Annotated in this window: 58 protein-coding genes, 1 tRNA gene, 1 other RNA gene and 1 pseudogene (1 of these 61 only partly in view); 24 read left to right on the top strand and 37 right to left on the bottom strand. The window is 67.1% G+C overall.

All coding sequences use genetic code 11. The annotated features are described in order from the left end of the window. Positions 1 to 52: 52 nt before the first annotated feature. The gene (locus M5E06_RS03455) at positions 53 to 307 is read right to left on the bottom strand and encodes a DUF6898 family protein (protein WP_109074569.1); all 255 of its coding nucleotides are present in this window, start codon (positions 305 to 307) and stop codon (positions 53 to 55) included. 139 nt (positions 308 to 446) lie between these two features. On the opposite strand from M5E06_RS03455, the gene M5E06_RS03450 reads away from it, so the two are divergent. The 5 genes from M5E06_RS03450 (at position 447) to M5E06_RS03430 (ending at position 4,445) form a co-directional block, all read left to right on the top strand. Next, positions 447 to 959 (top strand): YciE/YciF ferroxidase family protein, encoded by a 513-nt coding sequence (locus tag M5E06_RS03450; RefSeq protein ID WP_109074570.1) that lies wholly within the window; start codon positions 447 to 449, stop codon positions 957 to 959. Between the two features lie 114 nt (positions 960 to 1,073). Then, positions 1,074 to 1,493: a hypothetical protein gene (locus M5E06_RS03445; RefSeq protein ID WP_252137165.1), complete on the top strand. Its 420-nt coding sequence runs from the start codon at positions 1,074 to 1,076 to the stop codon at positions 1,491 to 1,493. 39 nt (positions 1,494 to 1,532) lie between these two features. Continuing rightward, positions 1,533 to 1,943, top strand: a complete 411-nt coding sequence (locus M5E06_RS03440) for a hypothetical protein (protein ID WP_252137164.1) — start codon at positions 1,533 to 1,535, stop codon at positions 1,941 to 1,943. Between the two features lie 13 nt (positions 1,944 to 1,956). Beyond that, positions 1,957 to 2,433 (top strand): GNAT family N-acetyltransferase, encoded by a 477-nt coding sequence (locus M5E06_RS03435; protein WP_252137163.1) that lies wholly within the window; start codon positions 1,957 to 1,959, stop codon positions 2,431 to 2,433. A 326-nt stretch (positions 2,434 to 2,759) separates the two neighbouring features. Beyond that, a complete protein-coding gene (locus tag M5E06_RS03430; protein ID WP_252137162.1) occupies positions 2,760 to 4,445 on the top strand; it encodes a methyl-accepting chemotaxis protein in 1,686 nt (561 codons plus the stop codon). A 39-nt stretch (positions 4,446 to 4,484) separates the two neighbouring features. On the opposite strand, the gene M5E06_RS03425 is transcribed toward M5E06_RS03430, so the two are convergent. From M5E06_RS03425 to pdxH, 5 genes are all read right to left on the bottom strand, one after another. Then, on the bottom strand, positions 4,485 to 5,306 hold the full coding sequence (locus M5E06_RS03425) for a universal stress protein (protein WP_252137161.1): 822 nt from the start codon (positions 5,304 to 5,306) through the stop codon (positions 4,485 to 4,487). A gap of 195 nt (positions 5,307 to 5,501) precedes the next feature. Further along, positions 5,502 to 6,614 (bottom strand): hydrogenase formation protein HypD, encoded by a 1,113-nt coding sequence (hypD, locus tag M5E06_RS03420; protein WP_252137160.1) that lies wholly within the window; start codon positions 6,612 to 6,614, stop codon positions 5,502 to 5,504. A gap of 123 nt (positions 6,615 to 6,737) precedes the next feature. Next, complete coding sequence (locus M5E06_RS03415) at positions 6,738 to 8,141, bottom strand: methyl-accepting chemotaxis protein (protein ID WP_252137159.1); 1,404 nt, start codon at positions 8,139 to 8,141, stop codon at positions 6,738 to 6,740. A 262-nt stretch (positions 8,142 to 8,403) separates the two neighbouring features. Then, the gene (locus tag M5E06_RS03410; protein WP_502801957.1) at positions 8,404 to 9,339 is read right to left on the bottom strand and encodes a cation diffusion facilitator family transporter; all 936 of its coding nucleotides are present in this window, start codon (positions 9,337 to 9,339) and stop codon (positions 8,404 to 8,406) included. A gap of 120 nt (positions 9,340 to 9,459) precedes the next feature. After that, positions 9,460 to 10,068, bottom strand: a complete 609-nt coding sequence (gene pdxH / locus M5E06_RS03405) for a pyridoxamine 5'-phosphate oxidase (protein ID WP_136705368.1) — start codon at positions 10,066 to 10,068, stop codon at positions 9,460 to 9,462. A 198-nt stretch (positions 10,069 to 10,266) separates the two neighbouring features. Between pdxH and M5E06_RS03400 the strand changes: the two genes are divergently transcribed. Both M5E06_RS03400 and M5E06_RS03395 read left to right on the top strand, forming a co-directional pair. Continuing rightward, positions 10,267 to 10,740, top strand: a complete 474-nt coding sequence (locus tag M5E06_RS03400; protein WP_109074578.1) for an RT0821/Lpp0805 family surface protein — start codon at positions 10,267 to 10,269, stop codon at positions 10,738 to 10,740. 63 nt (positions 10,741 to 10,803) lie between these two features. Next, on the top strand, positions 10,804 to 11,766 hold the full coding sequence (locus M5E06_RS03395) for a DnaJ C-terminal domain-containing protein (RefSeq protein ID WP_252137157.1): 963 nt from the start codon (positions 10,804 to 10,806) through the stop codon (positions 11,764 to 11,766). Between the two features lie 151 nt (positions 11,767 to 11,917). Here the strand turns inward: M5E06_RS03395 and M5E06_RS03390 are convergent, their stop codons facing one another. Further along, positions 11,918 to 13,288, bottom strand: a complete 1,371-nt coding sequence (locus tag M5E06_RS03390) for a YihY family inner membrane protein (protein ID WP_252137156.1) — start codon at positions 13,286 to 13,288, stop codon at positions 11,918 to 11,920. A gap of 118 nt (positions 13,289 to 13,406) precedes the next feature. On the opposite strand from M5E06_RS03390, the gene fabI reads away from it, so the two are divergent. Continuing rightward, on the top strand, positions 13,407 to 14,255 hold the full coding sequence (gene fabI / locus M5E06_RS03385; RefSeq protein ID WP_109153572.1) for an enoyl-ACP reductase FabI: 849 nt from the start codon (positions 13,407 to 13,409) through the stop codon (positions 14,253 to 14,255). A gap of 135 nt (positions 14,256 to 14,390) precedes the next feature. Continuing rightward, complete coding sequence (locus M5E06_RS03380; protein WP_109153571.1) at positions 14,391 to 15,554, top strand: hypothetical protein; 1,164 nt, start codon at positions 14,391 to 14,393, stop codon at positions 15,552 to 15,554. A 55-nt stretch (positions 15,555 to 15,609) separates the two neighbouring features. On the opposite strand, the gene M5E06_RS03375 is transcribed toward M5E06_RS03380, so the two are convergent. The 21 genes and pseudogenes from M5E06_RS03375 to M5E06_RS03275 all read right to left on the bottom strand — a co-directional run bounded on the left by M5E06_RS03375 (position 15,610) and on the right by M5E06_RS03275 (position 31,867). After that, positions 15,610 to 15,987, bottom strand: a complete 378-nt coding sequence (locus M5E06_RS03375; RefSeq protein ID WP_252137155.1) for a type II toxin-antitoxin system RelE/ParE family toxin — start codon at positions 15,985 to 15,987, stop codon at positions 15,610 to 15,612. Further along, on the bottom strand, positions 15,984 to 16,280 hold the full coding sequence (locus M5E06_RS03370; RefSeq protein ID WP_252137154.1) for a type II toxin-antitoxin system ParD family antitoxin: 297 nt from the start codon (positions 16,278 to 16,280) through the stop codon (positions 15,984 to 15,986). The genes M5E06_RS03375 and M5E06_RS03370 overlap by 4 nt, the downstream gene beginning before the upstream one ends. Before the next feature lie 139 nt (positions 16,281 to 16,419). Next, complete coding sequence (ftsH, locus tag M5E06_RS03365) at positions 16,420 to 18,357, bottom strand: ATP-dependent zinc metalloprotease FtsH (RefSeq protein ID WP_109074586.1); 1,938 nt, start codon at positions 18,355 to 18,357, stop codon at positions 16,420 to 16,422. A gap of 82 nt (positions 18,358 to 18,439) precedes the next feature. Then, positions 18,440 to 19,804, bottom strand: a complete 1,365-nt coding sequence (gene tilS, locus M5E06_RS03360) for a tRNA lysidine(34) synthetase TilS (RefSeq protein WP_252137153.1) — start codon at positions 19,802 to 19,804, stop codon at positions 18,440 to 18,442. Further along, complete coding sequence (ybgF, locus tag M5E06_RS03355) at positions 19,792 to 20,649, bottom strand: tol-pal system protein YbgF (RefSeq protein WP_252137152.1); 858 nt, start codon at positions 20,647 to 20,649, stop codon at positions 19,792 to 19,794. Before ybgF ends, tilS begins: the two co-directional genes overlap by 13 nt. Before the next feature lie 248 nt (positions 20,650 to 20,897). Continuing rightward, complete coding sequence (gene pal / locus M5E06_RS03350) at positions 20,898 to 21,368, bottom strand: peptidoglycan-associated lipoprotein Pal (RefSeq protein ID WP_109074611.1); 471 nt, start codon at positions 21,366 to 21,368, stop codon at positions 20,898 to 20,900. Between the two features lie 148 nt (positions 21,369 to 21,516). Beyond that, positions 21,517 to 22,869, bottom strand: a complete 1,353-nt coding sequence (tolB, locus tag M5E06_RS03345) for a Tol-Pal system beta propeller repeat protein TolB (RefSeq protein ID WP_109074588.1) — start codon at positions 22,867 to 22,869, stop codon at positions 21,517 to 21,519. A 2-nt stretch (positions 22,870 to 22,871) separates the two neighbouring features. Next, a complete protein-coding gene (gene tolA, locus M5E06_RS03340) occupies positions 22,872 to 24,077 on the bottom strand; it encodes a cell envelope integrity protein TolA (protein WP_252137151.1) in 1,206 nt (401 codons plus the stop codon). A 16-nt stretch (positions 24,078 to 24,093) separates the two neighbouring features. Then, the gene (locus tag M5E06_RS03335) at positions 24,094 to 24,576 is read right to left on the bottom strand and encodes an ExbD/TolR family protein (protein WP_109074590.1); all 483 of its coding nucleotides are present in this window, start codon (positions 24,574 to 24,576) and stop codon (positions 24,094 to 24,096) included. Positions 24,577 to 24,579: 3 nt separating this feature from the next. Continuing rightward, positions 24,580 to 25,311 carry a protein TolQ gene (gene tolQ, locus M5E06_RS03330; protein ID WP_109074591.1) on the bottom strand — a complete coding sequence of 244 codons (732 nt, stop codon included), beginning with the start codon at positions 25,309 to 25,311 and terminating at the stop codon, positions 24,580 to 24,582. 57 nt (positions 25,312 to 25,368) lie between these two features. Continuing rightward, positions 25,369 to 25,857 (bottom strand): tol-pal system-associated acyl-CoA thioesterase, encoded by a 489-nt coding sequence (ybgC, locus tag M5E06_RS03325; RefSeq protein WP_252137150.1) that lies wholly within the window; start codon positions 25,855 to 25,857, stop codon positions 25,369 to 25,371. Next, the gene (gene ruvB, locus M5E06_RS03320) at positions 25,850 to 26,935 is read right to left on the bottom strand and encodes a Holliday junction branch migration DNA helicase RuvB (protein ID WP_252137149.1); all 1,086 of its coding nucleotides are present in this window, start codon (positions 26,933 to 26,935) and stop codon (positions 25,850 to 25,852) included. Before ruvB ends, ybgC begins: the two co-directional genes overlap by 8 nt. After that, complete coding sequence (ruvA, locus tag M5E06_RS03315) at positions 26,932 to 27,558, bottom strand: Holliday junction branch migration protein RuvA (protein WP_252137148.1); 627 nt, start codon at positions 27,556 to 27,558, stop codon at positions 26,932 to 26,934. Before ruvA ends, ruvB begins: the two co-directional genes overlap by 4 nt. Then, the gene (locus M5E06_RS03310; RefSeq protein ID WP_286208695.1) at positions 27,555 to 27,959 is read right to left on the bottom strand and encodes an endonuclease domain-containing protein; all 405 of its coding nucleotides are present in this window, start codon (positions 27,957 to 27,959) and stop codon (positions 27,555 to 27,557) included. Before M5E06_RS03310 ends, ruvA begins: the two co-directional genes overlap by 4 nt. A gap of 159 nt (positions 27,960 to 28,118) precedes the next feature. Next, positions 28,119 to 28,583, bottom strand: a pseudogene (ruvC, locus tag M5E06_RS03305) (crossover junction endodeoxyribonuclease RuvC); the annotation flags it as partial. 81 nt (positions 28,584 to 28,664) lie between these two features. After that, a complete protein-coding gene (locus tag M5E06_RS03300; protein ID WP_109154954.1) occupies positions 28,665 to 29,417 on the bottom strand; it encodes a YebC/PmpR family DNA-binding transcriptional regulator in 753 nt (250 codons plus the stop codon). A 172-nt stretch (positions 29,418 to 29,589) separates the two neighbouring features. After that, positions 29,590 to 30,414: a TIGR00282 family metallophosphoesterase gene (locus M5E06_RS03295; protein ID WP_252137147.1), complete on the bottom strand. Its 825-nt coding sequence runs from the start codon at positions 30,412 to 30,414 to the stop codon at positions 29,590 to 29,592. Positions 30,415 to 30,537: 123 nt separating this feature from the next. Continuing rightward, positions 30,538 to 31,122 (bottom strand): 5-formyltetrahydrofolate cyclo-ligase, encoded by a 585-nt coding sequence (locus M5E06_RS03290; RefSeq protein WP_252137146.1) that lies wholly within the window; start codon positions 31,120 to 31,122, stop codon positions 30,538 to 30,540. Between the two features lie 29 nt (positions 31,123 to 31,151). Further along, positions 31,152 to 31,315: non-coding RNA, 6S RNA (ssrS, locus tag M5E06_RS03285), on the bottom strand. A 14-nt stretch (positions 31,316 to 31,329) separates the two neighbouring features. Continuing rightward, positions 31,330 to 31,638 (bottom strand): cell division protein ZapA, encoded by a 309-nt coding sequence (locus tag M5E06_RS03280; RefSeq protein WP_014247204.1) that lies wholly within the window; start codon positions 31,636 to 31,638, stop codon positions 31,330 to 31,332. 4 nt (positions 31,639 to 31,642) lie between these two features. After that, a complete protein-coding gene (locus M5E06_RS03275; protein WP_085088803.1) occupies positions 31,643 to 31,867 on the bottom strand; it encodes a hypothetical protein in 225 nt (74 codons plus the stop codon). Between the two features lie 398 nt (positions 31,868 to 32,265). Here M5E06_RS03275 and tkt point away from each other — a divergent pair, with 398 nt between their 5' ends. The 3 genes from tkt (at position 32,266) to M5E06_RS03260 (ending at position 36,562) form a co-directional block, all read left to right on the top strand. Continuing rightward, positions 32,266 to 34,260: a transketolase gene (gene tkt / locus M5E06_RS03270; RefSeq protein WP_252137145.1), complete on the top strand. Its 1,995-nt coding sequence runs from the start codon at positions 32,266 to 32,268 to the stop codon at positions 34,258 to 34,260. Positions 34,261 to 34,319: 59 nt separating this feature from the next. Beyond that, positions 34,320 to 35,327 carry a type I glyceraldehyde-3-phosphate dehydrogenase gene (gene gap / locus M5E06_RS03265; protein WP_252137144.1) on the top strand — a complete coding sequence of 336 codons (1,008 nt, stop codon included), beginning with the start codon at positions 34,320 to 34,322 and terminating at the stop codon, positions 35,325 to 35,327. Between the two features lie 239 nt (positions 35,328 to 35,566). Further along, positions 35,567 to 36,562, top strand: a complete 996-nt coding sequence (locus tag M5E06_RS03260) for an acyltransferase family protein (protein ID WP_252137143.1) — start codon at positions 35,567 to 35,569, stop codon at positions 36,560 to 36,562. Positions 36,563 to 36,684: 122 nt separating this feature from the next. Here M5E06_RS03260 and M5E06_RS03255 read toward each other — a convergent pair whose 3' ends face one another. After that, on the bottom strand, positions 36,685 to 37,029 hold the full coding sequence (locus M5E06_RS03255) for a type II toxin-antitoxin system HicB family antitoxin (protein WP_085088791.1): 345 nt from the start codon (positions 37,027 to 37,029) through the stop codon (positions 36,685 to 36,687). Between the two features lie 252 nt (positions 37,030 to 37,281). Here M5E06_RS03255 and M5E06_RS03250 point away from each other — a divergent pair, with 252 nt between their 5' ends. The 6 genes from M5E06_RS03250 (at position 37,282) to M5E06_RS03225 (ending at position 42,238) form a co-directional block, all read left to right on the top strand. Then, a complete protein-coding gene (locus M5E06_RS03250) occupies positions 37,282 to 37,707 on the top strand; it encodes a hypothetical protein (RefSeq protein ID WP_252137142.1) in 426 nt (141 codons plus the stop codon). Positions 37,708 to 37,817: 110 nt separating this feature from the next. Beyond that, positions 37,818 to 38,054, top strand: a complete 237-nt coding sequence (locus M5E06_RS03245) for a hypothetical protein (protein WP_252137141.1) — start codon at positions 37,818 to 37,820, stop codon at positions 38,052 to 38,054. 167 nt (positions 38,055 to 38,221) lie between these two features. Further along, on the top strand, positions 38,222 to 39,151 hold the full coding sequence (locus M5E06_RS03240) for a class I fructose-bisphosphate aldolase (RefSeq protein WP_109154962.1): 930 nt from the start codon (positions 38,222 to 38,224) through the stop codon (positions 39,149 to 39,151). 3 nt (positions 39,152 to 39,154) lie between these two features. After that, positions 39,155 to 39,820 (top strand): thiamine phosphate synthase, encoded by a 666-nt coding sequence (gene thiE, locus M5E06_RS03235; RefSeq protein ID WP_252137140.1) that lies wholly within the window; start codon positions 39,155 to 39,157, stop codon positions 39,818 to 39,820. Positions 39,821 to 39,851: 31 nt separating this feature from the next. Beyond that, positions 39,852 to 40,658, top strand: a complete 807-nt coding sequence (locus M5E06_RS03230; protein ID WP_252137139.1) for a TSUP family transporter — start codon at positions 39,852 to 39,854, stop codon at positions 40,656 to 40,658. Between the two features lie 245 nt (positions 40,659 to 40,903). Continuing rightward, a complete protein-coding gene (locus M5E06_RS03225) occupies positions 40,904 to 42,238 on the top strand; it encodes an OmpP1/FadL family transporter (protein WP_252137138.1) in 1,335 nt (444 codons plus the stop codon). A gap of 156 nt (positions 42,239 to 42,394) precedes the next feature. Here the strand turns inward: M5E06_RS03225 and epmA are convergent, their stop codons facing one another. Beyond that, complete coding sequence (gene epmA, locus M5E06_RS03220; protein ID WP_252137137.1) at positions 42,395 to 43,477, bottom strand: EF-P lysine aminoacylase EpmA; 1,083 nt, start codon at positions 43,475 to 43,477, stop codon at positions 42,395 to 42,397. Positions 43,478 to 43,825: 348 nt separating this feature from the next. Here epmA and efp point away from each other — a divergent pair, with 348 nt between their 5' ends. The 6 genes from efp to M5E06_RS03190 all read left to right on the top strand — a co-directional run bounded on the left by efp (position 43,826) and on the right by M5E06_RS03190 (position 49,235). After that, a complete protein-coding gene (gene efp / locus M5E06_RS03215) occupies positions 43,826 to 44,392 on the top strand; it encodes an elongation factor P (RefSeq protein WP_252137136.1) in 567 nt (188 codons plus the stop codon). A 97-nt stretch (positions 44,393 to 44,489) separates the two neighbouring features. Continuing rightward, complete coding sequence (locus M5E06_RS03210; protein WP_109154967.1) at positions 44,490 to 45,287, top strand: inositol monophosphatase family protein; 798 nt, start codon at positions 44,490 to 44,492, stop codon at positions 45,285 to 45,287. 115 nt (positions 45,288 to 45,402) lie between these two features. Next, complete coding sequence (locus M5E06_RS03205; RefSeq protein WP_252137135.1) at positions 45,403 to 46,212, top strand: OmpA family protein; 810 nt, start codon at positions 45,403 to 45,405, stop codon at positions 46,210 to 46,212. Positions 46,213 to 46,276: 64 nt separating this feature from the next. Further along, a complete protein-coding gene (locus tag M5E06_RS03200) occupies positions 46,277 to 47,470 on the top strand; it encodes a flagellar motor protein MotA (RefSeq protein ID WP_109154969.1) in 1,194 nt (397 codons plus the stop codon). 35 nt (positions 47,471 to 47,505) lie between these two features. Further along, on the top strand, positions 47,506 to 48,900 hold the full coding sequence (locus tag M5E06_RS03195) for a peptidoglycan -binding protein (protein ID WP_252137134.1): 1,395 nt from the start codon (positions 47,506 to 47,508) through the stop codon (positions 48,898 to 48,900). Between the two features lie 68 nt (positions 48,901 to 48,968). Continuing rightward, positions 48,969 to 49,235, top strand: coding sequence for a hypothetical protein (locus tag M5E06_RS03190; protein WP_252137133.1), 267 nt, complete (start codon positions 48,969 to 48,971; stop codon positions 49,233 to 49,235). Between the two features lie 37 nt (positions 49,236 to 49,272). Here the strand turns inward: M5E06_RS03190 and M5E06_RS03185 are convergent, their stop codons facing one another. From M5E06_RS03185 to M5E06_RS03155, 7 genes are all read right to left on the bottom strand, one after another. Beyond that, positions 49,273 to 49,863 (bottom strand): GNAT family N-acetyltransferase, encoded by a 591-nt coding sequence (locus tag M5E06_RS03185; RefSeq protein WP_109154971.1) that lies wholly within the window; start codon positions 49,861 to 49,863, stop codon positions 49,273 to 49,275. 151 nt (positions 49,864 to 50,014) lie between these two features. Then, a complete protein-coding gene (locus tag M5E06_RS03180; RefSeq protein ID WP_252137132.1) occupies positions 50,015 to 51,274 on the bottom strand; it encodes a M16 family metallopeptidase in 1,260 nt (419 codons plus the stop codon). After that, positions 51,271 to 52,692 (bottom strand): threonine synthase, encoded by a 1,422-nt coding sequence (thrC, locus tag M5E06_RS03175; RefSeq protein ID WP_252137131.1) that lies wholly within the window; start codon positions 52,690 to 52,692, stop codon positions 51,271 to 51,273. Before thrC ends, M5E06_RS03180 begins: the two co-directional genes overlap by 4 nt. A 185-nt stretch (positions 52,693 to 52,877) precedes the next feature. After that, a complete protein-coding gene (gene dusA, locus M5E06_RS03170) occupies positions 52,878 to 53,894 on the bottom strand; it encodes a tRNA dihydrouridine(20/20a) synthase DusA (protein WP_252137130.1) in 1,017 nt (338 codons plus the stop codon). A 55-nt stretch (positions 53,895 to 53,949) separates the two neighbouring features. Further along, on the bottom strand, positions 53,950 to 54,234 hold the full coding sequence (locus M5E06_RS03165; protein ID WP_252137129.1) for an addiction module antidote protein: 285 nt from the start codon (positions 54,232 to 54,234) through the stop codon (positions 53,950 to 53,952). A gap of 151 nt (positions 54,235 to 54,385) precedes the next feature. Beyond that, a tRNA-Glu gene (locus tag M5E06_RS03160) sits at positions 54,386 to 54,461 on the bottom strand. 187 nt (positions 54,462 to 54,648) lie between these two features. Then, positions 54,649 to 55,040, bottom strand: the 3' portion of a protein-coding gene (locus M5E06_RS03155; protein ID WP_353654323.1) for an IS4 family transposase. Its footprint extends 760 nt past the window's final position; the window shows 392 of its 1,152 coding nt (coding positions 761–1,152); its start codon lies off the right edge, out of view; it ends in the stop codon at positions 54,649 to 54,651.

Raw genomic sequence — 55,040 nt, 5'->3', positions numbered from 1 at the left:
CGGTATTGGTTCAAAAGCAGTCGGGCAAAAGCGGTCGGCCAATAACAGCCGATCAGTAAAGGCCGCCACGCCCCTTCGGCGCCGGCTTCCCCGGTCCCCCGGGAGAACCTCCGTTGTCCGCGTTCTTGTTCTGGACAAAGCGCAGCTTGTTGATCGCCGTCCGTTTCAGCAGCTCCTGGCTGCCGGTCGCCGGGCCGGCCACCGTTACCTCGACGCCCGTCTTCGCGTCGATGGCGGTGACCCTCAGATAGCTGCCGACCCGCTGGAATTCGAACAGCACCTCGCCGTCGCCGCCCGCTGCCGTCATGATCCGTCCCCTCCCCTATCCGAAGGCCGATCCCCGTTCGAGACCGCAACGCCCGGTGACCATCGCTGTTGTTCCCGCTGCCATTCGGCGCGCAGGAGCCCCGCTCCGCCAACACCCACAGCGAGGAAGGACCATCATAATGGCCGCCAAGACGATGCAGGACCTGCTGATCGAGGATCTTCGCGACATCTACCACGCCGAGAAGCAGATCGCGAAGGCCCTGCCCAAGATGGCCAGGGCCGCCAGCTCCGACCAGCTGCGCAAGGCCTTCGAGACCCATCTGGAACAGACCAACGGCCAGATCGAACGGCTGCAGCAGGTGTTCGAGGAAATGGACACCCGCCCCCGCGGCAAGCATTGCGACGCGATGGAAGGGCTGATCAGCGAGGCGCAGGAAATCCTCGAAATGGGTCTGGCGCCGGAGGTTCAGGACGCCGCCCTGATCGCCGCCGCCCAGAAGGTGGAGCATTACGAGATCGCCAGCTACGGCACCCTCCATGCCTATGCCACCGCCTGCGGCCTCGACAAGGTCGCCAAGCTGCTGGACGAGACGCTGCAGGAGGAAAAGGACACCGACTCGCTGCTGAACAAGCTGGCCATCGGCGACGTCAACAAGAAGGCGATCGCGGCAAGCGGCAAGAAGGCCGCCTAATTCCAGCCAGGCCGTGACCAATCGCCCCTGGGTCGGTAAAAGACCCGGGCGGCGGTTGCAACCGCCGCGTCGGACCGGTAGAATCCAGCCTTACGGTCCTTCGCGGTGTTTGTCATGCGCGGCTTTCTGCCTGCCCTCTGTCTTGCCCTGTTCCTGACCTTGCCGTCGGCGCTGCCGGCCGTCGCGAACGAAGGGGCGGCGGGCGCCCTGCCCCCGTCCGTGCGGATCAAGCCGCTGATGGTCCCGGTGGTGAATGCCGGCCGGATCGAGAAATACACCCAGGTCGAAGTGAATCTGGAAATCGGCGACGCGCTGAAGCTGGGCGAGGTGCAATTGAGCATCCCCCGCCTGCACGACGCCATCCTGACCGCCATCTACAGAGGCGTGGACGAGGGATGGATTGTCCGCGGCAACATCGCGAACGTCCCCGCCCTGCGCCGCCGGATCGACGAATCGGTCGTCGCCATGTTCGGCAAGGACGTCGTCAGCCGCATCCTGATCACGCCCATCGCGCGCCAATCGTCGCTGCAATAACGCAACTCCAACAGCCAGTGCCGGGAGGATCGAGTCGTCATGCCCGTCGTCTATGTCGCGCGCAGCGCCGCCCTGACCAAATGGGCGTCCGACGTCGGACAGGGTAAGCACATCTACAAGCTGGGCGTCGCGACGGACGAGGCCTCGGTGAAGGCCGCCGTCGCCGCCGGCTGGGGTGGCGAATCCGACTGGAAACTGGTCCAGTCCCAACAGGTCGAGGATCTGGACGAGGACAGCGCGCTGGCCCGGCTCGGCCGGCGCGAGAAGGTGATCGACCCCACCTATTACCCGCGCCTGAAGGGGGCGGCCGGGGTCTACCGCATCACCCTGACAAATGTGCAGAACAGCCTGCTGGTCGCCAAGGCGATGACCGCCGACGAGCCGCTGACCGAGGTCAAGGTCAAGCCCAAGGACATCGCCGACTACATGATCCGCAACGCGGTCGCCTGAACGACCCGCCGGAATGTCCGCTCCGCCGATCCGCCGCGTCGCCTTCGACGCCCTGTCGCTGACCGACCTGCACGACATGCTGGCCCTGCGCAGCCGCGTGTTCGTGGTCGAGCAGTCGTCCCCCTATCCCGACATCGACGGCCGCGACCCCGATGCGCTTCACCTGATCGCGGCGGATGGCAGCGGCGCCATCGTCGGCTGTGCCCGTTGCCTTGGCCCCGACCGCGAGGCCCCCGATTCCGAAGGTCCGGATGTGACGGTCTCCTTCGGCCGGCTGGCGGTGGACCGGTCGCAACGCTCCACCGGGCTGGGGCGGGCGTTGGTCGCGGAGTCGCTGGCGGTGCTGGCGGAACGCTGGCCCAACCGCGACGTGCTGATCGGCGCACAGCTTTATCTGGAGCGCTTCTACGGCAGCTTCGGTTTTGTCCGGGTCACCGAGCCCTATGACGACTTCGGCATTCCCCACATCGACATGCAGCTTCGTCGCTGACCGCAAAAGCGGTCCTTCCATCTCCTTAGGTTGGTGCGTCACCCTGCCGCATGCGCGCGGCGGCAATGACGGCGCGCATGGCAGTTACCATCGGTAGAACAATAACAGACCGTTAACGCTTTGTTTGCAAGGCGGGTATAGGCCTTATGTGACAGACAGAAGATTTCGACATAGGTAAAATTTTAGGTGATCGAATTCAGGATTCCTGCCGTATCAGGTTTTGCAATCGAACGGGTTAGACACTCACCCAATCGGATGCGACTCCGCGAGGCAAGGCGACTGTCCGCGCGAATCACAAGCCCGTCCGGTCACATGAGGCGCAAGAAATGTCCTGGTTCACCAATCTCCGAATCGGCGGAAAGCTGCTGACGGCGTTCGCCGCGCTGATCGTCATCATCGGTGCGATCAGCTTTGCCAATTACGCCACGCTGTCGTCCATCCAATCCTCCATCGGCTGGACGATCCACACCTACCGCGTGATCCAGACCACCGACGCGGCGCTGGCGGCGCTGGTTGACCAGGAGACCGGACTGCGCGGCTATCTGGTCAGCGGCGACCAGGCTTTCCTGGAGCCTTATCGCAAGGGTGAGCAGGCGTTCGACCGCGCCCTGGCGGAAGTGAAGTCGCTGACCGCAGACAATCCGCAGCAGCAGGCCCGGCTGGAGGAGTTGCGCAAGAACGCCACCACCTGGCGTCAGACCGTGGCGGAAAAGGAAATCGCCCTGATGTCCAAGGCCGAATCGCGCGAAGAAGCCCGCGCGATGGAGGCGAAGGCGCTGGGAAAGGCCTCGATGGACAATGTCCGTACGCTGGTCGCGCAGATCGAGGACGCGGAGCGCGCGCTGCTGACCCTGCGCAAGGACGAACAGAAGGCTGCCTTCTCCACCGGCTATCTCATCGCCATCATCGGCGCGCTGGCTTCCGTCCTGGTCGCCGTGGCCGCCGGGATGGTGCTGCGCGGCGCCATCGCCTCGCCCATTGTCGCCATGACCGCCGCCATGGGCCGTCTGGCCGGCGGAGAGCGGGCGGTCGAGGTGCCCGGCGTCGGCCGCAAGGACGAGGTCGGCGCCATGGCCGAAGCGGTCGACGTCTTCAAGCGCAACGCCATCGAGGGCGACCGCCTCGCCGCCGCCCAGCGCGCCGAAGAGGAAGCCAAGGCCCGCCGTGCCGCCCGGCTCGATGAGCTGATGCGCAGCTTCGAAGGCAATGTGACCGCGGTGGTGCAGAGCCTGTCGGGCGCGGCGACCCAGATGCAGCAGTCGGCCGGCATGCTGACCAGCACCGCCGACGAGACCAACCGCCAGAGCACCACGGTGGCCTCGGCCGCCGAACAGGCCTCCGCCAATGTCCAGACCGTCGCCGCGGCGGCGGAGGAACTCTCCTCTTCCATCGACGAGATCGGCCGTCAGGTCTCGCAGTCGACCCGGGTCGCCGAACAGGCGGTCAGCGGTGCCAGCCGGGCGAATGGCGTCGTCTCCGGCCTTGCCGACGGCGCGCAGAAGATCGGCGAGGTGGTGGACCTCATCAACAACATCGCGGCGCAGACCAACCTGCTGGCGCTCAACGCCACGATCGAGGCGGCCCGCGCCGGTGAGGCGGGCAAGGGCTTCGCGGTGGTGGCGAGCGAGGTGAAGAGCCTTGCCAACCAGACGGCGAAGGCCACGGAGGACATCACCGGCCAGATCGCCACCATCCAGGGCGCGACCCGCGAGGCGGTTTCCGCCATCGAGGAGATCGGCCGCATCATCACCGAGATCAGCCAGATCTCCGCGACCATCGCCTCGGCGGTCGAACAGCAGAGTGCGGCGACTCAGGAGATCAGCCGCAACGTCCAGGAAGCGGCCCAGGGCACGCAGCAGGTGACCAGCAACATCGTCGGCGTCACCCGCGCCGCCGGCGACACCGGCCGCGCCGCCGGCGAGGTCCGCAACGTCGCCGACCATCTCAGCATCGAATCCACCCGCTTGCGCCAGGAGGTGGAGAGCTTCCTGAGCGGGGTGAAGGCGGCGTGAGGCGTCGGGAGGGGCGCTTTTGCCCCTCCCCCACCCTGCTCAGTGCGACAGCAGCAGCGGCACCGGGCAGGTGCGCAGGACGTGGCGGGTCCCGCTGCCGCGATGCAGGAACGGGAAGCCGTAATGGCCGTGGGCGCCCATCACCAGCAGGTCGGCGCCGGTGTCCATGGCACGGGCCAGCAGGGCGTCCATCGCGCCGATGTCGTCGACCGTGAAGTGGGTCTGCTCCGCCTTCACGCCGTGGAAAGCCAGATGGTCGAGCAGCCCGACCCGTGGTGCTTCCGGCGCCGCGTTCGAGGCCTGGGTCAGCACGGTGATGACCGTCACCTCGGAAGCCTTCTCCAGCATCGGCATGGCGTCGGACAGGGCGCGGGCGGCTTCGCGCTCGGCATTCCAGGCAACGGCGATGCGCTTGCCGATCACCGGGAAGCGGCCGGCATAGGGAATGACCAGCACCGGCCGGCCGGAGTTCAGCACCACCTGCTCGTTCAGTTCCTCCGGCGCGGCCTGCGATCCGGCCTCGCGGTCATACTGGCCCAGAATGGTCAGGTCGGCGAAGCGCGACCAGATGATGACCTCGCGGATCACATGGTTGTATTCGCCGTGGGTCAGGCCGTGCCAATGGCCCTGCAGGCCGGACGCGGCGAGCTTTTCGTTGAACAGCGCCTCGCTGCGCGCCGCCGCTTCGACCAGATGGTCGCTGGACCGGCGGGCAATGACGCTGGTGGCGTTGCGGTCGCCCTGCGCGAACAGGCCGCGCAGGAAGGCGCCGTGGCTCTGCGCCAGCGCGATGGCGGCGTCGAGTCGCGCCTCAACATGCGGGCTGCTGTCGAGATGGACGAGGATGTGCTTGTAGGTCATGCGGGTCCTCCCGGTCTGAAATGCGAAGTCTTGCGACGTCTGCCTTTTTCCGCGGGGCCGATGCCATGGGGTTTATGGCCGGCCCAACGGATTGTTTCATGCGCATCATGTTTAACCGGGCGGCGTTCGTCCAGCGGCGTTCGTCCAGCCTGCGGTGAAAGGTCGCAATGGCGCGAACGCATCGCCCGGAGCCGGTCAGGCGTCGCGGAACCGTCCATAGGTGTAGTGCGCCGCGCAGGCGCCTTCGGCCGAGACCATGCAGGACCCCATCGGGTTTTCCGGGGTGCAGACGGTGTCGAACAGCTTGCAGTCGATCGGCCGCTTCACGCCGCGCAGGATCGCGCCGCAATCGCAGCCCTTGTGGTCGGGAACGCTGGCCCCGGCGATGGGAAAGCGCCGTTCGGCGTCGAAGGCGGCATAGGCCTCGCGCAGTTTCAGCCCGCTGTGCGGGATGCTGCCCAGGCCGCGCCATTCGAAGGACGGTCGCGTCTCGAAGATCTCCAGCACCAGCGCCTGGGCCTTGCGGTTGCCGTCGGCGGTGACGGCGCGGGTATACTGGTTCTCGACCTCCGCCCGCCCGTCGTTGATCTGGCGGATCAGCATCAGGATCGACTGCAGCACGTCCAGCGGCTCGAATCCGGAGATCACCACCGGCTTGACGTAATCCGCTGCGGCCGGGGCATAGGCGTCAGACCCGATGACGACGGAGACATGGGCCGGCCCGACGAACCCGTCCAGCGACAGCCCCTCGTCCGCTCCCGCCATGATGCCCTGGATGGCAGAGGGGGTGAGCACATGGTTGCAGAAGACGGAGAAGTTGGTCAGCCCCTGCGCCGCCGCCGCCCGCACCGCCAGCGCGGTGGGCGGAGTCGTCGTCTCGAAGCCGATGGCGAGGAACACCACCTGCCGGTCGGGGTTCTCCGCAGCGATGCGCACCGCGGCGTCGGCCGACACCACCATGCGCACGTCGGCGCCCTGTGCCTTGGCCTTCAGCAGGCTGACCCGCCCGGATCCGGGCACCCGCATGACGTCGCCATAGGTGCACAGCGTCACCTCCGGCCGGCGGGCCAGCGCGATGGCGTCGTCGATCCGCCCGACCGGCAGAACGCAGACCGGGCAGCCCGGCCCATGGATCATCCGCACATTGTCGGGCAACAGGTCGGGAATGCCGTAGCGGGAGATGGCGTGGGTATGGCCGCCGCAGAACTCCATCAGGTGATAGGAGCGGTCGGCCCGCACCTCCCGCGCGATGGCGGCGGCAACGTTGCGGGCAAGCACCGGATCGCGGAACTCTTCGACATATTTCATGGTCGCTCCCTCTGCCCCGCCATTTCACCCGCAAGGCTGATCGTATGCGTTGATACGGATCAAGAGGGAAGTTCGGCGTTCCGTTCGCGTGGCCGTGAGCTTGGCCATGCGCTTGCCGCTATCTCACACCTTGTAGGCCAGCCGCAGCCCGCCCCAATGGCGGCCACGGACCATGACGGGGGCGGAGACGTCCTTCATCAGCGTGTATTTTCCGCCGCCCATGTCGCGCCGGTAGGTCTGCAGCAGGAAGGGCTTGGTGTTGCGCCCGGCGGCAAGGCCGACGCGGTCGTTGAAGATGCGGCGGTTGCGGCAGTTGGCGGCGTTCCACACCGGGTCACGGCCCTGCGGTTGGCTGAACTGGCGGTTGTGGGTGGGCAGATAGCCGTTCTCGTCGATCGCCACGCAGAAGACGATGCGGCTGTTGGCCGCCAGCACCGGCTCCTGGATTCCGGGCAGCACGCGGTCGCACAGTTGGGTGTAGCGGGTCAGCACCTGCTGCGGGTCCGATCCGGCGACCGGCTGGTAATTGCGGTCGAACAGGTCGGATTCGCTGATGTCGCCACGGGCCAGCGCATCCTCGAAGGCGGCGGATACTTTCTCGGCGGCGTCCTTGACCGCCGCGATGAAGGGGGTGTCCACCGTCTCGATGTTCAGTTCGGCGGTGATGCCGATCAGCCGCTCGCTCATGCCGACCAGATTGTTCACCCGGTCGCGCGCCTGCGCCAGATTGTCGCTGGACAGCTTCACGCCCACCGCCAGATCGGCGATTTCGTGCTCCAGCTCGCCGCAGTTGCCGCCGATCTCGGCAGAGGCGGCGTCGATCTTGTCGGTCTCGCCGTTCAGTTCGCGCATGGCGCGGCCGACCGTCTCGATCACCGTGCCGATGGCCGTGGTGCCCTCGCTGACCGCGCGGGCCTTGGCGGCGCTGGCCGCACTCTCCGTCATCAGGCGCTGGGCCTGCTCGTTCAGCACCTTCAGCGTCGCGTCGATTTCCGTCGTCGCCTCGCTGGTTTTGGTGGACAGCGACTTCACCTCGTTCGCCACCACGGCGAAGCCGCGCCCGGCCTCGCCGGCACGGGCCGCCTCGATGGTGGCGTTCAGCGCCAGCAGGTTGGTCTGCTTGGCGATGGTGAAGATCTCCTTGGCGACCTTGCCGACGCGGTCCAGCGCCTCGCGCAGCCCGGCGATCTGCCCCTCGATCCCCGTCACCGACGACACCAGCGCATGGATGTCGGACAGCGACTGCTGCACCCGGTCGTGGGAGCTGTCGACCTCCTGCCGCGCCTGTTCGGTGACCGAGCGCGCGACGGCCGAGGCCTCCGAGATGCGCTGCGTGCTGCGCGACATCTTGGCGCCGGTATCGCGCAGCTGCGTGAACACCTCCGACTGGTGGGTGACGCGGGCGTTCACATCCTCGATATGGCCGGCGATATCCGCGATCTCGATTCCGAGATTGCCTGCTTCCTGCGCGATGTCCGCGATCAGATGCGGACGAAGCCCAACGCCACCATCCATCATATCCACCATTCTTGCTGTTTTATAACCGAGCGCTTTCTCCCGAGTACTATTATTGCGCTTTTAATACAGATTCGCAACGTAGGGGGTGCCAAAGCGGCGCCCGGTACCCCTGTCCTTTGGTAGGATACGTTAAGGGGAGGACACGCCCGAAGATTGTGGGTCAATCCTTATCGGATGCGAAATGAGGGTTATCCCGCAATACGGACCCGTATCACCGGCTGCACAGCCCACAACCATCAATCGACCGGACTCGGTGTCCAGGCCACCGCTTTCATCCGGCGATCCGGTGATCCAGCCGCTCGTCGGCCAGCCCGACCGGTTCCTGGTGAACCATCACCTCGGCGTTGACGAAGGCCTCGCGCAACCGCTGCTCCACCCGGTCGGCGATCTCGTGCGCGGCGGTCAGGCTGATGCCGCCGTCCAGTTCCAGATGCAGCTCGATGAAACAGCCGGTCCCGGCATTGCGCGTGCGCAGGTCGTGCAGACCGCGCACCCCCGGCTCGGCCCGCGCCAGTTCGACGATGCGCGCGCGCTCCTCCTCGGCCAGTTCGCGGTCCATCAGCACGTCCAGCGCGTCGCGCGCCACGCCACGGGCGCCGTTCAGCAGGAACAGGGCGATGCCGATGCCGAACAGCGGGTCGACCACGGTCAGCCCGGTCGCCTCGGTCAGCAGGATGGCGACAATGACCGCGCTGTTCATCAGCAGGTCGCCGGAATAGTGCAGCCGGTCCGCCCCGATGGCGACGGAGCCGGTGGCCGTCTGCACCCGGCGCTGGAAGGTGATGAGCCCGGCGGTCAGCAGGATCGAAAACAGCATCACGGCGACGCCCATCGTCCCCTCGGCGATCGGCTCCGGCCGGACAATTCGCCGCACCGCCTCGACGCTCAGCAGCAGGGCCGATCCACCGATGAAGGCGGCCTGGGCGAGTGCGGCCAACGCCTCCGCCTTGCCGTGCCCGAAGCGGTGGTTGGCGTCGGCCGGGCGCAGGGCATGGCGCACCCCCAGCAAGGTCACCACCGACGCCATCAGGTCGGTGCAGGAATCGATCAGCGACGACAGGATGCTGACCGATTCGGTCAGCAGATAGGCGGCCAGCTTCGCCGCGATCAGGGTGGAGGCCACCGACACGCTGGCATAGGTGGCATAGCGGCGCAGCCGGTCCGCCGATGCCGAGTTTTGCGCACTGTCGCTCAATGCTTCCCCCATCTGCTTGGCCCCATCCGCTTGGCCCTCGATCCCGATGCCCGGCCGCCATGGCCGGCGCGCGACCGTAGCGGCGCATCCTTACGGATCGCTTACCGTCGGCTTGTGCCTGACCTGCCCCGGTTAGGGATAAAGATGCTCGGTGGTCCAACCCGTCTGCGTGCCGTCGGTCCCCTCGGCGCGCTGGAAGACCAGCCGGTCGTGCAGGCGGAACGGGCGGTCGCGCCAGAATTCGATCCGCGAGGGCAGCACGCGGAAGCCGGTCCAGTGCGGCGGCCGCGGCACGGTGCCGATGGCGTATTTGGCGGCGAACTGCGCCACGCGCTTCTCCAGCTCCCACCGCCCCTCCAGCGGGCGCGACTGCAGCGAGGCCCAGGCGCCGATCCGGCTTTCGCGCGGGCGGCTTTCGAAATAGGCGTCGGCCTCGGCATCGGTGACGACCTCCACCGGCCCCTCCACCCGCACCTGACGGCGCAGGCTCTTCCAATGGAAGCACAGGGCGGCGTTCCGATTCGCCAGCAGCTGGGTGCCTTTCCGGCTTTCGGTGTTGGTGTAGAAGACGAAACCGCGCGGATCGATCCCCTTCAGCAGAACCATCCGCACCGACGGGATGCCGTTGGCGTCGGCGGTGGCGAGCGCCATGGCGTTGGGATCGTTCGGTTCGCTCTGCTCAGCCTCCTTCATCCATTCGGCGAAGAGATCGTAAGGGTCGCGGTCGGTGCTGTCCGTCATGCCTGTGGTCCTGTATCGATGTGTCCCGCGCCGCCGGCCGGGCTGTGCGCGGCAGGGCGCGCGGATGGGCTTCCGTGCAAAAGCGTAAGGGTCACAGCCTCATCACAATTCACAGCAAGCATAGGGTCGCTTATATCACTGTCCACCGCGAAGCCACCGATAAGGTGCCGCGGCAACCAACCTTTTCGAGGCGCAAGGATGTTCGTGAAGAAAGTCGTTCCGGCCATGATCGTCGCCGGCCTGCTGGCCGGCTGCCAGCTGGGTGGCCAGAAGGAAACGATCGGCACGGCGGGCGGCGCGGTCGCCGGCGGCCTGATCGGCTCGCAGATCGGCGGCGGTACCGGCAAGCTGGTGGCGACGGGCGTCGGCACGCTGCTCGGCGCCTTCATCGGCAGGGAGGTCGGCAGCTCGCTCGACAAGGCCGATGCCGGCTATGCCGAGACCGCCGCACGCCAGGCCTACGCCGCCCCGGTCGGCGACCGCATCAACTGGAACAACCCGCAGTCGGGCAATTCCGGCACCATCGTCACCACCCGCGACGGCTACAGCAGCGCCGGCACCTATTGCCGCGAGTTCCAGCAGACCATCGTCGTGAAGGGCCGGACGGAGCAGGCGTACGGAACCGCTTGCAAACAGGCCGACGGTACGTGGAAGATCATCGGCAACTCGTAACTCGCCGACCAGCACCCCGCACTCGCAACCTCTGAGCCCCCCTGGGGCGGGAACCCTCTGCCCGTGGCTACGCGCGATCCCTACAGCGTTCTCGGCGTCAGCCGGTCCGCCAGTGCCGACGACATCAAGAAGGCATACCGCAAGCTCGCCAAGCAGCATCATCCGGACCTAAAGCCGGGCGACGCCGCCAACGAGGAGCGGTTCAAGGAAATCTCGGCCGCCTACACGCTGCTGTCGGATGCCGAGAAGCGCGCCCGCTACGACCGTGGCGAGATCGACCCGTCGGGGCAGGAACGGCACGCGGGCTTCGGTTCGCGCGGCCGCTCCGGCAGCCGCGGCCGGGCCTACAGCAGCACCGCCGACGACACGTTCTTCGGTGGCGGCGACGACTGGTTCTCCGACCTGTTCGGCGGCGGCCGGCGTCGCCCCGGCGGGCCGGGAGCGGGTGCGGGTGCGGGAGCCGGCGGCTCCGCCGGGCCGCGGGTGCGGGGCAGCGACATCTCCTATTCGGTCACCGTCCCCTTCATCGAGGCGGCGAACGGGTCGAAGCGCCGGATCAACCTGTCCAACGGCAAAAGCATCGACGTCGCCATCCCCCCCGGGACGGAGAACGAAACGAAGCTGCGCCTGAAGGGCCAGGGCCTGCCCGGCATGGGCGGCATGCCCAACGGCGACGCCATCGTCGAGGTGCATGTCGAATCGCACCCCTATTTCACCCGGCAGGACAGCGACATCCATGTCGAGGTGCCGATCACCTTGAACGAAGCGGTTCTGGGCGCCACCGTCAACGTGCCGACGATCAGCGGCAAGGTGGCAGTGAAGATTCCGGCCGGTGCCAACACCGGTTCGGTCCTGCGCCTGCGCGGCAAGGGCGTGGTGAATCAGGCCACCAAGCAGCCGGGCGACCAGTATGTGAAGCTGAAGGTGGTCCTGCCCGACCCGCCCGACGCCGAACTGGTCAAATTCGTCGAACAATGGGCCAAGACCCGCAGCTACGACGTCCGCAAGAAGGCGGGGCTGGAGTAAGGCTCCCTTTCCACGGCCCCCTCCCCATCCCTCCCCCACCTTCGGTGGGAGAGGGAGTAGGACGCTTGTCAGCGTGACGTAGTTGCCGAAGCGGCGGCAGTCCCCTCTCCCTCGAAGAGGGGGAGGGTTAGGGAGGGGGCACCCCGCAGCGTCACTTCTTCACCGCCCGCAACGGCACCGGCCCGGCGCCACCTTGCCCGGCACCCTGCCCGGCCGGTTGCCCCTCCGGCGGCAGATCGTCGTTCAGCAGGGTCTTCAGCGGCACGTTCAGCAGGTCGCTCTGCCGCGCCTCGGCGGCGTCCAGCAGGCGGGCGGTGCGCTCCTGCCAGGGCAGGTCCAGCCCGCCCAGACCGTGGACCGAGCCGCGCATGCCGATGCCCAGCGCCTTCAACAGCTCCAGCAGAGTCGCCTCGCCCATGTCGCGGGTCACCACCCAGGCATCGCGGGTGGTGTGGGCCACCCAATGGGCGTCGCGCAGCTGTTCCAGAATGCCGTCGATCAGCAGCGTGCCCACCGGCACCCGGCCGACCAGCGTGCGCCGGCGCATGCCGACGCCCAGCCGGCTCGCCTCCATCAGCTCATGCAGCACGGCAAGCGCCAGCGCCAGCCGCTGCGCCGGCAGCAGCCCCTCCATGCCGCCGCGGGTGACCTTGCCCGCCCGCCATTCCGGCAGGGATGCGGCGACCACCGCGCCGAACAGCACCGTCGACCAGGCGATGTAGAGCCAGAACAGGAAGATCGGCACCACCGACAGGGCGCCGTAGATGGTCTGGTAGGCCGGGTATTCGCGCATGTACCAGCCGAAGATCGCCTTCGACCCCTCCAGCAGGATCGAGCCGATGGCGCCGCCGCACAGCGCGTCCAGCCAGAACACGTCGCGATTCGGGATCACCAGATACAGCAGCGTACAGCCCAGCAACTGCAATCCGAACGGCAGCAGCATGCCGATCCCCGCCAGCGGGTGGACCACGCCCTGCAGATGCGCCACCTCCAGCGCGGTCCACAGCGTGCTGGACAGGGACAGGCTGGCGCCGGCGAACAGCGGGGTCAGCGACACCACCGCCCAGAAGGACAGGATGCGGGTCACATAGGATCGCGGCTCGCGCACGCGCCAGACGGTGGCGAAGGACCCCTCTATGGTCCAGATCAGCAGCACCGCCGACACCGCCAACCCGATCACGCCGAAGATCGGCATCTGCCCGGCGTTCGCCATGAAGCGGCCGAGATATTCCAGGATCGCGTCGCCGATCTCCGGCACCAGATTCTTGACCAGAGCCGTCTGGATGCGCAGCTGCAGCGCGCTGAAGGCCGGGAAGGCGGAGAAGATGGCGAAGCCGATGGTCATCATCGGCACGATGGCCAGCAGCGAGGTGTAGGTCAGCGCCGCCGCGGTCTGGAAACAGTTGTCGTTGTAGAAGCGCAGCATCGAGTGGCCGAAGAAGCCGCCAAGCTCCCTCAGACCGCTCAGGATGCGGCTGCGCTCCTCCTCCTCGCGGCCTTCCGTGTCCTTAGGGTGAGCCATGCGACGCCTCCTGCGGCGGGACCGCCCGCGTCGGTTTGACCGGTGGGCGCTTTCGTGTAGGATGCGCCCCACTTTTCGCGGCTCGTCCCGCTGCACATCCGTCGTTCACGAGGTTCCGATGTCCAATCCGATGCCGCTCATGGCCGGCAAGCGTGGCCTGATCATGGGCGTGGCCAACGATCGTTCGATCGCCTGGGGGATCGCCTCCACCCTGGCCCAGCACGGGGCGGAGCTTGCCTTCACCTATCAGGGCGATGCGCTGCTGAAGCGGGTGAAGCCGCTGGCCGATCAGGTCGGCGCCAAGCTCGTCCTGCCCTGCGACGTGACGGACGAGGCGAGCATCGACGCGACCTTCGCCGCCATCGAGAAGGAGTGGGGCGGGCTGGACTTCGTGGTTCATGCCATCGCCTTTTCCGACAAGAACGAACTGGACGGGCTGTACCTGGACACGACGCGGGCCAACTTCCTGCGCACCATGGACATCTCCTGCTACTCCTTCACCGCGGTGGCGCAGCGCGCCGTGCCGCTGATGAAGGACGGCGGCAGCCTGCTCACTCTATCCTACTATGGCGCCGAGCGCGTCATGCCCCATTACAACGTGATGGGTGTCGCCAAGGCGGCGCTGGAGGCCAGCGTGCGTTACCTGGCCGTCGATCTGGGTGGCCGCAACATCCGTGTCAACGCCATCTCCGCCGGTCCGATCAAGACTCTGGCCGCCAGCGGCATCGGCGACTTCCGCTATATCCTGAAGTGGAACGAGCTGAACGCCCCGCTGAAGCGCAACGTCACCATCCAGGAGGTCGGCGGCGCCGGCCTGTTCCTGATGTCCGATCTCGGCAGCGGCGTCACCGGCGAGGTGATGCATGTCGACAGCGGCTATCACACCGTCGGCATGGTCGCGGTGGACGAGGCGGCCGAGGTCGCCAGCCTGCTGGGCTCGCTGGGCGGCACGCCGAAGGCCGGCTGAAATCCAGTCGGTTGAGCCAGAGAACGGCGCCCGCAATCGCATGACGAGGAGAGGGATCGGTACGCCGATCCCTCTTTGCGTTTGCAAAAACGGCGTTTATGATTTGCGCAATATTCGCGGATTTGGGTAATATTCATGCGCGCTCGCAAGAAAATGGACTCGGTTTCTCCGATCCTTGAGCAGATCCTCTATGGCGGGTCCAGCGTGTCGATGAATCTCATCGCCATCACGCGCGAGATTCCGGAAGAGCAGCGCATGTTCAAGGCCCAGGGCCTGAACAACTGCATCCTGTTCAAATACCCGAACTTCGACGACCGCGAGGACGACGGCGGCGATCCCATCGCCGAGGACGAGGAACTGGAAGGCGGCGAGCGTCCGGTCGAGACCGGCATCTATGTGCCCCACAACGCCCGTGCGCCGGAGGCCGGCGGCATCGCCATCTATCTGCGCGGCCGCAACAGCGCGACCCTGCTGGAGGAGCAGTTCGGCCTGAAGCACGGGCCGCAGGAAAACGGCATCATCGGCGACATGAAGATGCTGCAGATGATCGACGACGTTCCGTCGCTCGACGCCTTCCTGCTGAAGACCTGCTTCGAGGCGGAGAAGGTCAACGTCGACCCGCGCCACTGGCTGATCTCCAACGAGGAGGACCACCAGCTCCGCCGCCTGATCCGCGCCCGCATCGAGCCGATCGTCCGCAAGGCGCTGTCCGGCAGCCAGGGCAGCGCCGGAAGCATCGAGCGCTTCCTGGAGGCGATCTGGAACCCCAACCTGGAAGAGGCCGGCCTGTTCGTCTCCGCCTTCGGCATCGAGCGGTCGGAGGCCGACACCATCTTCAGCGCGTGGAAGGGCACGACCTTCTACGAATACCAGCTGCGCCGCATCGCGCCCCGCGCCCGCACCATCCTGACCTGGCTGAAGTCGCGCGACTGCATCCCGGTCGACATCCGCATGCACAAGCCCTACGAGACCCAGCTGCTGATGCACATCGAGCGGGTGGGCAAGCTGCTGGAAACCACGCTGCTCGACATTCGCACCATCCTGTCGGACTACGAGACGTCGTTCAGCAGCTTCATGAACGGCCAGCCGGAGCCCTTCCGCGATTACCTGCGCAGCATCCGCTCGCGCTACTGGCTGCTCGGCTACTGCGTCTCGGCCCTCACCAGCGTCGCCCATCTGGACGCCCGCTGCATGAAGAACACGCCGTCGCGCAAGCTGTACTTCGAAGGCATGCAGAAGCTGCTGCGCCAGTTCGACGTCGCGCTGGACCGCCGCCGAGAACAGAAGGGCTCGCTCTGAGGGATTTCACTGCCGCCTGAAACCCTGTTGGGCCATCAGGCGGCGGGGATCCCAATCAGCCATTCGCCCGAACAATCCTGCTGAGCGCACGGCCGCGCAGCATGCTCTCATGGACGAAGCCCAGGATATCGACACTGCCATCGGCTGCGACCCGAAAGACGATCAGGTGACGCGGCGCGTGGATTCGCTCGGCCGGATCGGCGATGCGGGTCCTACTGTGCCAGCTGTGGTAAAGCCCGACCCGAAGCCCGGCCGCCTGGACCCATTCGATGCCATGACGTCGCGAATCGTCGGCGATATCCTGCATAGCCTGGACGAGAAGCGCCGCATAGCGCATCCGACCAACCTCGTGGAAGTTCCGCTCGCTCCAGTCCAGGATATCGTCCAGTTCGGCTTCCGCCGGACCGGAAAGGCGGAAGGCGGTCACCGTCATCCCCGTCTGGCGGCCGCACGCATGGCGGCACGGCGATTCAGGTCCGCCAGCAGGTCGCGCCGTCCCTCTTCGCCCTGCACCAGACGGAAGTCGCCCTGCTCGATCGCAGCGATGCCATTGCGGGCGATGGCGCCAATGGCGGCAAGACTAGCCTGCTCCGCCTCCAGATCGTCCTGATAGCGGCGCAGCGCCTCGCGAACGACCTCACTGGCGTTCTGATGGCGCCCATGCTCGACCTGCTGGTCGATGAAATCGCTCAAGCGGTCCGTCAGGCTGAAGTTCCGGCCGGTCATGACACCTCTCCACTTCCTGGTAGCAAAGTTTGATACCAACCCCGGACGCCGTCAATCTCCCGCCACGGAGCATCGGCAAGCCCAACAAAAAAGGCGGCGCCTCGCAGCGCCGCCTTCTTCATTTCGGAACCCCGAACCGTCAGGTGCCCTGCGGTTCCGGACCCATGCCGCCGCTCTCCTGCCCGGTGCTGGGCGGGACGGAGGACCGGCGGCCGGTGCCGGTGGTCGGACGCGGCGGGACGGCCATCGTCTCGCGGTCGTCGTCGCGCAGGATCGGTTCGCCGCGCAGCAGACGGTTGATCTCGTCGCCGCTCAGCGTCTCGTACTCCAGCAGGCCCTTGGCCAGGGTGTGCAGCTGGTCGATGTTCTCGGTCAGGATGGTCCGGGCGCGGTCGTAGCTCTCGTCCACGATGCGGCGGATTTCCTCGTCGACCAGCTGGGCGGTGCGGTCGGACATGTTCTTGTGCTGGGTCACCGAATGGCCCAGGAACACCTCCTGCGTCGGCTCGCCGTAGAGCAGCGGACCGAGCTTATCGCTCATGCCCCACTCCGTCACCATCCGGCGCGACATCTCGGTCGCCATCTTGATGTCGCCCGAGGCGCCGGTGGTCACCCGCTCCTTGCCGAAGATCAGCTCTTCCGCGATGCGGCCGCCCATGGCGACGGTCAGGTCGGCCAGCAGCTTGGCCTGCGACAGGCTGATGCGGTCGCCTTCCGGCAGGCGCATCACCATGCCCAGCGCACGGCCGCGCGGGATGATGGTGGCCTTATGGACCGGGTCGCTGTCGGCGCAGTGGATGGCGCAGATGGCGTGGCCGGCCTCGTGGTAGGCGGTCAGCTTCTTCTCGTCCTCGGTCATCACCATGGAGCGGCGTTCCGCACCCATCATGACCTTGTCCTTGGCGTTCTCGAACTCGTTCATGCCGACGACGCGCTTGCCGATGCGGGCGGCCAGCAGCGCTGCTTCGTTCACCAAGTTCGCCAGATCGGCGCCGGAGAAGCCGGGGGTGCCGCGGGCGATGACCTTGGCGTCGACATCCGGCGACAGCGGGACCTTCCGCATGTGGACCTTGAGGATCTTCTCGCGGCCCAGCACGTCGGGGTTCGGCACCACGACCTGACGGTCGAAGCGGCCCGGACGCAGCAGCGCGGGATCGAGAACGTCCGGACGGTTGGTCGCGGCGATCAGGATCACGCCCTCGTTCGCCTCGAAGCCGTCCATCTCGACCAGCAGCTGGTTGAGGGTCTGCTCACGCTCGTCGTTGCCGCCGCCCAGGCCGGCGCCGCGATGGCGGCCGACCGCGTCGATTTCGTCGATGAAGATGATGCAGGGGGCGTTCTTCTTGCCCTGTTCGAACATGTCGCGGACGCGGCTGGCGCCGACACCGACGAACATTTCGACGAAGTCCGAACCGGAAATGGTGAAGAACGGCACATTGGCTTCGCCGGCCACCGCGCGGGCGGTCAGCGTCTTACCGGTACCCGGCGGGCCGACCAGAAGGCAGCCCTTCGGGATCTTGCCACCCAGCCGCTGGAACTTCTGCGGGTCCTTCAGGAACTCGACGATTTCCGTCAGCTCCTGTTTGGCCTCGTCGATGCCGGCGACGTCGTCGAACGTCACGCGGCCGACCTTTTCAGTCAGCAGGCGAGCCCGCGACTTGCCGAAGCCCATGGCCTTGCCGCCGCCGGACTGCATCTGGCGCATGAAGAAGATCCAGACGCCGATCAGCAGAAGCATCGGGAACCAGGACAGCAGCACCGAGAACAGCGACGGCACGTTGCTGTCATCGGGGACCGCGTTGATCCGGACATTCTTGTTGGTCAGGCGCTCCACCAGCCCCGCTTCGGGCGGGACATAGGTGCTGAAGGAGCGGCCGTCCGAGAAATGGCCCGAAACCTGGTTGCCCTTGATCGTCACGTCTGCAACCTGGCCCCGGTCCACTTCGGCGAGAAGCTCGCTGAACGGAACGGTCGTTTGCGGGCTGCGGGTGGAAGAACTCTGGAACAGATTGAACAGGGCCACGAGCAGCAGCCCTATGATGATCCAGAGCGCGAGGTTCTTGCCGAAATTGTTCACGTCACACGCCTTTCTGCGAACCCATCGCCATGCGGTGCGCCGACAAGGCCGCACCCCGGACTCCTACGGGCACGTTCCCTGATTAAATAATGCCGCGCCGGTCCGAAACAACCGTAAAAGCTGGTCTTCCCAACGACGAAAGCGGACGGAAGATCGCGCGGTCCATCGGGACCTGTCCATCCGCGTCTGACCCGTATCGTCCGCCAACCATTGGTACGCCAAGCAATTCCGTTCCCGACCAAAGGCTTGGCAGCGTTTCCCGCACCGGAACCGGCAGATCGGGCACCCTCTCCGGCGCCAGCCGGGCCACCCATTCGCGCCAGCCCGCCGCCCCCAGCGCAGCGACCATAACGGGCTTGCCATGTCGCGGCGACACCCGCAGGTCGAAGCGGCCGTCCCACAGCACCCGCCCGCCCGGCGGCACGCTCAGCCGCTCCATTGCGGCAACCGGCTCGCGCGCCACCATGACGGCGCCCCGCCGCATCCGCGCCACGCAGCCGCCCAAGGTCGTGCCCTGCCCGTCCGCCAGAGCGCCGAGCAGCCGCTCCAGCGCCTCGTCGCGCACGGGATGGGCCGGCCCGCCGACCGCAGCCAGTGCCTGGGCCAGCGCCCGCAGCGCGATCTCCGCCGGCGCGTCCAGCAACGGTGCAGGAGCCAGCGTGATCCAGCCTTCCGGATGAAGGATCGCCGCCTCGGCAAGTAGCCCGGCGGTCGCCTGTTCCAGCGCTGCCCGCGCCCGTCCGGCGCGGCGGGCGACCTCGCCCAATCGGATGGCGTCCAGCCCCTCCCCGCCCAGCAGATCGACGGCGGCGCGCAGCCGGGCGCGGGCGAAGCGCGGATTGCGGTTGGACGGGTCCTCGATCCAGTCGACACCCTCGGCGCGGCAGGTCGCCAGCAGCCGGTCATGGGAAAAGTTCAGCAGCGGCCGGATCACCCGCACCGCCCCGTCGGCGCGCACAGCGGCCATGCCGGCCAGCCCATCGATGCCGGAGCCGCGGGCCAGCCGCAACAGCACCGTCTCCGCCTGATCGTCGCGATGGTGGGCGAGCGCCAGGTGCAGGATGCCCGCCTCATCGCAGGCCGCCGCCAGCAGCCGGTGCCGCGCCGCCCGGGCCGCCGCCTGCAATCCGGCCGAGGGCTTCTCCCCGTCCCAGCGCAGGATACGGTGAGGAATTCCGAGTCGGGCCGCCGTCTGCCCGACCGTCGCCGCCTCGTCGGCCGATTCGGGCCGCAAGCCGTGGTCGACGGTCAGCGCCAGCAGGCTTCCGCCCCGCTCTGCGACCCAATGCCGCAGCAGCAGAACCAGCGCCATGCTGTCGCCGCCGCCGGAAAGCCCAACGGCAACGGCCGGCGCCGGTTCGAATCCGCCCAGCGCCGCCATCGCACGGGCGAACTCCTCCCGCGATACCGGATCGGAGTCGCCGGTCCCGCCCATCAGGCCGGGCAATTGATGCGCTTGCGCTCCGTATCGGCGCGGCGCTTCACGCTGGCCGATGCTTCGGGGAACTTGGTCAGCAGCTGGTTGAAGGCGGTGCAGGCATCCGACTTCTTGTTCATCTGCTGCAGGGTCATGCCCAGCTTCAGCAGGCTGTCGGCCGCCTTCGGGTTGCTGCGGTACTTGGACAGCACCTCGGCGAAGGCCTGGGCCGCTTCCGGGAAGCGGTTGCGGACGTAATAGCTCTCGCCCAGCCAATATTGCGCGTTGCCGGCATAGGCGTGGGACTTGTTCTTGGCGATGAACTCCTGCAGCGCCTTCTCCGCCCGGTCATAGTCGGAGTTGCGCAGCAGTTCGAACGCCTGTTCATACTGCTTTTCCGGCGACAGGCCGGCGGTGGAAGGCGGATTCGCTGCGGCGGTCTGCGCCGGCTTGTCGGCTGGCTTCTTCTCGTCGGCGGCGGCCTTCGCCGGCTTCGACGGGGCGGCATCGGCCATGGCGCCGCCGCCCATGGCACCTCCCATGGCGCCCCCGCCCTTCTCCAGCTCCTTCAGGCGGAAATCGACATCGGCGTTCACCTTCTCCAGGCGCTCGCGCAGCTGGGTGACCTGATAAGTCGATTCCTCGTACTTGCCGGTCAGGTCCTGGATGGCGCGCTCCAGGTTCTGCAGCCGGATCTCGAAATCGGCGGCGACGGAGGGCGACAGCTGCGCCACCTCCACCGGACCGCCCAGCGCCGAAACCTGGGTTTCCAGCGATTGCAGCCGCTCGATCTGCCCCTTCGACTGGGCCAGGGCGGGGCTTGCCGCGAGCATGCCACCCAGCAGCAGGGCGGCGACGGGACGGATGTTGGTCATGCGCGTGGGATCCTGAGGAGATCTGATGCCGGGGGAAACACCCACGGCGACCATGGCGAACGAAAAAGGCGACGCGATGGCCGCTGTTTAGCAGAACTTGCGCACCGGCGCAAAAGAACCGACAGCGCCGGGATTCCGGCCGTCAAACAAGCCGGAGGATACCGCCCGCCGAAAAGAAAAAGGCGCCGCCCCGGTTGCCCGGCGGCGGCGCCTTTTCCCAATTCCCCGTCAGGCGGGGACCGGCGTCATCAGTTGACGACGGTCACGCCACGGCGGTTCTGCGACCAGGCGGCCTCGTTCGAGCCAACAACGGCCGGACGCTCCTTGCCGTAGGACACGACGTTGACGCGGCCGGCCGGAATGCCCTTCGCGGCCAGGTAGTTCTTCACCGAGTTGGCGCGGCGCTCACCCAGGGCCAGGTTGTACTCGCGGGTGCCGCGCTCGTCGGCATGACCCTCGACGGTCACGGTGACCGAACCGTAGGTCTGCAGCCACTTGGCCTGACGGTCGAGGGTGGCGCGAGCCTCCGGCGACAGGTCGAAGCGGTCGAGGCCGAAGAAGACGCGGTCGCCGACGTTGACGACGAAATCTTCCGCCGAGCCCGGGCGGACCGAGGTCTGCTGGGCACCGGTGTTGGCGCCGTTGGCGGCGTCGTTCGGCGTGGATTCGCAAGCGGCGAGCAGGGCAACCGCGGCGAGGGCGAGGAACTTCATGCGCATGTTCAGGGACCCCTTGAACGACAATTGTTGAGTGGCCGGACTAGTCAGCACGAGAGCCGCTTCTTTTCGCCAATCCCCGACGAAAAGACGACGTCCGACCTTTGTCTTGAGCATTGCTCCCGCGCCGCCGCAAAATAGGGCTACTCCACTAGGGAATCAAGGGCGACCACGCGGGGTCCGACGCGCCGACCGGGGTGCTCACGCGACGTTCGTTGGCGCCGGTGATGTCGATGCTGTACAGCTGGGCATTGCGGCCACGGCCGTCACCCGTCGGCAAGTCCTTGAAGAACATGAGAACACGGCCGTTGGGCGCCCAGGTCGGCCCCTCGACGTGGAAGGCTTCGGTCAGGATCCGTTCCCCGGTTCCATCCGGACGGATTACGCCGATTGCAAAGCTGCTACCACGCTGGCGCGTGAAGGCGATCAGATCGCCGCGCGGCGACCACACCGGCGTACCGTAGCGGCCCTCGCCGAAGGTCAGCCGCTTCACGCCCGATCCGTCGGCGCCCATGACATAGAGCTGCTGCGTGCCGCCGCGGTCCGACTCGAAGACGATGCGCTGGCCGTCCGGCGAATAGCTGGGACCGGTGTCGATGCCCGGCGCGTCGGTCAGCTGGGTCTGGCGGCGGGTGCGCAGGTCCAGCGTGTAGATGTCGGTGTTGCCGTTCTGGGCCATCGACATGATGACCTTGTTGCCGTCGGGCGAGAAGCGCGGGGCGAAGGTCATGCCGGGGAAGTCGCCCAGGACCTCCTGGCGGCCGGTGTCGATGTTGAACAGGTACACGCGCGGCTTCTTGTTGAAGTACGACATGTACGTGATTTCCTGGGACGTCGGCGAGAAGCGCGGCGTCAGGACCAGGGTCTGTCCGTCGGTCAGGAACTGATGGTTGGCGCTGTCCTGGTCCATGATGGCCAGCTGCTTCTTGCGCGCGTTCGCCGGGCCGGATTCGGCGACATAGACGATGCGCGTGTCGAAATAGCCGTCCTCGCCGGTCAGGCGCTTATAGATGGCGTCGGCCACGATGTGGGCGATGCGGCGCCATTCCTGCGGCGAGGCGCTGTAGCTCAGCCCCTGCATGTACTGGCCGGCGGCCACGTCCCACAGGCGGAAATCCACCTTCATGCGACCGTCGCCGCCCGTCGTGGTGTTGCCGGCGACCAGCGCCTGGGCGCCCAGCGCCTTCCAGTCCGGGTAACGCGGCTCGCCGCTGCGCAGCTGCTCCGGCGTCTGCAGGAAGCCGCGCGGGTCCAGCGGCTTGAACAGGCCGGACCGCTCCAGGTCGGCGGAGATGACCTTGGAGATGTCGGCGCCCAGCTGGGCATCGCGTCCGCCCGCACCGGCGAAGCTGGTGATCGCGATGGGCAGCGGCTCGGACACGCCCCGCGTGATGTCGATGCGCAACTCGGCGCGCGCCTCCTGCGGAGCGGCAACGCCGAGGGAGAGGAGAAGCGCGCCGGTGGCCCCGGCCAGCTTCAACAGAAGCCTCGTCTTCGTCGTCATGGTCAGAACATGTCCCTCGGGTCGAAATTGAACACGATGAAGCGCCAGTCTTCATAAGTCTGCGACGTGAACTCGCTGGGCAGCAGGTCCAGCGGGCTGGACCGTTTGACCGCGCGCACCGCCGCATCGGCCGACGCCCGGAAGGCGGCGTCCGACATGTAGCGCGACTTGTACTTCTCGTCGATCCAGGCGCGGATCACGCTGTGGTCGCGGCCGACCTCGACGTGGATCTCGATCTGCATCGAGCCAGCGTCCTTGCGGCCGCTGTCGAAGTTCCAGTTCTTGCTCAACTGGCCGCGGATGGCGTCCAGCGCGCGGCCCGACGGCTTGAACGGCTTGTCGGGGCCGTTGGTTGCCTTCGCCGCACCGGCCGGCGCCGCCGAGGCGGTCTTCTGGCTGGGCTTGGCGTCGCTGTTGGCGCTGGCCGATGCCTTGCCGTCCGCCTTCGGGTTGTCCGACGGCTTGATCTTCCCGACGTTCGACAGCAGGTCGGACAGCGGGTCGGTCTTGGCCGACGGCTTCTCCGGCTGCTTGGCCGGCGTCTCCGCCTTCTTCGGCTCGGCCTTCGCGACCTCCTTCGCCGGCTCCGGCTTCTTCGGCTCCGCCTTGGGCGGTTCCGGCTTCGGCTCGTGCTTGGGAGGCTCAGGCTTCTTCGGCTCAGGCTTGGGCGGCTCAGGCTTCGGAGGTTCCGGCTTCGGAGGCTCAGGCTTGGGCTCGTGCTTCGGCGGTTCCGGTTTGGGCGGTTCCGGCTTCGGCGGCTCGGGCTTGGGCGGCTCCGGCGGTTTCGGAGTCGGCGACGGCGCCGGATCCGGGGGCGGAGGCGGCGGGGGTGGTGGCGGCGGAGGGGGAGGGGTCGGGGCAGGCTTGGGCGGCGGCGTCGGCTCGCGCGGGGGCGGCGGCACCTGGGCGACCTTCGGCGGCTCCGGCGTCTTCGCAGGCGGCGGGGGCGGTGGGGGCGGCTCGTCCTCCTCGTCCGGCGGCTCGGGCGCCGGCTTGGCTTCCGGCGTCGGCGGGCGCGGCGCGGCGTTGGCCGGCTTGGGCTCGCCCTTCTCGACGCGGGCGGCCTGGGTGACCTCACCGATGTCGACGATCTCGATCGGAATCGAGGAGGCGATTTCGAGCTTGCGATCGCTGGGCGGCATGCCGAGCACCATCAGCGCGACCAGCGCGACGTGCAGCACCGCCGAGGCGATCAGGGGCTTGCGCATGGGAGTTCCGCCCGCCTCAACGCGCCGGTTTGGGCGCGCCGACCCGCGCGCTGGACGCGGTCGGACCGTTCGGCATCTCGGCGACCAGACCGACCTTCTTGAAGCCGGCGGCGCTCATGGTGCCCATCACCTCCAGCATCTTGCCGTAGGCGATCTTGGCGTCGCCGCGGACCAGGATGCGGGCTTCCGGGTTGTTGTTGGTCACCGCGATCAGCAGCGGCACCATGTTGCCCAGTTCGACCGGCGTCTCCTGGACGAAGACGCGGCCGTCGGTCTGCACGGTGACGAACAGCGGGTCCTTCTGCTGCTCCAGCGGAGCGGCGTTGGTCTTGGGCAGGTCGACCGGCACGCCGACGGTCAGCATCGGGGCGGCCACCATGAAGACGATCAGCAGGACCAGCATGACGTCGATGAACGGCGTCATGTTGATCTCGGCCATCGCGCGATAGCCCCGGCGCTTGCCGCGTCCGTGGGACTTGCCTGCGAGTTGTCCGGCCATGGTTCAGGCGGCTCCCCGCTCCTCGAGGTGGCGGGACAGGATCGCCGAGAACTCGCCCGAGAAGGTGTCCAGCCGGTCGGCGTAGCGGCCGAGGTCGGTGGAGAACTTGTTGTAGGACAGCACCGCCGGGATGGCGGCCAGCAGGCCCATGGCGGTGGCGAACAGCGCCTCGGCGATGCCCGGCGCCACGACGGCGAGGCTGGTGTTGCCCGAGCCGGCGATCGAGGTGAAGGAGTTCATGATGCCCCACACCGTGCCGAACAGGCCGATGAAGGGCGCCGTCGAGCCGACCGAGGCCAGGAAGGTCATGTAGCGTTCGGCCCGCGCCATCTCGCGGCCGATGGTCACCGCCATCACCCGCTCGACCCGCTGCTGCAGCGAGCCCTTCATGGTGCCGGCGATGCCGCGGTCGGCGGCGTGGCGCCATTCGCGCATGCCGGCGGCGAAGGTCGCGGCCATCGGGTCGGCCGGGGTCTGGCCGATGCGGTCGTACAGCGCGTCCAGCGACCCGCCCGACCAGAAGGCCTCCTCGAAGGAGTCGGCCTGGGCGTTCAGGCGGCGGATCCGCATCAGCTTTTCGATGATGATCGCCCAGCACCAGATCGAGGCGACGACAAGCATCATCATCACGATCTTGACGACCGCGTCGGCCTGCCAGAACAGGCCGAGGATCGTGATCTCATGTGCCGTCGTGGCGGCGTTGCCGGCCAGTTGGGCGGTTTGCAGGGCGTCCATCGCAGTCAGTCTCGCGGTTGCGCTGTTGGCACGGGGATGTGGAAGGGAAACGGTCGATTAAGGGTGGGCAGGCGTCGAGGAGCTTTGCTTTGCATACAGCGACTCCATCGCCGCTTTCACCGGTTCGGGAAGGCGCACGGCCCGCCCGGCCCGGTTGATCGTCACCAGCTGCAGGTCGGCGCGCGCCAGCACGCGACCGTCGCGGCGAATGACTTGTGCAACTGCGAAGGAGGCTCCGCGGATATCGACGATTCGGGTTTCCACTTCAAGCGTGTCCTCCAGCTTGGCAGGGGCGTCAAAATCGATGGTCAGGCGCCGTACCGCAAATGACACACCTGTGACATCGCCCAAACCCTCCGCCATCTCCTTCTGACGGAAGCCCATCAGGTACAGCATCTCCGTCCGCGCCCGCTCCGCGAATCGCAGGTAATTGGCGTGGTAGACGATGCCGCCGGCGTCGGTGTCCTCGTAATAGACCCGCAGCGGATAACGGTGCGTGCCGTCCTCCGCGAACCGGCCCGAGAGGGAAGGAGCGACGTTACTCATCGTCGCCCTCGTCCGTGGCGCCTTCGGTCGGGTCGGGAACCCGGTCCAGCAGGTCGAGCTGACGGAGCGGCGCGTTCGGCGGGTTGAGGCCGAGATAGCGGAAACCCTGGTCGGTCAGCATGCGCCCGCGCGGCGTGCGCTGCAGGAAGCCCTGCTGGATCAGGTAGGGTTCGACCACCTCCTCCAGCACGTCGCGCTGCTCACCCAGAGCGGCACCCAGCGTCTCGACGCCCACCGGTCCGCCGCCATAGTTGTTGGCGACCAGCCCGAGATAGCGGCGGTCCATGCTGTCCAGCCCGAGCCGGTCGACCTCCAGCCGGGTCAGCGCGGCATCGGCGACTCGCTTGTCGACCTCCTCCACGCCGGCGACCGCGGCGAAATCGCGCACCCGGCGCAGCAGCCGGCCCGACACGCGCGGCGTTCCGCGCGACCGGTTGGCGATCTCGCGAGCGCCCTCGGGCGTGATGCCCATGCCCAGCACGCCCGCGGCGCGGCGCACGATCAGCTCCAACTCGTCCGGCTCGTAGAATTGCAGGCGCACTGGAATGCCGAAGCGTTCGCGCAAGGGGCGCGTGATCAGGCCGCTGCGCGTCGTGGCGCCGACAAGGGTGAAGGGCGGCAGATCGATCCGGATGGACCGCGCCGACGGGCCTTCGCCAATGATGAGGTCGAGCTGGAAATCCTCCATGGCGGGATAGAGCACCTCTTCCACGGCGGGATTAAGGCGATGAATCTCGTCGATGAAGAGGACGTCGTGCGGCTGCAGATTGGTCAGCAGCGCCGCCAGATCGCCGGCCCGCGCGATGACCGGACCGGAGGTGGCGCGGAACCCCACCCCCAGTTCGCGCGCCACGATCTGCGCCAGCGTGGTCTTGCCCAGGCCGGGGGGCCCGAACAGCAGCACATGGTCCAGCGCCTCGTTGCGGGAGCGGGCGGCCTGGATGAAGATCGACAGGTTCTCGCGCGCCTGCCGCTGGCCGATGAACTCGGCGAGAGTCAGCGGGCGGATCGACGACTCGGATGAGTCGCCCTGCCCCTGGCCCGGCTGGACCAGACGGTCGGAATTGGGGTCGCTCATTGGCTCAGTTCCTTGAGGCCCTGGCGGATCAGATCGGACACGCCGGCGTCATCGCCCAGCACGCGCCCGGCGGCGACGACCGCGCCGAAGGCCTCCGACCGGCCATAGCCGAGATTGACCAGCGCCGACACCGCGTCGGCCAGCGCCGGGCTGGCGCCCGGAACGGCGGCGGGGGCGCCCTTGCCGGCCGGCGCACCCGCGGTCGCCGCGGGGCCGAGCGCCAGATTGCCGACCTTGTCCTTCAGCTCGTTGAGGATGCGCGCCGCCACCTTCGGCCCGACGCCGTCGGCGCGCACCAGCGCGGTCTTGTCCTGCGAGGCGATGGCGCGGGTCAGCTGGTCGGGATCGAGCACGCCCAGGATCGACAGCGCCAGCCGGGCGCCGACGCCCTGGATGGTGGTCAGCAGCTTGAACCATTCCCGCTCCGCCTGATCGCCGAAGCCGTGCAGGACGATGCGTTCCTCGCGGATGAAGGTCTCGACCACCAGCGAGGCCCGCTCCCCCACCGCCATGCGCGACAGGGTGCGGTTGGAGCAGGACAGCAGGTAACCGACGCCGTTCACGTCGAGCACGACCCAATCGGTGCCGGTGGAATCGACGATGCCGGTCAGCTTGGCGATCATGGGAACTCCCGGCCCGAGGGCTGGCTGCGAAGAATGGGGGTCTCTTCGAGACGCGCGCGGATGGTTTCCAGCACGCCGTCAAGGTTGTCGATCACGTCGGTGTTCCAGAAGCGCAGGATGCGGAAGCCGGCCTGCTCCAGCATGCGCGCCCGCCTCTCGTCATGGGCGGCGCGCTGCTCGGCATGCTGGCCGCCATCCAGTTCGATGATCAGGCGATGGTCATGGGCGACGAAGTCGGCGACGAAGCCAAGAATCGGCTCCTGCCGCCGGAATTTCGCGCCGAGCTGGGCATTGCGCAGCTTCTGCCAGACGATCTTTTCCACATCCGTGGCGTTCATCCGCAGATCGCGCGGCCGCCCCGTTATGTAGTCAGTGGGCTTCGCCTTTGCGATGCTCGCCATATCCCCCTCTCCCCCCCGGCGAGAGGGTCGGGGTGAGGGGGAGGCACCGCGTGGAGTCTTGGGAGAGGCACGCCGCGCGTCCCCCTCACCCTCCTCTCTCCCGGGGGGGGAGAGGGTTTGTCGCATCGGTTCGGCATTCCGCCGCCACATTGTCCAACTGGCGCGGTGGTGCGCGTGGCAGATCGCCACGGCGAGCGCGTCGGCGGCGTCCGGGCTGCCGATTTCGCAGCCGGGCAGCAGCAGGCGCACCATCGTCTGGACCTGCGCCTTTTCGGCGCGGCCCTGCCCGACGACCGCCTTCTTCACCATGTTGTTGGCGTATTCCGCCACCGCCAGCCCGGCCTGGGCCGGCACCAGCAGGGCCACGGCGCGGGCCTGCCCCAGCTTCAGCGTCGAGACGGCGTTGCTGTTGACGAAGGTCTCCTCCACCGCCGCCTCGTCGGGGCGGTAGCGCTCCACCACCGCCGACAGCGCGTCGTGGAGCTGCACCAGCCGCTCGGCCAGCGGGCAGGAGTCGTCGGAATGCACGGCGCCGTCGGCGACGTGGCTCAGGCGGTTGCCCGCCACGTCGATGATGCCCCAGCCGGTGTGGCGCAGGCCGGGGTCGATCCCCAGCAGCCGCACCGGCGAAGGCACCGCCGCCTCAGTTCGTCCTGCCCGCGCAAACACGGCACCCGCACTCCGCCTGCAAGACCAGCGTTCAGCTTACGCGGTCAGCTTCTGCATCAGCTCGTCGGAGATGTCGAAGTTGCCTTCGACCACCTGGACGTCGTCGTTGTCCTCCAGCACGTCCAGCAGCTTCAGCAGGCTGGCCGCGGCATCCTCGGACGGGGCGACGGTGTTCAGCGGTCGCCAAGTCAGACGCGCGCTCTCCGCACCGCCGAACTTGGCCTCCAGCGCGTCGCGCACCGCGCCGAAATTCTCGACCGTGGTGGTGACCTCGTGGCCGTTCTCGTCGGATTCGACGTTGTCGGCACCGGCCTCCAGCGCCACCTCGAACACGGCGTCGGCATCCGCCGCGGCGGCCGGGTAATAGATCGCGCCGATGCGGCTGAACATGAAGCTGACCGAGTTGGTCTCGCCCAGGCTGCCGCCGTACTTGGTGAAGCTGGAGCGCACTTCCGCGGCGGTGCGGTTGCGGTTGTCGGTCAGCGCCTCGACGATCAGCGCGACGCCGCCGGGGCCGTAGCCCTCGTACCGAACCTCTTCATAGTTCGCGTCGTCGCCGCCGCCGGGCGTGCCCTGCTTGATGGCGCGGTCGATGCGGTCGCGCGGCATGTTCTGCGCGCGTCCGGCCAGGATGGCGGCGCGCAGGCGCGGGTTGGCCGCCGGGTCGGGCAGACCGCTCTTGGCGGCGACGGTGATCTCGCGGGCGAGCTTGTTGAAGATCTTGGACCGCTTGGCGTCCTGCGCGCCCTTGCGGTGCATGATGTTCTTGAACTGGGAATGACCGGCCATGGGTCGAACGAGCCTCGAAACGGAAAATGGTCAATCGGGCGGGGTGAGCGCACGACACATGTAACAGGTCTGCCGCCCCACCGCACCTTTTCGGCGCGGGAGACGACACCCACGGGATTAGAAAGTCAATATGGCGAGATTGCGGCGCGGCCGGGGTCGAGCTGTGAACGCCCTACTGAATCCGTTCCGGCAAAGTCTGGCTCAGCCGCCCGCCGATGCGCAACGGCTCGATGCGTACGGCCAGCCCAGTGCGGTCGTCGGTCTCGACGTAGCAGCCGCAGACGGTGCCCTCGCCTTCCGCCGGGGACAGCCGCTCGGTCGGCAGCTTGCGCACCATCTTGGCCAGCGCCACCTCCTTCTTCATGCCGATGGCACTGTCGTAATCGCCGCACATGCCGGCGTCCGACTGATAGGCGGTGCCCTTCGGCAGGACCATATGGTCGGCGGTCGGCACATGGCTGTGGGTGCCCACCACCAGCGAGGCACGGCCGTCGCAGAAATGGCCCATGATCATCTTCTCGCTGGTCGCTTCGCCATGCATGTCGACCAGCACGGCATCGACGCCCCCCGGCCCGAGGCGGTGCGCCTTCAGCACCCGGTCCACCGCGGCGAAGGGATCGTCCATCGGCTCCATGAACAGGCGCAGCAGCACGTTGATGACCAGCACCTTGCGCCCGCCGCGCGCCTGCAGCAGGACGAATCCGCGGCCGGGCGTGCCCTCCGGGTAGTTCAGCGGGCGGATGATGCGCGGCTGCTGCTCGATGGTGGAAACCAGTTCCTTCTGGTCCCAGGTGTGGTTGCCCAGCGTCACCACGTCGATGCCGGCCTCGAAGAACTCCTCGGCGATCTTCACGGTGACGCCATAGCCGCCGGCGGAATTCTCGCCATTCACAACGGTCAGGTCAGGGTCCAGCTTCTCGCGCAGCATCGGCATGTGCGCCAGCACCGCCTCGCGCCCGGCCCGGCCCACCACATCGCCGAAGAACAGAATCCGCATCGCCCCAACCTTCCCGATTGGATCGGATCGCGTAAAATCGGTATCGATTTGAAGCGTGAATCCGATCGTCAAACACAAAACTATAGCTCCCTGCGTTTCATATTAAACGCTCGGAGCTATAGCTCACTTACGAATGCGGAGCGTCTCGCGCTCCGTCACGATCCAGTCCAGCCGCTCGTCATGGCCGTCCACCGGCACCGCCGGCATTTCCTGCGCGGCGAAGGCCACGCCGACCGCGATCACCGCGCCGCCGTCGCGCAGGGCATCCAGCGTCCGGTCATAATAGCCGGCGCCATAGCCCAGCCGATGGCCGGAGCGGTCGAAGGCCAGCAGCGGCACCAGCAGCAGAGACGGCCGCAGCACCGCGCGCCCCTCCGCCGGCTCCCGGATGCCGTAACGGCCGACCACCGTCTGCGCCTGCGGGTCCCAGTCGCGGAAGACCAGGGCGGTGCCGCGCGGCCCCGACACCGGCAGGCCGACGGAGTGACCAAGTTTCTTAAGATGGAGCAAAGCCGGCCGCGCGTCGAGTTCCGAGCCGAGCGGCCAATACCCCCCGGCGTCGCCGCGCGGCAGATGGCCGCCGCGCGCCAGTTCGGCGATACGGTCGCGCACGGCGGTCGAGGCGAGGGAGCGGTCGGAGTCGGCGATGGCGTCGCGCCGGGCGCGCGCCTCGCGTCGGGCGGCGTCCTTGGCTTGCGGATCGGTCATCGCGGACTGCGTGCGGGAAGAAGAGGGTGGAAGGCGCCGCCTCGGCCGGTGGCCATGTGCCTATCCTCCATGGCCTGCATGAGCAGGTGGGCGCCGTGTACCCGGCCCAATGGGCCGGACAGGGACAGCTCCCTAGAGATCAAGGTTATCGGCCCTGGGGATTATTGCAGCCTGTCGAACCAGGCAGCGGTCCTTCCGTGTACCAATCTAGGCGCGCTCGAGCCGCGCGGCAACCTCTTCGATGCGTTTTGCCACACGATCGAGTTCGCCGACCACCGCGCCCTCGTCCACGGCGGGGGCGATGCCCTTGCCGGACATCACGTCCTGCAGCTCGTCGGCCAGCACCAGACAGGTCATCAGCATCATCTGCGCCTCCGACCCACTGCGCCCGCCGCCGGTCAGCCGGCGCAGCCGGTCGTCGACATAGGCCGCCAGTTCCCGCAGACGCGCTTCCTGACCGTCCTCGCACAGCATGCGATAGAAGCGGCCGTTCACTTCGATATCGACCTGGGCCATGGCGTCAGCTCTCCAGCACTTGTTGCAGTCGGGCGATGGCGACCTCCAGCCGCTGGGACACCGCCTCTGCGGTGGCCTGGGCGGTCGCCCGGTCCGCCCGCGCGGTTTCCAGCGCCTGCGACAAGTCCTGTTCGCGCCGGACCACCCGCTCATCGCGGGCCGTCGCGGCATGTTCCAGCCGGTCCACGGCGCGGCCGAGACGGTCGAGAGCGGCTTTCAGGGAATCCATGGACGTCAACCTCGACCTGTGGGCACGTCATGTTCGCCGGGCATCGGTCCCGCCCCGGCTGTCGCCAAGCCGAACCGCTGCCTTATCGGAGCGCCTAGAGTTGGGCCGGCACGCCGACCGCGTCAACCGTCACGACGGACTCTTCCACCGAATGCCCATACGGAATACCGGGGCGTGACGGAAGGCCGCAGCGGATGCAACAGTGACGAAACAAAGCCGGACGGCGCGCTTCCCACACGGAAGAGGGGCCTCTGCCATACCATTTCCTACCCCATTCCCATGTTGACCTGCGGACGGCGGTTCTGCATGGTGCGCCCGTTTCGCGGCGCCTTTCGGGGCGACCGCGCAACGTCCGTTGCCGACGCCGCAACCGCGCCCGACTCCGCAGGAAACGCCAGATGTCCGCTGCCTCCGCCCAGCCCTCCCTCCACACGATGGCCAGCGCGATCCGCGCGCTCTCCATGGACGCGGTCGAGGCCGCGAAGTCCGGCCACCCGGGCATGCCGATGGGCATGGCCGACGTCGCCACGGTCCTGTTCACCCAGTACCTGAAGTTCGATCCGAAGAACCCGTCCTGGCCCGACCGCGACCGCTTCGTGCTGTCGGCCGGCCACGGGTCGATGCTGATCTACTCGCTGGCCTACCTGACCGGCTACGAGCGGATGACCATCGACGAGATCAAGCGCTTCCGCCAGCTGGGCAGCCTGACCCCCGGCCACCCGGAAGTCGATCCCAGCCTGGGCATCGAGATGACCACCGGTCCGCTCGGCCAGGGCGTCTCCACCGCCGTCGGCATGGCGCTGGCGGAGCGGATCACCAACGCCCGCTTCGGCGACGAGCTAATCGACCATTACACCTACGTCATCGCCTCGGACGGTGACCTGATGGAGGGCGTCAGCCACGAGGCCTGCTCGCTGGCCGGCCATCTCGGGCTGAACCGCCTGATCGTGCTGTGGGACGACAACCACATCTCCATCGACGGCTCGACCGACCTCAGCTTCACCGACAACACCCAGGCGCGCTTCCGCTCCTACGGCTGGAACACCATCGCCGTCGACGGCCACGACACCGACGCGGTGTCGAAGGCCATCGCCCAGGCCCGCACATCCACCGACAAGCCGACGCTGATCGCCTGCCGCACCATCATCGGCAAGGGTGCGCCGAACAAGGCCAACACCCACGGCTGCCACGGCTCGCCGCTGGGCGCCGACGAGGTCGCCGCGACCCGCACCGCCATCGGCTGGACCCATGAGCCCTTCGTCGTTCCCGACGAGGTTCTGTCGGCCTGGCGCACCGCGGGCAGCCGCAGCGCCGACGCCTACGCCGCCTGGGCCGGCCGCCGCGCCACCCTGACCGAGGGTGCCGGCAAGGCGTTCGACGAAGCCTTCGGCCGCGGCGTTCCGTCCGCACTCACCGACACCATCGTCGCCTTCAAGCAGAAGGTCAGCGCCGAGAAGCCGAGCTGGGCGACCCGCGTCGCCTCCGGCAACACGCTGGAGGTTCTGGTCCCGGCGATCCATGAGCTGATCGGCGGCTCCGCCGACCTGACGCCGTCGAACAACACCAAGGTCAAGAACACCGCCGACGTGAAGGGCAAGGGCGAGTTCGCCGGCCGTTACGTCCGCTACGGCGTGCGCGAGCACGGCATGGCGACGCTGATGAACGGCATGACGCTGCATGGCGGCATCATCCCCTACGGCGGCACCTTCATGCAGTTCGCCGACTATTGCCGTCCGTCGATCCGTCTGGCCTCGCTGATGAAGCAGCGCACCATCTTCGTGATGACCCACGACTCGATCGGCCTCGGCGAAGACGGCCCGACCCACCAGCCGGTCGAACATCTGGCGGCGCTCCGCGCCATCCCGAACCTGCTGGTCCTGCGCCCGGCCGACGCGGTCGAGACCGCCGAATGCTGGCAGATCGCGCTTGAGGCCACCGGCAGCCCGTCGGTCCTGGCGCTGACCCGTCAGAACGTCCCGACCCTGCGCACCGAGCACACCGCCGAGAACCTGTCCGCCCGCGGCGCCTACGTCCTGGCCGAGGCCGAGGGCGAGCGCAAGGCGACCATCCTCGCCACGGGTTCGGAAGTGTCGCTGGCGATGGAGGCCCGCAAGGCCCTGCAGGCCCAGGGCATCGGCACCGCCGTTGTGTCTATGCCGAGTTGGGAACTGTTCGAGCGTCAGGACGACGCTTACAAGGCTTCCGTCCTCGGCACCGGCGTGCGCGTCGGCGTCGAGGCGGCGATCCGTCTGGGCTGGGACCGCTGGCTGGGCGACAAGGGCGCCTTCGTCGGCATGGCCGGCTTCGGCGAATCGGCGCCGTACCAGGAACTGTACAAGCACTTCGGCATCACCGCCGAAGCAGTCGTGGACGCCGTTAAGGCGCGTCTCTGAGAGAAGCCGAAGGGGCGTCCAGCAGAATTCGGGCGCCCCATATCCAACTGGAGGAAGTCATGGCTGTACGGGTAGCGATCAACGGTTTTGGCCGCATCGGCCGTCTGGTTCTGCGCGCCATCTACGAGAGCGGCCGCAAGGACGTGGAGGTCGTGGCGATCAACGACCTCGCCGATCTGAAGGCCAACGCGCACCTGCTGAAGTACGACAGCGTCCACGGCCGCTTCCCCGGCACCATCGAGACGGGCGAGGGCGTGCTGATCGTCAACGGCCACTCCATCAAGGTCGTGCAGGAGCGTGACCCGGCCAAGCTGCCGTGGAAGGATCTGGGCGTCGAGATCGCCATGGAATGCTCGGGCATCTTCACCAAGCGCGCCGACGCCGCCAAGCATCTGGAAGCCGGTGCGCAGAAGGTCCTGATCTCGGCCCCGGCCACCGACGAGGACATCACGGTCGTCTACGGCGTCAACCATGACAAGCTGACCGCCGAGCACAAGATCGTCTCGAACGCCTCCTGCACCACCAACTGCCTGGCCCCGGTGGCCTTCGTGCTGAACAATCTGGTCGGCATCGAAAAGGGCTTCATGACCACGATCCACTCCTACACGGGTGACCAGCGGATCGTCGACACCAACCACAAGGACCTGCACCGCGCCCGCGCTGCTGCCCTGAACATGATCCCGACCTCGACCGGTGCGGCCAAGGCGGTCGGCAAGGTTCTGCCGGAGCTGAAGGGCAAGCTGGACGGCACCGCCATGCGCGTCCCGACCCCGAACGTCTCGGTCGTCGACTTCAAGTTCACCGCCAAGCGCGCCACCTCGGTCGAAGAGATCACCAAGGCGATCTCCGATGCCGCCAACGGCCCGCTGAAGGGCGTGCTGGAGGCCTACACCGAAGATCTGGTGTCGACCGACTTCAACCACGACCCGCACAGCTCGATCTTCGCGCTGAACGAGACCAAGGTCATCGACGGCAACTTCGTCCGCATCATGACCTGGTACGACAACGAGTGGGGCTTCTCCAACCGCATGAGCGACACCGCCGTCGCCATGGCGAACGCCAAGTAAAATCTCAGACACAAAATTGCTGCCCCAGTGAATTTGGCCAAGACCATCATAATTTCTGGTGATTGGCCTGACGATCTGGGGCGGCTGTTTTCAAAGATTTGATCTGTAATTTTCTGCCACGTTAAACTTCATTGCATTAACTCCCGAATTTTTATTGCAGTCCATCTCCAGGCCCGCATACCACGCAGATTAGTCTGCCGATTGAATTGGCCACGGAGGTGAATGGACAGGAGCCGCGCGTGCGCCGCATCATTGGTCTCGATGTTCTTCGTTTCATCGCGGCTGTGTGGGTCGCTCTCTCCCACGGCGCCAATCTTCCCCTCAGGGAAATGTTGGGCAAGGAAAGCCTGCCAACGCTCTTTGTTACCGCCTTGAACAACATGGCGTTCAACGGCGTCGCTGCGGTGGTGGTATTCTTCCTTATTTCCGGCATGTGCATTCACCTGCCGCACCGCCATGCGCATCGTATCGAACTTGCGCCTTATCTGACCCGCCGTATGCTCCGCGTTGGCCTTCCTTTGCTGGCTGGCGGCGCCATCGTTGGGCTATTGGGCGGTTCCGCGCCAGAATGCTATCAAGCGGTGCTATGGAGCCTGTATTGCGAACTGGCCTTCTACCTCGCTTATCCAGTTCTGCATCGTCTGTTCCGCCGATTTGGAATTCCCGCCTGCATCACGACCGCCTATCTGGTTGCGGTCATCGTGATCGCGGTTTTCGACTTCCCGCTCTACCCATGGGCAATGGGCCCGTTCACATGGCTGGTGTGGCTGCCAAGTTGGCTTTTGGGCTGTCTGCTCGCAGACCGGATGACTGCTACGGAAACTTCCGGAAGCGTCACGGGGCTAATTTACTGGCGGTGCGGCGCTTGGATTCTGACATTCGCCGCCACATTGGTCATGGTGCATGCGCCGATCAAGATCGGGGCTCCCATCACCATGAATGCATTCGCCCTATATGCCTATCTGTGGCTGGGGCGCGAACTGCATCGATTCGCGCGGATCGGCCAACCTCTAATTCCGGCCGCCATCGGCTCCTTCGCGTTCTCACTGTATCTCGTCCATTTCCCGACTATGACCCTGGTTAAGCAAGCCCTTGCCGGTTCCCACCCCCTGGCGGTGTGGGCCGCTCAAATCGCGGCGATCATCGCGGTCACGGCTGCTTTCTTCCTGCTCGTCGAGCGCCCCTCCCACCAACTGGCACACCGGCTCTCCAAAGCCTGCATGGCCACATCCTGAGGCAATATCCTGATTGGGGCGGGGCTATGGCGTCACAACACGTCCATTGACGGAGTATCGCAAGGAGGGGCGAACAGCCTTCGATGCCGTCAAGACACCGGGATGCCGCCACACAGCCGTTTTCATCCGGCCTTCACATTGGTCACGCCGGCGGCACGGCCCAGACACTCGGCGATCCAGGCCGACACGCTCTTGCCCTCCCGCGCGGCGCAGTCGGCGACGGCGCGGTGCAGGATCGGGTTGATGCGGATGGCCAGCCGTCCGGAAAAGGGTTGTTCGCCCTCGCCCCCCATATCGCAGGACAGATCGAGGTAATCGTCGACCGCCCGCCGGAAGGAGTCGCGCAATTCGTCCACAGAGCGGCCGGAAAAGGTGATGCCGTCGTGGGTGTTGATGACCTCGCCGACAAAGACGCCCGCGTCGTTGTCGAAGTCGATCTGGGCCTTGTAACCCTTGTATTCCATCATCGCGGCATTCCCGGGGGAGGTATTCCAATGAAACGGACGCCGGTGCCCCGGCCTGCTGTCCGTTGTGACTGACCATACTCCGGGACCGCGATCGCAGGGTTTGACCTGCCTCAATTCTCTCAACCGGCTGAAGGCTGGAGCCCCATCGCACCCACCGCTAGAGTGTCCGCCCAGCCGCCACCCTGCCCCGCCCCGCCGCCGCCCATGACCGCCGCCCCGCAAATCCCCCCGCCCCTCCTCCGACCCATCCTGGTGCGCGGCCTCGCCGACGCGCTGGTGGCCGCCGCCATCGCCGACTCGACCGGTGTCGCCCTCGCCCTGATGGCGCCGCCGGCGGGCGGGGCGCTGTGGCTGCTCGGCCTGATCGGACGGGTGCGCCGGGCCCACCCCGGCCTGGGGGTGACCGGCCTGCTCGACTGCGGCGACCGCGCCGGCGAGGCGCAGGGGGCGTTGGCCGCCGGGGTGCCGGCCCTGCTGTTCACCGGCGGAACGGCAGCGGCGGACCGCTTGGCGGCCATCGGCGCAGCCCACGGCGCCGTGCTGCTGACCGCCTGCCCATCCCTGCTCGACCTTGCCGCCGAAAGTCATGGCTCCACCCGGCCGGTCCTGCTGGAGGCGCTATGCCGCGACTGGCTGACACAGGCCAACGGTTGGACCGAAAGTCATGCCGAGGGTTAGGTCCGGACTACCGCTTTTTCGCACAGCCTCACCGCGCAAAGGTGGTGTAACGTCACCTTAGGATATTTTTGTGACACAGCACCCTCCCTCCGATGCCGGAAGAGCCACCCATGAGCATCACCTCCCTGACCACGCCGGATCAGACCATCGCGCAACCGCACCATCCGGGGCAGGCCGCAAACGGCCGGGCATCCGACCGGATGGGGAACAGTCCGACTCCCCGGCCGGAGAAGATGCGCGGTCTGCGGCTGGTCGCCGTCTGGGTCGGGCTGACCGCCGGCTCCTGGGCGGTGCTGGGCGGGGCCGGATACGGCCTCTACACCGTGGTCAGTTCTCTTCTGCCGTAACCCCTCCGGCCGAGCCGTTCCACCCCCCGCGGGTTTCCCCCCGCCGCAGGCCCTAGGCCGTTCAGGCGTGGCAAATGGCCGCTTTATGCCCCTCCCGCCGTTGCAAAGCGGGCCAATCCGGGCTAAGACGGCGCCATTTCCAAGAATGCCCCAGGGGAAGAGCCACAATGAAGCTCACGCGCCGCGTCAAAGACATTCTCGCCAACTACGAGAGCGACAATCCCGGCACCAAGGCGAACCTCGCCCGCATCCTGATGGAAGGCAAGCTCGGCGGCACCGGCAAGCTGGTGATCCTGCCGGTCGACCAGGGCTTCGAGCATGGTCCGGCCCGCAGCTTCGGCCCGAACGAGCCGGGCTATGACCCGCACTACCACTACCAGCTGGCCATCGACGCAGGCTGCAACGCCTACGCCGCCCCCCTGGGCTCGCTGGAGGCCGGCGCCGGCACCTTCGCCGGGTCGATCCCGCTGATCCTGAAGATGAACAGCGCCAACTCGCTGTCCACCCAGAAGGAAGCCGCCGACCAGGCCGTCACCGCCTCGGTCCAGGACGCGCTGCGCATCGGCGCCTCGGCCATCGGCTTCACCATCTATCCCGGCTCCGACGCCATGTACTCCCAGTACGAGGAGTTCCGTGAGCTGTCGAAGGAGGCCAAGTCCTACGGCCTCGCCACCGTGCTGTGGTCCTACCCGCGCGGCGGCGCCGTCACCAAGGACGGCGAGCTGGCCATCGACGTGATCGGCTACGCCGCGCACATGGCCGCTCTGCTGGGCGCCCATATCATCAAGGTGAAGCTGCCGTCGGCCCATCTGGAGCAGCCGGAAGCCAAGAAGGTCTACGAGTCGAAGAACATCCCGATCGCCACCCAGGCCGAGCGCGTGAAGCACATCATGCAGTGCGCCTTCAACGGCCGCCGCATCGTGGTCTTCTCCGGCGGCGCCACCAAGGGCGAGGATGCGGTGTTCGAGGACGCCCGCGCCATCCGTGACGGCGGCGGCAACGGCTCGATCATCGGCCGCAACGCCTTCCAGCGCCCGCGCGAGGATGCCCTCAAGCTGCTCGACCGGATCATGAAGATCTACCAGGGCCGGGAGTAACACTTGGCCAAGGGAAAGCCGACGCAGGCGGAACCTGCCGCCTGCCGACTGTACCTCGTGACGCCGCCGGCCCTGGAGCCGGCGGCGTTCGCGCCGCTTCTGGAGGAAGCGCTGGATGCCGGCGACGTCGCCTGCGTGCAGCTCCGCCTCAAGGACTGCTCAGAGGACGACATCCGCCGCGCCTGCGACATCCTGCGCCCGATCGCACAGGAGCGTGAGGTCGCCTTCATCCTGAATGACCATCCGCGCCTCGCGCGGGAGGCCGGCTGCGACGGCGTCCATGTCGGCCAGACCGACACCCCCTATCGCGATGCCCGCAAGATCGTCGGCAACGACGCCATCGTCGGCGTCACCTGCCACGACAGCCGCCATCTCGCCATGATCGCCGGCGAGGAAGGGGCGGACTACATCGCTTTCGGCGCCTTCTTCCCCACCAGCACCAAGACGGCCGAATACAAGGCCGAGCCGGAGCTGCTGAGCTGGTGGTCGGAGCTGATGGAGGTCCCCTGTGTCGCCATCGGCGGCATCACCGCCGAGAATTGCGCGCCGCTGGTCACCGCGGGCGCCGATTTCCTGGCCGTGGTCAACGCCGTCTGGGGCCATCCGCAGGGTCCCGGCGCCGGAGTCCGGGCGCTGAACGCAGCCATCGAGGCCGCACTCGCCGGCTAGGCCGGCCGATTACCTGGACGTCCCCAAAATCATGGACCTTCTGACGCCCGAGTCGCTGGGCATCCTGTTCGCCGTCGGCCTGCTGGCAGGCTTCGTCGATGCAATCGCCGGCGGCGGCGGTCTGCTGACCATTCCGGCCCTGCTGGCCGCGGGCATGTCCCCGGCCGAGGCGCTGGCCACCAACAAGCTGCAGTCCAGCTTCGGCTCGCTGTCCGCCACCATCAAGTTCGTCCGCCGCGGCGAGGTCCATCCCGGCGCCATGCGCACGATGATCCTCTGCACCTTCATCGGCGCCGCCATCGGCGCCACCCTGGTGCAGATGCTGGACGCCGGATTCCTGCGCGACGTCATCCCGATCCTGCTGATCGGCATTGCCATCTATCTGCTGCTGTCGCCCAAGGCCGGCGACGTCGACGCCCACCAGCGCATCGGCGAACATGCCTTCGCGCTCAGCATCGGCACCGGCATCGGCTTCTACGACGGCTTCTTCGGGCCGGGCACCGGCACCTTCTTCGCCATCGCCTTCGTCTCGCTGCTGGGCCACAACCTGCGCAAGGCGACCGCCCACACCAAGGTGCTGAACCTGACCAGCAATGTCGCCTCGCTGCTGTTCTTCATCGTCGGCGGCCACGTGTTGTGGACGGTCGGGCTGCTGATGGGGGTCGGACAGTATATCGGCGCCCAGCTCGGCGCCCACATGGTGATCCGCAACGGCGCCCGAGTCGTGCGTCCGATGCTGGTGGTCGCCTCCATCGTCATCACCGCCAAGCTGGTGTGGACCGACGAGCACAACATCCTGCGCGAACTGTTCGCCGCTGCCGCCGCCTGGATCGCCTGACGGCCGTCACCCGCCGGCCCTCTTTAGGTTATCGCCTAAGACAATTCGCCGCACCATCGCGCCCCGGCCGGGTTACCCCCCGCCGGCTGGCGGCATTCTCCTGTGCGTGCCCTTCTTTTCCACTGCCGCTTTCCACCCGGGTTCGGAAAATTGTTTACCGAGCCAACAAAAAGTGGTGCGCGCCCCTTTACGTAAGCGTCAGTTTGTGTATCATTGCGTCAATAACACAATTTGGGGAAGGAACCATGTCTCCGACGACGCTCAAGACACGCCTGCTGACCGCCGCTGCCGCCATCGCGGTGACCGCACCGTTCGTGACCGCCTCGACCGCGCTTGCCGCCGGTTTCGCGTTGAAGGAGCAGAGCGTATCGGGCCAGGGCACCTCCTATGCCGGCGTGACCGCCGGCGGCAACGGCGATGCCAGCTCGATGTTCTACAATCCGGCCACCATGGGTCTGGTGACCGGAACCGAATTGGTGCAGACCGCCACCGGTGTCATCGTGAAGTCGAAGGTCGACGGCGCCAGCGCCACCCGCGCCCGGCGGCTGGGCGGCACCGCGATCAGCGGCAACGCATCGCCCGGCGACATCGCGCAGGATGCCCTGGTTCCGGCCGGTTACTTCATCTATTCGATCAGCGACGACCTGAAGGTCGGCCTGTCTGCGAATGGCCCCTGGGGTCTGGTCACCGACTATGGCGACAGCTGGATCGGCCGCTATCACGGCATCCGGTCCGACCTGCGCACCTATAATTTCGCGCCGTCGGTGTCCTACCGCATCAACCCGATGATCACCATCGGCGGCGGCGTTCAAATTCAGTATGCCAAGGCCAAGCTGTCGCAGGCCTCCGACTTCGGCGCCAGCCGCCTCGGCCGTCCCGGCGCGCTCGACGTCAAGAGCGATGTGACCGGTGACGATTGGGGCTGGGGCTTCACGCTCGGCGCCCTGATCGAACCGGTGAAGGGAACCCGCGTCGGCCTCGCCTACCGCTCGGCGGTCAAGCACACGCTGACCGGCGACATCTCCTTCACCGGCCTGCCGGCCCCGCTCGCCGGCGCCCTGCCCGCCCAGAGCGCCAGCGCCGACCTGACCACGCCGGACATCGCCTCCATCGGCCTGTACCACGAGGTCAACGACCGCTGGGCGGTGATGGCCGACGTGCAGTGGACCAACTGGTCGCGCTTCAAGGAACTGCGCGTCAACATCGCCAACCCGGCGCTCACCTCCGTCACGGAAGAGCATTGGAAGGACAGCTGGTATTACGCGCTCGGCACCTCCTACAAGGTGACCGACAAGCTGACGCTGCGCGGTGGTATCGCCTTCGACAAGGGGTCGGTCGACGTCGATTACCGCACGCCCCGCATTCCGGAGCAGAACCGCTACTGGCTGTCGGTCGGCGCCGGCTATCAGGTCACCAACAGCCTGCGCGTCGACGCCGCCTATTCGCACGTCTTCATCCCGAAGACCTCGGTCGCCCTTACCGACGACCTGACCGGCGCCGAAGCCGGCCGCGGCAACCTGAATGTGGACTACAAGAGCAGCATCGACCTGATCGGCCTGCAGGCGAAGTTCACGTTCTAAGGGAACCTACCCCCTCCCCTACCAAAGATCCCCTCTCCCCCCCGGGGAGAGGGTTAGGGTGAGGGGGACGCATAGCGAGGATTTTCAAGGAAATCCGGCATGTGCATCCCCCTCACCCCGGCTTTCTCCCGGGGGGGAGAAGGAGATTCCATCCCCTCAAAATCCCGCCACCGGCAGCCAAAGCACCTGCTCGATACTCTCGGCCCCGCTGCACAGCATCGCCAGCCGGTCGAAGCCCATGGCGATGCCGCTGCTCTGCGGCATGCCGTGCTCCAGCGCGGCGAGGAAATCCTCGTCCACCGGGAAGCGCTCGCCATAGAGCCTCTCCTTCAACGCCATGTCCGCCTCGAAGCGGGCGCGCTGCACCGCCGGATCGGTCAGTTCGCCAAAGGCGTTCGCCAGTTCCAGCCCGCAGGCATACAGCTCGAACCGTTCGGCCAGTCGGGGGTCTTCCGGCTTCGGCCGCGACAGCGCCGCCATGCACAGCGGATAGTCGGTCAGCACGCAGGGCACGCCCTCGCCCAGATGCGGTTCGATGCGGTCGAACATGATGCGGAAGACGATGTCCTCCCAACGGTCGCCGTGATGGGGGGCGATGCCGATACGCGCCGCCTCCACCGCCAGCGCCGCCGGGTCGGGATCGTGGCTGCCGTCATAGGTCGCCATCAGGTCGATGCCGGCATACTCCCGGAACGCCTCCGGCACGGTCAGCACCCGCCATGGCGCGAAGGGATCGCAGGTCATGCCACGGAAGCTGAACGTCCGCCGCCCGCCTGCTTCGGCGCCGGCGCACAGCAGCTCGCGGCAATCGTCGATCAGCGTGCGATAGCCGTCTCCGGCGCGATACCATTCCAGCATCGAGAATTCCGGCGCATGGGTCCCCGACCGCTCGCCGTTGCGGTAGACATGCGCCAGTTGCCAAAGCCGCGGCACGCCCGCGACCAGCAGCTTCTTCATGGCGAATTCGGGACTGGTGTGCAGGTACAGCGGCCGGCGGTCGTCGGGATGCGGCCCCTGCAGCTCGGTGGCGAAGGCCTGGAGATGCGGCTCCATCCCCGGCGAGACCTGCAGGGCCGGCGTGTCGACCTCGACGAAGGCCAACTCCTCGAACACGCGGCGGACGGCGTTCAGCACCCGGCCGCGCGCCGCCAGATAGGGGCGGCGGCGGGCCAAAGCCTCGGGATGCCAGGGGGGAAGGTCGCCAGAGGGAATCGAGGCGGATCGGATCGGGGCGGACATGAAGGGCGCGCTCTTGATGGACGGTCGAAAGGGGTGCGTGCGCATCAGAGCACCCACGGGCGGCGTACTCAAGTCGGCTTGGCATTGGTCACAGCGGGCTGCCGTGGTAAACTCGCCCCATCGCCGCCGAACCGCGCGGTTGGGAGGGATGGAACACTGAACAGGGTCGGCAAAAACGTTCCAAACGTCTCGTTCCTGGATAGATTCTAAAGTACTGCACCACGAACCGGCGAAGAATCGTCCGCCAATCGCCCGGATCGCACGCTGTTACCGTTCCGCGCCGTTGCCTATGGGCGGTCAAGCTGGTAGGGTCCGCGCCGCCCTGATTCTGGAATTCACGAGTACGCCATGAAGGTCAATGCCAACACGATGCGCCCCGGCCATGTGCTGGAGCACAACGGTAAGCTCTGGGTCATCACCAAAACCGCCATCGTGCAGCCTGGTAAGGGCGGCGCCTTCATCCAGCTGGAAATGAAGGACGTTCGCACCGGCAACAAGTCGATCGAGCGGTTCCGCACCCAGGAGACCGTTGAGCGCGCTCGCCTGGACGAGCATGAGATGACCTTCCTCTTCGCAGAAGGTGACAGCTTCACCTTCATGGATAAGGAAAGCTTCGAACAGGTCTCCATCCCCCGCGACATCATCGGCGAGCCGGCCGTCTTCCTGCAGGACGGCATGGAAGTCACGGTGCAGAGCCATGAAGGCTCGCCGCTGGGCGTCGAGATCCCCGGCAAGGTCACGCTGCTGATCACCGAATCCGACCCGGTGGTGAAGGGCCAGACGGCTTCTTCGTCCTACAAGCCGGCCAAGCTGGAGAACGGCGTGTCGATCCTGGTTCCGCCGCACATCGAGGCCGGGACTCGCGTCGTCGTCGATACCGCCACCGGCGAATACGTCGAGCGCGCGAAGGACTGATCCTTCCCAGGTCGGTTCTGCCATCACCGGTCTTCGCCATGCGCGGAGGCCGGTGTATTGTTTTCTGGTTCCTGCACGAAACGGTACACCAACACCCATGGCCACCCGCTCCGCTCTCATCAACGTCATGGTCCGCGCCGCCGAAAAGGCAGCCCGCGGTCTCGTCCGCGACTTCGGCGAGGTCGAACACCTCCAGGTGTCGCGCAAGGGGCCTGCGGACTTCGTGTCCGCCGCCGATCTGAAGGCCGAACGCACCCTGCGCGAGGAACTGCAGAAGGCGCGGCCCGAATTCGGTTTCCTGATGGAGGAGAGCGGCGCGTCCAAGGGCAGCGATGCCGAGGCGCGCTGGATCGTCGATCCGCTCGACGGCACCACCAACTTCCTGCACGGCCTGCCGCACTGGGCGATCTCCATCGCCGCCGAGCGCAATGGCGAGATCGTCGCCGGCGTGATCTACGCCCCCATCGGCGACCAGCTGTTCTGGGCCGAGAAGGGTGCCGGCGCCTTCGTCAACCACACCCGCCTGCGCGTGTCGGAACGCCGCAAGCTGGAGGATTGCGTGATCGCCACCGGCATCCCCTTCAAGGGCCGCGGCGACCACGCCACCTTCCTGAAGGAACAGGAAGCAGTGATGAAGGAGGTCGCGGGCATCCGCCGCTTCGGCGCCGCCTCGCTCGACCTCGCCTACACCGCCGCCGGCCGGTTCGACGCCTATTGGGAACGCGGTCTGGCGCCGTGGGACTGCGCCGCCGGCGTGCTGATGGTCACCGAAGCCGGCGGTTTCGTCGGCGAGATCGAGGGCGGCCGCAACCCGGTCTTCACCGGCAACGTGCTCGCCGCCAACAGCCATCTCCAGGTCCCGGTCGCCCGCCTGTTGAAATCCGCCAAGGGCTGACCCCTGCCCTGCCCATCCTCCGCCTTCCCGCACGGGAATGGCGGATGGGTGGTTGTGGCTGGAGCGATCGATAGGCTATGGTTTGCAGGACAAAGGTTTAACGGGACACATCGTTTTGGGCCGCTGGGGACACGCCGACCGCAAGCACCTTGCCGCCGCCGCGCTGTGCGCGGTCTGGACGCTCTTTCCGGCTGCCCTGTCGGCGGCGGCTCCGGCCAACGGCCCGGCACAGTCTTCCGCCGGACTGACGTTGGAAAACGCGGTTCCGCTGTCCGTGCCGCCCCGCCCCAACCTTCGCACCCCGCCGCCGGTCAAGGCGCCGCCGCGACTCGTCCTGCCGCAGCCGCTGGAGGCCCCGCCTCCGCCCGCCCTGACGGAAGGTCCGGCCCAGCCGGCGCCGCGCGCCACCGCCCGGACCGAACCGGCTCCGAGGACGGCGCCGACGGCGGCCCAGCCGCAGCAACCCGCTGTCCAGGCACCTGCCGCCCAGGCACCTGCCGCCCAAACACCCGCTGCCCCGGCGCCCGGTCAGCCGCCGACCGCGCCGCGAACCGACACCGCCGCACTGCCCCCTCCTCCGGATGCGGCACCTCCTGCGGCTAACCTGCCACCTTCGAGCGTTTTGAGCCTTGTGTTCCCCACTGGCGCCACCAATCTGCCGGATGCGGCAGACGCCGTGGTCGACCGGATCGTCGAACGGCTGCGCGCTAGCGACACCGCGAGGCTCCAACTGCGCTCCTACGCCAGCGGCACCGCCGACACGGCGCGCGAGGCGCGGCAGCTGGCACTGGCCCGGGCGTTGGCGTTGCGCGAGCGGCTGACGGCCTTCGGGATCCGCAGCACCCGCGTCGATGTCCGCGCATTGGGCCTGGACGACGGAGATGGGCCGCCCGACCGGATCGATGCAGTCTTTCTGAATGAATAGCGCCCTTAATGAATAGCGCCCAGCCCGTGCGCGAGGTCTGATCGGAACACCCCTTCGGAGCATCATGACCGCCACAACCCCGACGACCCGACCGCTGGAGGTATCCGCCCTCATGACACGCCCGGAGCGGTTCCTGACCCGGATGATCCTGTTCCTGGTCGTGGTCGGCGCGGTGACTGGCCTGCTGTTCCCCGCCCTGCGCTCGGCCTTCCTCAACAATGCGCCGCTGAACGGCGTCATCCTGGCGACTCTGCTCGCCGGCATCGCCTTCATTTTCCGGCAAGTCCTGATGCTCCGCCCCGAAGTGGCTTGGCTGGAGCAGTACCAGAGCGGGGTCGCCCCCGCCTCCTTGCAGGAGCCGGTGCTGCTGGCGCCGATGGCGCGCATGCTGGGCGAACGGCGCGGCCGGCTGACGCTGTCGGCGTTGTCGATGCGCTCGCTGCTGGACGGAATCGCCTCGCGCCTGGACGAATCGCGGGAGCTGTCGCGCTATCTGATCGGCCTGCTGATCTTCCTCGGCCTGCTCGGCACCTTCTGGGGCCTGCTGCACACGGTCCAGTCGGTCGGCGGCGTCATCGGCAGCCTGTCGGTCCAGGGCGGCGACGTCGGCACCATGTTCTCCCACCTGCAGCAGGGGCTGGAAGCGCCGCTGGTCGGCATGGGCACCGCCTTCTCCTCCTCGCTGTTCGGCCTTGCCGGTTCGCTGGTGCTGGGCTTCCTGGAACTCCAGGCCAGCCAGGCCCACAACCGCTTCTTCCAGGACCTTGAGGACTGGCTGTCCAGCGCCACCCGGCTGTCGAGCGGCGCCGCTGGCGGGCTCGAATCGGGCGACCATGCCGCCTCCGCCTATCTGACCGCCCTGCTGGAACAGACCGCCGAGAATCTGGACTCCCTGCAGCGCACCGTCGCCACCGCCGAGGAAGGCCGGCGCGCCGCCAACGCCAACCTGATGGCTCTGACCGAGCGGCTGTCGAGCCTGACCGACCATATGCGCGCCGAGCAGCAGCTTCTCCTGCGTCTGGGTGAGAATCAGCTGGAGGTGAAGGGCCTGCTCGACCGTCTGGCGGAGAACGCGGGTGGCGGCTTCGACGACGCCTCGCGCCAGCATCTGCGCAATATGGACATCTATCTCGCCCGTATCGTCGAGGAGTCCTCCAACGGCCGCGTCCAGGCGGTGCAGGAGATCCGCAGCGAGATCAAGCTGCTGGCCCGCACCATCGCCGCGTTGGCCGAAGAAGCCGACCAGCAGCAGCGCTGACACTCTGACACCGTAGGCCAACGCCGGGAGTTCCCATGGCCAGCATCAGCCGCCGCAACGGCCACCGCGACGCCAGCGCCTGGCCCGGCTGGGTCGACGCCCTGTCGTCGCTGGTGATGGTCGTCATCTTCCTGCTGATGGTCTTCGTCGTGGCGCAGTTCTACCTCGCCACCGCCCTGACCGGCCGGGACGAGCAGCTGACCGCGCTCAATCACAAGATCGCGGAGATGAACGACCTGCTGGCGATGGAGCGGGATGCCAACGCCGATCTGCGCGTCAACATCACCCAGCTGTCAACCGAATTGCAGACCTCCGTCGCCGCCCGCGACGACATGACCCTGTCGCTGAGCCAGCTTCAGGAGGACCGCGACCGCACTGCCCGCACGCTGGAAGAGCTGCAGCGCAATGTCCGTGTCGACCGCGAGACGCTCGACCTGAAGCTGAAGGAAATCCTCAGCCTCCAGGCCGACATCAAGGCCCTGCGCGAGGCCCGGCAGAAGCTGGAGGGCGAATTTGCCGCCGCCGTCGCCGCCGCCAAGCTGACCGAACAGCAACGCCAAGCCCTGCTGGCCGAACTCGGAACCACCCGCGACCGCGCAAAGGCGCTGGAGTCCGAACTGGCCTCCGCCAACGAGAAGACGATGCTGGCGCAGAAGGAGATCGACCAGCGCGACATCCGGCTTAAGGCGCTGGAATCGCAACTGGCCGACAGCCAAACCCAGGCCCAGAAGGATCTGGAGCAGCGCGACATCCGCATCCGCGACCTGATGGCTTCCCTCACCGGCGAGAAGGCGGAGGGGACCAAGAGCAAGCAGCAGATCGACCTGCTGAACCAGCAGCTTCTGGCTCTGCGTGAGCAGCTCGCCCGCATCGGCGCGGCACTAGAGGCGTCGGAAAAGTCCTCGGCCGAGCAGAAGGTGCAGATCGCGGAACTGGGCGCCCGGCTCAATCAGGCGCTCGCCGCCAAGGTCCAGGACCTCGCGCGCTACAAGTCGGAGTTCTTCGGTCGCGTTCGCGAGGCGCTGGGCAACCGGCCGGACGTGAAGATCGTCGGCGACCGCTTCGTCTTCCAGTCGGAACTGCTGTTCCCGTCAGGCTCGGCGACGCTGGAGGAGGCCGGCAAGCAACGGCTGGCCGACCTCGCCCATACCCTGATCGAGATCGGCAAGGTGATCCCGCCCGACGTGAATTGGGTCCTGCGGGTGGATGGCCACACCGACATCAAGCCGGTGCGCTTCCAGTTCGCCTCCAACTGGGAACTGTCGGCCGCCCGCGCCATCTCGGTGGTGAAGTTCCTGATCGACCAGGGCATTCCGCCGGAACGGCTGGCCGCCGCCGCCTTCGGCGAATTCCAGCCCATCGACCCCGGCACGTCGGACGAAGCGCTGGCGAAGAACCGCCGGATCGAGATCAAGCTGGACCAGCGCTGACCGGAACCGCGGCGCCTGAGCGGCTGTTTCCTCCGTATCGACGCTCTTGTCGAAACGAAGGATCAGCCATGATGAAGACAGTCATTGCCGCTTTGTCGGTCGCCGTCCTGGCCGGCGGCATCGCCGCCCTGCCTCACCCGGCCGAAGCCAAGGGGTGCGTGAAGGGAGCGGCCGTTGGCGGCGTCGCCGGCCATATGGTCGGGTCGGGCCACGGGGTTGCGGGTGCCGCCGTCGGATGCGCGGTAGGCCACCACGAAGCCAAGAAGAAGGACGAGGCCAAGAAGAAGACCGACCAGCAGCAGGATGCTCACGGCAACAACCAGCCGTCGAAGTAACCGCTGCCAAGCGGGATGGAGTGCAGAGGCGCTTCGATCAGCCCTGCCATTCCTCCCGCAGGATGGCGTAGAGGACGTGGTCGCGCCATGCGCCGTCGATGCGCAGATAGCCTCGTGCGTAGCCCTCGTGGGTGAAGCCGACCTTTTCCAGCAGGCCGCGGCTCGGCAAGTTCGTGGGCAGACAGGCGGCTTCGACCCGGTGAAGGCCTAGTTGCCCGAAGGCGAATTCCAGAACCAGCCGGGTGCCGCCCGACACATAGCCGTTGCGGGCATAGGGCTGGCCGGCCCAGTAGCCGAGCGTCCCCATCTGGGCGACGCCGCGACGGATGTTGGTCAGGCCGAGTCCGCCAACCAGCGCGTCGGTCGCGCGGTCGAAGATCAGGAAGCTGTAGCCGAGATCGTCACGCCATTCCTGCGCCTGACGCCGCAGCCGCCGGGAAAAGGCCGTCCGGGTCAGGGCGTCGGCCGGCCAAGTGGGTTCCCAGGGCGTGAGGAAGGCGCGCGAGGCGGCGCGGAGGTCCGCCCATTCCCGCCAGTCCCGCGGAAGCGGCGGCCGGATGTAGCAATGCGGACCGTCGAGACGGACCGCGGGCGGGCTGATGAGGCCGCTGCCGAGGAGGCGGATCATTGAGCGACCACCCTTCCCACCACTCTTTGGAAGAGAGGGATCCGCTGGCCGGACGATCCACGCAGTGCTTCCCCCTCACCCCGACCCTCTCCCCGGGGGGGAGAGGGGGAAAATTGCGGGGGGAGAGGGGTGGCGGCCACCGTCTTCATCGTCAGGCGAGACGCTCCGCGATGCGGTCGTAACTTTCTAGCTTGGCGATCGGGCCGAGAGCGGCGACGGTCGGGCGGCTGGCGCGCAGGCGGGTGGCGGCCTTGACCACGGCATCGCGGTCGACACCGTCGATCTTCGCCACGATCTCCTCCACCGGAACCGGGCGGTCGTAGATCAGGATCTGCTGACCCAACTGCTCGCAGCGTGACATGGTGCTTTCCAGCGCCATCAGCGTCCCGGCCTTCAATTGGGCGCGGGCGCGGGCGACCTCGTCCTCCGTCACGTCGGCGCCGACCTTGGCGATCTCGTCGCAGACGACCGGGACCAGTTCCGCCACCTCATCCTCGCCGGTGCCGGCATAGACGCCGAACAGGCCGCCGTCATGGTAGCCGCCGGTGAAGGTGTAGATGGAATAGACCAGCCCGCGCTTCTCCCGCACCTCCTGGAACAGGCGGGACGACATGCCGCCGCCCAGCAGGGTGGACAGCACCGAATGGGCGTAGAAGTCCGGATCATGGACCCCCACCCCGTCGAAGCCGAGCACGAGGTGCATCTGCTCCAGGTCGCGGTCCTCGCGGAAGTCGCCGCCGGTGTAGCTGGCGGACTCCGGCTTGGGCGGCGCACCGCTCGGCAGGTCGCCGAAGGCCTTGAATGCGAGATCGACCATCCGGTCATGCTCGATCCGGCCGGCAGCGCTCAGCACCATGCCGGGGGCGCCGTAATGGCCGGCGATGTAGTCGACCAGCGCTTCGCGCGGCAGCGCGCCGACGATCTCGGCGGAGCCCAGCACCGGACGGCCGATGGCTTGGCCCGGATAGGCGGTGGACTGGAAATGATCGAAGATGATGTCGTCGGGCGTGTCGGCGCTCTGGCCGATTTCCTGCAGAACCACCGTGCGCTCGCGCACCAACTCCTCGGCGTCCAGCGTGGAGTGCTGGATCATGTCGGAGAGGATGTCGAGCGCCAGCGGCGCATCCTCGTGCAGGACCTTGGCGTAATAGGCTGTCTGCTCGCGGGTGGTGTAGGCGTTCAGTTGACCGCCGACATTCTCGATCTCCTCGGAGATGCGGAAGGCCGAGCGGCGGCGGGTGCCCTTGAACAGCATATGCTCGACGAGGTGGGCGACGCCGTTGACGCTCGCCGCCTCGTTGCGGGTGCCCACCCCGACCCAGCAGCCGAGCGAAACGGACTGCACGTCGGGCATGGTGTCGGTCGCGACGCGAAGCCCGTTGGGCAACGTCGTCACACGAATGGAACTCATGCGGCCTCCTGGGCGGCGCGGGCGCGCGCGATGACGAAGTCCTGAACCGCCGCCAGATCGTTCGGCAGTTCGGACAGGCGCTCCTCGCGCCCATAAAGATCGGACAGGCGCGGCGGCAGCTCCGGCCGGCGGCCGGTCGCCTTCTCCACCGCGTCGGGGAATTTGGCGGGATGGGCGGTGGCGAGAACCACCATGGGAACGGACGGATCGACCCGGCCGGCCGCGACCGCGGCCTTGGCCGCCCCGATGCCGACCGCCGTGTGCGGATCGAGCAGATACAGACTGCCCTTCCAGACTTCGGCGATGGTCGCCATGGTGGCGGCCTCGTCCACCCGGTGGCCGGAGAAGATGGCCAGCGCGCGGGCGAGCTGCGCGTCGGTCACCGCGAACTTGCCCTCGGTGCGGAAGCGGTTCAGCGCCTCCGTCACCGCGGTGCCGTCGCGGTCGAGCAGGTCGAACAGCAGCCGTTCGAAGTTGGAAGAGATCTGGATGTCCATGCTGGGAGACAAGGTAGGCACGACGGGCGCCGCGACCATGCTCCCACTGGCGAAAAAGCGCGCCAGGATGTCGTTGCTGTTGGAACCGACCACCAGCGTCTCCACCGGCAGCCCCATGGCGCGGGCGCCATAGGCGGCATAGACGTTGCCGAAATTGCCGGTCGGCACGGTGAAGGCGATCTTGCGGTCCGGTGCGCCAAGCGCCACCGCGGCGGTGAAGTAATAGACGATCTGGGCCATGATGCGCGCCCAGTTAATCGAGTTCACCGCCGACAGCCCCATCCGGTCGCGGAAGGCGCCGTCGTTGAACATCGCCTTTACGAGGTCCTGGCAATCGTCGAAGGTGCCGTCCAGCGCGATGTTGTGGACGTTGGACGACAGCACGCTGGTCATCTGCCGGCGCTGCACCTCGGACGTGCGGCCCTTGGGATGCAGGATGAAGATGTCGACGTTCTGGCGGTCGCGGCAAGCCTCGATGGCGGCGGAGCCGGTGTCGCCGGAGGTGGCGCCGACGATGGTCACCCGCTGCCCGCGCTTGGCCAGCACATGGTCGAACAGGCGGCCGAGCAGTTGCAGCGCCACGTCCTTGAAGGCCAGGGTGGGACCGTGGAACAGCTCCAGCACCCAGGTGGTCGGGTCGACCTGCACCAGCGGGGTCACCGCGGCATGGTCGAAGCTGGCATAGGCGTCACGGACGATGGCGCGGAACTCGTCCTCGGCGATAGAACCGCCCAGGAAGGGCAGCATCACGCGGACGGCGATCTCGCTGTAGGGCAGCCCGCGCATGGCGCGGATGTCGTCGGCCGTGAATTGCGGCCAAGTCTCCGGCACATAGAGGCCGCCGTCGCGCGCCAGCCCGGCAAGAAGGACGTCCTCGAAACCCAAGACCGGGGCCGCGCCCCGCGTGCTGACGTACCGCACCGCTTACACTCCGTCCGATGAAGAGGGCATAGTTAGCGAGGACCCCGCCCGCACGCAAGCGGTGCGGGACGCACGGCGCATATTCCGTCCGGTTGGGGGTGCGTGGCGGCTCTGGATGGAACGTTTGGAACGCCGTGAAACAGTTTTCCGGGGTGTGTTCAGTGTTCCATCCGGGCCGGAGCCACTCACGCGGCCTCCTCCACCGCCTCGTCGGCCCCCTCGTCGGCTGTGCGGCGGCGCACCAGGGAGGCGGCGCGTTGCAGCACCTCCGGCCCGGCACCGGGGCGGTGGGCATTCTCGGCGATGTGGCGGCGGTAGGCCCGGGCGCCGGGCAGGCCCTGGAACAGGCCCAGCATGTGGCGGGTGATGGAGGAGAGCGGCGTGCCGCGCGCCATGCGCGCCTCGATGTAGGGCAGCATGGCGTCGATCACCGCGTGGCGATCGGGGCCGGGTTCGCCGCCCATCAGGCGGCGGTCGGCATCGGCCAGCAGATAGGGGGTCTCGTAGGCGGCGCGGCCGATCATCACGCTGTCGACCTTGCCGAGATGTTCCTCGGCCTCATCCAGCGTCTTGATGCCGCCGTTGATGGCGATGGTGAGGTGCGGGTATTCCGCCTTCAGCCGGTGGACGAGGTCGTAGCGCAGCGGCGGGATGTCCCGGTTCTCCTTGGGGCTGAGGCCCTTCAGCCACGCCTTGCGGGCATGGACGATGAAGTGGGTGCAGCCGGCGGCGGAGACGGTGCGGATGAAGTGATCGAGCGTCGGCCATTCCTCCATCTCGTCGATGGCAATGCGCGACTTGACAGTGACGGGGATTGACACGGCCTCGCGCATGGCACCGACCAGCCGGGCCACCAGATCGGGCTCGGCCATCAGGCAGGCGCCGAAGCGGCCGGACTGCACGCGGTCGCTGGGGCAGCCGACGTTCAGGTTCACCTCGTCATAGCCCCATTCCTCGGCGATGCGGGCGCAGGCGGCGAGATCGGCCGGGTCGGAACCGCCAAGCTGGAGTGCCACCGGATGTTCCGCCGCGTCGAAGCCCAGCAGCCGCTCGCGATCGCCATGCAGCACGGCGCCCGTGGTCACCATCTCGGTATAGAGCAGGGTCGAGCGCGACAGCAGACGGTGGAAGTACCGGCAATGCCGGTCGGTCCAGTCCATCATCGGGGCGACGCTGAGGGGGATCGCGGGGGTGGTGGTCATGTCGGGTGCGGGCCGGTAAAATGGAACAGGAGAGCGGTAAGCGGCAGGCAAGGCGCTATGGGCTGACGGTCAGGCGGAGGCCGAGGGACTTGATGACCTTGAGGACCGTCGCAAATTCCGGATTGCCATCTGGCGACAAGGCCTTGTAGAGGCTCTGGCGGCCAAGGCCGGCATTACGGGCGACCTCCGTCATTCCTTTGGCGCGGGCGATGTCGCCGAGTGCCGCGACGATTAGCTGCGGATCACCGTCCTCCAGCACCGCGTCCAGATAGGCTGCAATGCGCTCGTCACTGTCCAGGCTGTCGACGATATCCCAGGGACGAGTCTCGGTTTGAGCCATGCTCTCCTCCTTTACCGGGCCGTAGAGCGGGTCGGACTTAAGAGCGTCGATCAGCAGAAAACGTCTTCCAGAGTAGGCAGCCGGTCAAGGTCTTAGCGCAAAAACGACTAAGCCCCGCACAAGGCGGGGCTTAAGTCATGAACCGAGAGAGTGGCGTCCCCGACGGGAGTCGAACCCGTGTCGCCGCCGTGAAAGGGCGGTGTCCTAGGCCTCTAGACGACGGGGACGTCGTTCGCGGTGACGCGCTTTCTAAAGATCGGAGCCGGAGAGCGCAAGCGCTTTTTCGCATCCTCCGATACTTTTTTGAACGCGTGGGATCATGTCGGTCACGGCGAGGCAGCGTCAGGAGACCTGCCAGGGTGGGCAGCTTCATCAGCCGTCATTCCCGCGAAGGCGCACTGCTGTCCGGGATTTTCAGGTCTCGGCCAGTTTGAGGCTGAGTTGGCGGTCTGGGGGTCGTTTTTGCGGTGGCCGTGGCGTTGTCGGACAGCGATTGGTGGTGTCGAAAGGTTCGAAGAGTGCAACCTTGAGCCTGACCTTGAGAGCCTTCGCACCGCCAACGTGGTTTTTGGCGTAGGTGTTCTGGAACAGGCGCAACAAGCAGAAGGCAATCAATGCCGTGTAGATCTGAATTCTGACGGCATTCTCGGAGCGACCGAAGAATGTCTTCATCTTCAGGTTCTGTTTGATCCACTTGAAGAACAACTCAATCTGCCAGCGCTCCTTATAGAGATCGGCGATCTCCTGGGCAGTCCGGTGAAGATCATTGGTGATCAGATGGAGTGGTTCCTTATCCGGACGCGCCA

The sequence above is a fragment of the Azospirillum sp. A1-3 genome (genome assembly GCF_023806445.1).
Taxonomy (GTDB): Bacteria; Pseudomonadota; Alphaproteobacteria; order Azospirillales; family Azospirillaceae; genus Azospirillum.
The sequence above is the reverse complement of the archived record's forward strand: the minus strand, read 5'-3'. Positions and strand labels throughout refer to the sequence as shown.

Bases quoted from the DNA above. Each gene is read 5' to 3' on its own strand.
- M5E06_RS03455 (WP_109074569.1), bottom strand. From the start codon at position 307: ATGACGGCAGCGGGCGGCGACGGCGAGGTGCTGTTCGAATTCCAGCGG.
- M5E06_RS03450 (WP_109074570.1), top strand. From the start codon at position 447: ATGGCCGCCAAGACGATGCAGGACCTGCTGATCGAGGATCTTCGCGAC.
- M5E06_RS03445 (WP_252137165.1), top strand. From the start codon at position 1,074: ATGCGCGGCTTTCTGCCTGCCCTCTGTCTTGCCCTGTTCCTGACCTTG.
- M5E06_RS03440 (WP_252137164.1), top strand. From the start codon at position 1,533: ATGCCCGTCGTCTATGTCGCGCGCAGCGCCGCCCTGACCAAATGGGCG.
- M5E06_RS03435 (WP_252137163.1), top strand. From the start codon at position 1,957: ATGTCCGCTCCGCCGATCCGCCGCGTCGCCTTCGACGCCCTGTCGCTG.
- M5E06_RS03430 (WP_252137162.1), top strand. From the start codon at position 2,760: ATGTCCTGGTTCACCAATCTCCGAATCGGCGGAAAGCTGCTGACGGCG.
- M5E06_RS03425 (WP_252137161.1), bottom strand. From the start codon at position 5,306: ATGACCTACAAGCACATCCTCGTCCATCTCGACAGCAGCCCGCATGTT.
- hypD (WP_252137160.1), bottom strand. From the start codon at position 6,614: ATGAAATATGTCGAAGAGTTCCGCGATCCGGTGCTTGCCCGCAACGTT.
- M5E06_RS03415 (WP_252137159.1), bottom strand. From the start codon at position 8,141: ATGGTGGATATGATGGATGGTGGCGTTGGGCTTCGTCCGCATCTGATC.
- M5E06_RS03410 (WP_502801957.1), bottom strand. From the start codon at position 9,339: ATGGGGGAAGCATTGAGCGACAGTGCGCAAAACTCGGCATCGGCGGAC.
- pdxH (WP_136705368.1), bottom strand. From the start codon at position 10,068: ATGACGGACAGCACCGACCGCGACCCTTACGATCTCTTCGCCGAATGG.
- M5E06_RS03400 (WP_109074578.1), top strand. From the start codon at position 10,267: ATGTTCGTGAAGAAAGTCGTTCCGGCCATGATCGTCGCCGGCCTGCTG.
- M5E06_RS03390 (WP_252137156.1), bottom strand. From the start codon at position 13,288: ATGGCTCACCCTAAGGACACGGAAGGCCGCGAGGAGGAGGAGCGCAGC.
- fabI (WP_109153572.1), top strand. From the start codon at position 13,407: ATGTCCAATCCGATGCCGCTCATGGCCGGCAAGCGTGGCCTGATCATG.
- M5E06_RS03380 (WP_109153571.1), top strand. From the start codon at position 14,391: ATGCGCGCTCGCAAGAAAATGGACTCGGTTTCTCCGATCCTTGAGCAG.
- M5E06_RS03375 (WP_252137155.1), bottom strand. From the start codon at position 15,987: ATGACGGTGACCGCCTTCCGCCTTTCCGGTCCGGCGGAAGCCGAACTG.
- M5E06_RS03370 (WP_252137154.1), bottom strand. From the start codon at position 16,280: ATGACCGGCCGGAACTTCAGCCTGACGGACCGCTTGAGCGATTTCATC.
- ybgF (WP_252137152.1), bottom strand. From the start codon at position 20,649: ATGACCAACATCCGTCCCGTCGCCGCCCTGCTGCTGGGTGGCATGCTC.
- pal (WP_109074611.1), bottom strand. From the start codon at position 21,368: ATGCGCATGAAGTTCCTCGCCCTCGCCGCGGTTGCCCTGCTCGCCGCT.
- tolB (WP_109074588.1), bottom strand. From the start codon at position 22,869: ATGACGACGAAGACGAGGCTTCTGTTGAAGCTGGCCGGGGCCACCGGC.
- tolA (WP_252137151.1), bottom strand. From the start codon at position 24,077: ATGCGCAAGCCCCTGATCGCCTCGGCGGTGCTGCACGTCGCGCTGGTC.
- M5E06_RS03335 (WP_109074590.1), bottom strand. From the start codon at position 24,576: ATGGCCGGACAACTCGCAGGCAAGTCCCACGGACGCGGCAAGCGCCGG.
- tolQ (WP_109074591.1), bottom strand. From the start codon at position 25,311: ATGGACGCCCTGCAAACCGCCCAACTGGCCGGCAACGCCGCCACGACG.
- ybgC (WP_252137150.1), bottom strand. From the start codon at position 25,857: ATGAGTAACGTCGCTCCTTCCCTCTCGGGCCGGTTCGCGGAGGACGGC.
- ruvB (WP_252137149.1), bottom strand. From the start codon at position 26,935: ATGAGCGACCCCAATTCCGACCGTCTGGTCCAGCCGGGCCAGGGGCAG.
- ruvA (WP_252137148.1), bottom strand. From the start codon at position 27,558: ATGATCGCCAAGCTGACCGGCATCGTCGATTCCACCGGCACCGATTGG.
- M5E06_RS03310 (WP_286208695.1), bottom strand. From the start codon at position 27,959: ATGGCGAGCATCGCAAAGGCGAAGCCCACTGACTACATAACGGGGCGG.
- M5E06_RS03300 (WP_109154954.1), bottom strand. From the start codon at position 29,417: ATGGCCGGTCATTCCCAGTTCAAGAACATCATGCACCGCAAGGGCGCG.
- M5E06_RS03295 (WP_252137147.1), bottom strand. From the start codon at position 30,414: ATGCGGATTCTGTTCTTCGGCGATGTGGTGGGCCGGGCCGGGCGCGAG.
- M5E06_RS03290 (WP_252137146.1), bottom strand. From the start codon at position 31,122: ATGACCGATCCGCAAGCCAAGGACGCCGCCCGACGCGAGGCGCGCGCC.
- M5E06_RS03280 (WP_014247204.1), bottom strand. From the start codon at position 31,638: ATGGCCCAGGTCGATATCGAAGTGAACGGCCGCTTCTATCGCATGCTG.
- M5E06_RS03275 (WP_085088803.1), bottom strand. From the start codon at position 31,867: ATGGATTCCCTGAAAGCCGCTCTCGACCGTCTCGGCCGCGCCGTGGAC.
- tkt (WP_252137145.1), top strand. From the start codon at position 32,266: ATGTCCGCTGCCTCCGCCCAGCCCTCCCTCCACACGATGGCCAGCGCG.
- gap (WP_252137144.1), top strand. From the start codon at position 34,320: ATGGCTGTACGGGTAGCGATCAACGGTTTTGGCCGCATCGGCCGTCTG.
- M5E06_RS03255 (WP_085088791.1), bottom strand. From the start codon at position 37,029: ATGATGGAATACAAGGGTTACAAGGCCCAGATCGACTTCGACAACGAC.
- M5E06_RS03245 (WP_252137141.1), top strand. From the start codon at position 37,818: ATGAGCATCACCTCCCTGACCACGCCGGATCAGACCATCGCGCAACCG.
- M5E06_RS03240 (WP_109154962.1), top strand. From the start codon at position 38,222: ATGAAGCTCACGCGCCGCGTCAAAGACATTCTCGCCAACTACGAGAGC.
- M5E06_RS03230 (WP_252137139.1), top strand. From the start codon at position 39,852: ATGGACCTTCTGACGCCCGAGTCGCTGGGCATCCTGTTCGCCGTCGGC.
- M5E06_RS03225 (WP_252137138.1), top strand. From the start codon at position 40,904: ATGTCTCCGACGACGCTCAAGACACGCCTGCTGACCGCCGCTGCCGCC.
- epmA (WP_252137137.1), bottom strand. From the start codon at position 43,477: ATGTCCGCCCCGATCCGATCCGCCTCGATTCCCTCTGGCGACCTTCCC.
- efp (WP_252137136.1), top strand. From the start codon at position 43,826: ATGAAGGTCAATGCCAACACGATGCGCCCCGGCCATGTGCTGGAGCAC.
- M5E06_RS03210 (WP_109154967.1), top strand. From the start codon at position 44,490: ATGGCCACCCGCTCCGCTCTCATCAACGTCATGGTCCGCGCCGCCGAA.
- M5E06_RS03200 (WP_109154969.1), top strand. From the start codon at position 46,277: ATGACCGCCACAACCCCGACGACCCGACCGCTGGAGGTATCCGCCCTC.
- M5E06_RS03195 (WP_252137134.1), top strand. From the start codon at position 47,506: ATGGCCAGCATCAGCCGCCGCAACGGCCACCGCGACGCCAGCGCCTGG.
- M5E06_RS03190 (WP_252137133.1), top strand. From the start codon at position 48,969: ATGATGAAGACAGTCATTGCCGCTTTGTCGGTCGCCGTCCTGGCCGGC.
- M5E06_RS03185 (WP_109154971.1), bottom strand. From the start codon at position 49,863: ATGATCCGCCTCCTCGGCAGCGGCCTCATCAGCCCGCCCGCGGTCCGT.
- M5E06_RS03180 (WP_252137132.1), bottom strand. From the start codon at position 51,274: ATGAGTTCCATTCGTGTGACGACGTTGCCCAACGGGCTTCGCGTCGCG.
- dusA (WP_252137130.1), bottom strand. From the start codon at position 53,894: ATGACCACCACCCCCGCGATCCCCCTCAGCGTCGCCCCGATGATGGAC.
- M5E06_RS03165 (WP_252137129.1), bottom strand. From the start codon at position 54,234: ATGGCTCAAACCGAGACTCGTCCCTGGGATATCGTCGACAGCCTGGAC.